Origin of the sequence: Pseudomonas sp. zfem004 (assembly GCF_032621715.1) — a bacterium.
In the GTDB taxonomy this organism is placed as follows: domain Bacteria; phylum Pseudomonadota; class Gammaproteobacteria; order Pseudomonadales; family Pseudomonadaceae; genus Aquipseudomonas; species Aquipseudomonas sichuanensis.
Genome location: NZ_JAVYJF010000027.1, coordinates 1 through 56007, shown reverse-complemented (window position 1 = coordinate 56007; position 56007 = coordinate 1). Strand labels below are relative to the sequence as shown.

General features: G+C 64.3%; 52 protein-coding genes and 7 tRNA genes (1 of these 59 only partly in view). 48 read left to right on the top strand and 11 right to left on the bottom strand.

The window, feature by feature from the left end; genetic code table 11:
* Positions 1–708, top strand: partial view of an ABC transporter ATP-binding protein gene (locus tag RTH46_RS23035; protein ID WP_153787922.1) — the 3' portion only. 225 nt of this gene lie to the left of the window's left edge; 708 of the gene's 933 nt are visible here — the last part of the coding sequence; its start codon lies beyond the left edge, outside the window; it ends in the stop codon at positions 706–708.
* On the top strand, positions 705–1484 hold the full coding sequence (locus RTH46_RS23030) for an ABC transporter permease (RefSeq protein ID WP_110995696.1): 780 nt from the start codon (positions 705–707) through the stop codon (positions 1482–1484). Before RTH46_RS23035 ends, RTH46_RS23030 begins: the two co-directional genes overlap by 4 nt.
* On the opposite strand, the gene RTH46_RS23025 is transcribed toward RTH46_RS23030, so the two are convergent.
* Positions 1368–1994 carry a DUF2062 domain-containing protein gene (locus RTH46_RS23025; RefSeq protein ID WP_153787921.1) on the bottom strand — a complete coding sequence of 209 codons (627 nt, stop codon included), beginning with the start codon at positions 1992–1994 and terminating at the stop codon, positions 1368–1370. The two genes, RTH46_RS23030 and RTH46_RS23025, sit on opposite strands and share 117 nt — an antisense overlap.
* Positions 1995–2138: 144 nt before the next feature.
* On the opposite strand from RTH46_RS23025, the gene RTH46_RS23020 reads away from it, so the two are divergent.
* The 8 genes from RTH46_RS23020 to murB all read left to right on the top strand — a co-directional run bounded on the left by RTH46_RS23020 (position 2139) and on the right by murB (position 9064).
* Positions 2139–4358, top strand: a complete 2220-nt coding sequence (locus RTH46_RS23020) for a DNA internalization-related competence protein ComEC/Rec2 (RefSeq protein WP_316906715.1) — start codon at positions 2139–2141, stop codon at positions 4356–4358.
* 168 nt (positions 4359–4526) lie between these two features.
* Positions 4527–5162 (top strand): MotA/TolQ/ExbB proton channel family protein, encoded by a 636-nt coding sequence (locus RTH46_RS23015; RefSeq protein ID WP_138221286.1) that lies wholly within the window; start codon positions 4527–4529, stop codon positions 5160–5162.
* Entirely contained in the window at positions 5159–5593 is a 435-nt protein-coding gene (locus RTH46_RS23010) for an ExbD/TolR family protein (RefSeq protein WP_153787919.1), read from the top strand. The genes RTH46_RS23015 and RTH46_RS23010 overlap by 4 nt, the downstream gene beginning before the upstream one ends.
* Positions 5593–6597: a tetraacyldisaccharide 4'-kinase gene (gene lpxK, locus RTH46_RS23005; protein ID WP_316906714.1), complete on the top strand. Its 1005-nt coding sequence runs from the start codon at positions 5593–5595 to the stop codon at positions 6595–6597. Before RTH46_RS23010 ends, lpxK begins: the two co-directional genes overlap by 1 nt.
* 40 nt (positions 6598–6637) lie before the next feature.
* Positions 6638–6823 (top strand): Trm112 family protein, encoded by a 186-nt coding sequence (locus RTH46_RS23000; RefSeq protein ID WP_011532874.1) that lies wholly within the window; start codon positions 6638–6640, stop codon positions 6821–6823.
* Entirely contained in the window at positions 6820–7584 is a 765-nt protein-coding gene (gene kdsB, locus RTH46_RS22995; protein WP_316906713.1) for a 3-deoxy-manno-octulosonate cytidylyltransferase, read from the top strand. Before RTH46_RS23000 ends, kdsB begins: the two co-directional genes overlap by 4 nt.
* Positions 7584–8048 (top strand): low molecular weight protein-tyrosine-phosphatase, encoded by a 465-nt coding sequence (locus tag RTH46_RS22990; protein WP_316906712.1) that lies wholly within the window; start codon positions 7584–7586, stop codon positions 8046–8048. Before kdsB ends, RTH46_RS22990 begins: the two co-directional genes overlap by 1 nt.
* Entirely contained in the window at positions 8045–9064 is a 1020-nt protein-coding gene (gene murB, locus RTH46_RS22985) for a UDP-N-acetylmuramate dehydrogenase (RefSeq protein ID WP_316906711.1), read from the top strand. The genes RTH46_RS22990 and murB overlap by 4 nt, the downstream gene beginning before the upstream one ends.
* A 161-nt stretch (positions 9065–9225) precedes the next feature.
* On the opposite strand, the gene rne is transcribed toward murB, so the two are convergent.
* Positions 9226–12489 (bottom strand): ribonuclease E, encoded by a 3264-nt coding sequence (gene rne / locus RTH46_RS22980; RefSeq protein WP_316906710.1) that lies wholly within the window; start codon positions 12487–12489, stop codon positions 9226–9228.
* A gap of 808 nt (positions 12490–13297) precedes the next feature.
* Here rne and rluC point away from each other — a divergent pair.
* From rluC to sppA, 3 genes are read left to right on the top strand one after another with little or no spacing between them, the layout of a single operon-like run.
* Positions 13298–14254: a 23S rRNA pseudouridine(955/2504/2580) synthase RluC gene (rluC, locus tag RTH46_RS22975; protein WP_125463224.1), complete on the top strand. Its 957-nt coding sequence runs from the start codon at positions 13298–13300 to the stop codon at positions 14252–14254.
* Between the two features lie 3 nt (positions 14255–14257).
* Complete coding sequence (locus RTH46_RS22970; protein ID WP_316906709.1) at positions 14258–14938, top strand: HAD family hydrolase; 681 nt, start codon at positions 14258–14260, stop codon at positions 14936–14938.
* A 2-nt stretch (positions 14939–14940) separates the two neighbouring features.
* Positions 14941–15924, top strand: coding sequence for a signal peptide peptidase SppA (gene sppA / locus RTH46_RS22965; protein WP_316906708.1), 984 nt, complete (start codon positions 14941–14943; stop codon positions 15922–15924).
* Between the two features lie 85 nt (positions 15925–16009).
* On the opposite strand, the gene RTH46_RS22960 is transcribed toward sppA, so the two are convergent.
* Positions 16010–16588, bottom strand: coding sequence for a nucleoside triphosphate pyrophosphatase (locus RTH46_RS22960; protein WP_316906707.1), 579 nt, complete (start codon positions 16586–16588; stop codon positions 16010–16012).
* Between the two features lie 95 nt (positions 16589–16683).
* On the opposite strand from RTH46_RS22960, the gene RTH46_RS22955 reads away from it, so the two are divergent.
* The 12 genes from RTH46_RS22955 to RTH46_RS22900 all read left to right on the top strand — a co-directional run bounded on the left by RTH46_RS22955 (position 16684) and on the right by RTH46_RS22900 (position 26584).
* Positions 16684–17211, top strand: a complete 528-nt coding sequence (locus tag RTH46_RS22955; protein WP_153787910.1) for a YceD family protein — start codon at positions 16684–16686, stop codon at positions 17209–17211.
* Positions 17212–17224: 13 nt separating this feature from the next.
* Entirely contained in the window at positions 17225–17407 is a 183-nt protein-coding gene (rpmF, locus tag RTH46_RS22950) for a 50S ribosomal protein L32 (protein ID WP_008096416.1), read from the top strand.
* Between the two features lie 3 nt (positions 17408–17410).
* Positions 17411–18421, top strand: a complete 1011-nt coding sequence (plsX, locus tag RTH46_RS22945; RefSeq protein ID WP_125463228.1) for a phosphate acyltransferase PlsX — start codon at positions 17411–17413, stop codon at positions 18419–18421.
* A 186-nt stretch (positions 18422–18607) separates the two neighbouring features.
* The gene (fabD, locus tag RTH46_RS22940; RefSeq protein WP_316906706.1) at positions 18608–19546 is read left to right on the top strand and encodes an ACP S-malonyltransferase; all 939 of its coding nucleotides are present in this window, start codon (positions 18608–18610) and stop codon (positions 19544–19546) included.
* A gap of 16 nt (positions 19547–19562) precedes the next feature.
* The gene (gene fabG / locus RTH46_RS22935; RefSeq protein WP_153787908.1) at positions 19563–20303 is read left to right on the top strand and encodes a 3-oxoacyl-ACP reductase FabG; all 741 of its coding nucleotides are present in this window, start codon (positions 19563–19565) and stop codon (positions 20301–20303) included.
* A 204-nt stretch (positions 20304–20507) separates the two neighbouring features.
* Positions 20508–20744, top strand: coding sequence for an acyl carrier protein (acpP, locus tag RTH46_RS22930; protein ID WP_153787907.1), 237 nt, complete (start codon positions 20508–20510; stop codon positions 20742–20744).
* 174 nt (positions 20745–20918) lie between these two features.
* Entirely contained in the window at positions 20919–22163 is a 1245-nt protein-coding gene (gene fabF / locus RTH46_RS22925; RefSeq protein WP_110995679.1) for a beta-ketoacyl-ACP synthase II, read from the top strand.
* Complete coding sequence (pabC, locus tag RTH46_RS22920; RefSeq protein ID WP_279846129.1) at positions 22163–22978, top strand: aminodeoxychorismate lyase; 816 nt, start codon at positions 22163–22165, stop codon at positions 22976–22978. The genes fabF and pabC overlap by 1 nt, the downstream gene beginning before the upstream one ends.
* A gap of 3 nt (positions 22979–22981) precedes the next feature.
* Entirely contained in the window at positions 22982–24151 is a 1170-nt protein-coding gene (gene mltG, locus RTH46_RS22915) for an endolytic transglycosylase MltG (protein WP_316906705.1), read from the top strand.
* Positions 24152–24160: 9 nt separating this feature from the next.
* The gene (gene tmk / locus RTH46_RS22910; RefSeq protein WP_153787904.1) at positions 24161–24793 is read left to right on the top strand and encodes a dTMP kinase; all 633 of its coding nucleotides are present in this window, start codon (positions 24161–24163) and stop codon (positions 24791–24793) included.
* The gene (locus RTH46_RS22905; protein WP_316906704.1) at positions 24786–25772 is read left to right on the top strand and encodes a DNA polymerase III subunit delta'; all 987 of its coding nucleotides are present in this window, start codon (positions 24786–24788) and stop codon (positions 25770–25772) included. The genes tmk and RTH46_RS22905 overlap by 8 nt, the downstream gene beginning before the upstream one ends.
* A gap of 29 nt (positions 25773–25801) precedes the next feature.
* On the top strand, positions 25802–26584 hold the full coding sequence (locus tag RTH46_RS22900) for a TatD family hydrolase (RefSeq protein WP_153787902.1): 783 nt from the start codon (positions 25802–25804) through the stop codon (positions 26582–26584).
* Between the two features lie 238 nt (positions 26585–26822).
* Here RTH46_RS22900 and RTH46_RS22895 read toward each other — a convergent pair whose 3' ends face one another.
* Positions 26823–27956, bottom strand: coding sequence for an aminotransferase class V-fold PLP-dependent enzyme (locus RTH46_RS22895; RefSeq protein WP_316906703.1), 1134 nt, complete (start codon positions 27954–27956; stop codon positions 26823–26825).
* A gap of 73 nt (positions 27957–28029) precedes the next feature.
* Between RTH46_RS22895 and RTH46_RS22890 the strand changes: the two genes are divergently transcribed.
* The 5 genes from RTH46_RS22890 (at position 28030) to RTH46_RS22870 (ending at position 31528) form a co-directional block, all read left to right on the top strand.
* Positions 28030–28665, top strand: a complete 636-nt coding sequence (locus tag RTH46_RS22890) for a TetR/AcrR family transcriptional regulator (RefSeq protein WP_110995672.1) — start codon at positions 28030–28032, stop codon at positions 28663–28665.
* A gap of 129 nt (positions 28666–28794) precedes the next feature.
* On the top strand, positions 28795–29763 hold the full coding sequence (locus tag RTH46_RS22885; RefSeq protein ID WP_153787900.1) for a GTP 3',8-cyclase MoaA: 969 nt from the start codon (positions 28795–28797) through the stop codon (positions 29761–29763).
* A 66-nt stretch (positions 29764–29829) separates the two neighbouring features.
* Positions 29830–30435, top strand: coding sequence for a DUF4823 domain-containing protein (locus tag RTH46_RS22880; RefSeq protein WP_153787899.1), 606 nt, complete (start codon positions 29830–29832; stop codon positions 30433–30435).
* An 11-nt stretch (positions 30436–30446) separates the two neighbouring features.
* Positions 30447–31007, top strand: a complete 561-nt coding sequence (locus tag RTH46_RS22875) for a DUF1285 domain-containing protein (protein ID WP_316906702.1) — start codon at positions 30447–30449, stop codon at positions 31005–31007.
* Positions 31008–31105: 98 nt separating this feature from the next.
* A complete protein-coding gene (locus RTH46_RS22870) occupies positions 31106–31528 on the top strand; it encodes a cupin domain-containing protein (RefSeq protein WP_153787897.1) in 423 nt (140 codons plus the stop codon).
* A 22-nt stretch (positions 31529–31550) separates the two neighbouring features.
* Here the strand turns inward: RTH46_RS22870 and RTH46_RS22865 are convergent, their stop codons facing one another.
* The 3 genes from RTH46_RS22865 to RTH46_RS22855 form a co-directional block, all read right to left on the bottom strand.
* The gene (locus RTH46_RS22865; protein ID WP_316906701.1) at positions 31551–32807 is read right to left on the bottom strand and encodes a nucleoside deaminase; all 1257 of its coding nucleotides are present in this window, start codon (positions 32805–32807) and stop codon (positions 31551–31553) included.
* Positions 32808–33073: 266 nt separating this feature from the next.
* Positions 33074–33149 (bottom strand) — tRNA-Asn (locus tag RTH46_RS22860).
* 61 nt (positions 33150–33210) lie between these two features.
* Positions 33211–34407: an amino acid aminotransferase gene (locus tag RTH46_RS22855; RefSeq protein WP_279846135.1), complete on the bottom strand. Its 1197-nt coding sequence runs from the start codon at positions 34405–34407 to the stop codon at positions 33211–33213.
* Between the two features lie 290 nt (positions 34408–34697).
* On the opposite strand from RTH46_RS22855, the gene uvrB reads away from it, so the two are divergent.
* The gene (uvrB, locus tag RTH46_RS22850; RefSeq protein WP_279846136.1) at positions 34698–36713 is read left to right on the top strand and encodes an excinuclease ABC subunit UvrB; all 2016 of its coding nucleotides are present in this window, start codon (positions 34698–34700) and stop codon (positions 36711–36713) included.
* 70 nt (positions 36714–36783) lie between these two features.
* On the opposite strand, the gene RTH46_RS22845 is transcribed toward uvrB, so the two are convergent.
* Together RTH46_RS22845 and RTH46_RS22840 are read right to left on the bottom strand one after the other, a co-directional pair.
* Positions 36784–38274, bottom strand: a complete 1491-nt coding sequence (locus tag RTH46_RS22845) for an MDR family MFS transporter (protein WP_178125898.1) — start codon at positions 38272–38274, stop codon at positions 36784–36786.
* Between the two features lie 49 nt (positions 38275–38323).
* Positions 38324–39379, bottom strand: coding sequence for an HlyD family secretion protein (locus RTH46_RS22840; RefSeq protein ID WP_371923765.1), 1056 nt, complete (start codon positions 39377–39379; stop codon positions 38324–38326).
* A gap of 143 nt (positions 39380–39522) precedes the next feature.
* Between RTH46_RS22840 and gltX the strand changes: the two genes are divergently transcribed.
* The 12 genes from gltX to RTH46_RS22780 all read left to right on the top strand — a co-directional run bounded on the left by gltX (position 39523) and on the right by RTH46_RS22780 (position 45801).
* Positions 39523–41004: a glutamate--tRNA ligase gene (gene gltX, locus RTH46_RS22835; protein ID WP_279846138.1), complete on the top strand. Its 1482-nt coding sequence runs from the start codon at positions 39523–39525 to the stop codon at positions 41002–41004.
* A gap of 279 nt (positions 41005–41283) precedes the next feature.
* Positions 41284–41359, top strand: a tRNA-Ala gene (locus RTH46_RS22830).
* Positions 41360–41430: 71 nt separating this feature from the next.
* Positions 41431–41506 (top strand) — tRNA-Glu (locus RTH46_RS22825).
* Between the two features lie 53 nt (positions 41507–41559).
* Positions 41560–41635 (top strand) — tRNA-Ala (locus RTH46_RS22820).
* A gap of 42 nt (positions 41636–41677) precedes the next feature.
* Positions 41678–41753 (top strand) — tRNA-Glu (locus RTH46_RS22815).
* A 65-nt stretch (positions 41754–41818) separates the two neighbouring features.
* Positions 41819–41894: transfer RNA gene (locus tag RTH46_RS22810), tRNA-Ala, on the top strand.
* Between the two features lie 41 nt (positions 41895–41935).
* Positions 41936–42011: transfer RNA gene (locus RTH46_RS22805), tRNA-Glu, on the top strand.
* 170 nt (positions 42012–42181) lie between these two features.
* Entirely contained in the window at positions 42182–42721 is a 540-nt protein-coding gene (locus RTH46_RS22800; RefSeq protein WP_316906700.1) for a TetR/AcrR family transcriptional regulator, read from the top strand.
* A gap of 25 nt (positions 42722–42746) precedes the next feature.
* A complete protein-coding gene (locus tag RTH46_RS22795) occupies positions 42747–43580 on the top strand; it encodes an alpha/beta fold hydrolase (protein WP_316906699.1) in 834 nt (277 codons plus the stop codon).
* Positions 43581–43624: 44 nt separating this feature from the next.
* Complete coding sequence (locus RTH46_RS22790; protein WP_125463250.1) at positions 43625–44059, top strand: acyl-CoA thioesterase; 435 nt, start codon at positions 43625–43627, stop codon at positions 44057–44059.
* Between the two features lie 52 nt (positions 44060–44111).
* Entirely contained in the window at positions 44112–45083 is a 972-nt protein-coding gene (locus tag RTH46_RS22785; RefSeq protein ID WP_316906698.1) for a tRNA dihydrouridine synthase, read from the top strand.
* 274 nt (positions 45084–45357) lie between these two features.
* Positions 45358–45801, top strand: coding sequence for an Hsp20 family protein (locus RTH46_RS22780; protein ID WP_110996452.1), 444 nt, complete (start codon positions 45358–45360; stop codon positions 45799–45801).
* A 175-nt stretch (positions 45802–45976) separates the two neighbouring features.
* On the opposite strand, the gene RTH46_RS22775 is transcribed toward RTH46_RS22780, so the two are convergent.
* Positions 45977–49273 carry a PAS domain S-box protein gene (locus RTH46_RS22775; RefSeq protein ID WP_153789262.1) on the bottom strand — a complete coding sequence of 1099 codons (3297 nt, stop codon included), beginning with the start codon at positions 49271–49273 and terminating at the stop codon, positions 45977–45979.
* Between the two features lie 62 nt (positions 49274–49335).
* On the bottom strand, positions 49336–50214 hold the full coding sequence (locus RTH46_RS22770; protein WP_153789263.1) for a LysR family transcriptional regulator: 879 nt from the start codon (positions 50212–50214) through the stop codon (positions 49336–49338).
* A gap of 130 nt (positions 50215–50344) precedes the next feature.
* On the opposite strand from RTH46_RS22770, the gene leuC reads away from it, so the two are divergent.
* The 5 genes from leuC to asd all read left to right on the top strand — a co-directional run bounded on the left by leuC (position 50345) and on the right by asd (position 55627).
* Positions 50345–51778 carry a 3-isopropylmalate dehydratase large subunit gene (gene leuC, locus RTH46_RS22765; protein WP_316906697.1) on the top strand — a complete coding sequence of 478 codons (1434 nt, stop codon included), beginning with the start codon at positions 50345–50347 and terminating at the stop codon, positions 51776–51778.
* Complete coding sequence (gene leuD / locus RTH46_RS22760; RefSeq protein WP_316906696.1) at positions 51775–52419, top strand: 3-isopropylmalate dehydratase small subunit; 645 nt, start codon at positions 51775–51777, stop codon at positions 52417–52419. Before leuC ends, leuD begins: the two co-directional genes overlap by 4 nt.
* Positions 52420–52550: 131 nt before the next feature.
* Positions 52551–53315, top strand: a complete 765-nt coding sequence (locus RTH46_RS22755; RefSeq protein WP_316906695.1) for a class I SAM-dependent methyltransferase — start codon at positions 52551–52553, stop codon at positions 53313–53315.
* A gap of 53 nt (positions 53316–53368) precedes the next feature.
* Positions 53369–54451, top strand: a complete 1083-nt coding sequence (gene leuB, locus RTH46_RS22750) for a 3-isopropylmalate dehydrogenase (protein WP_153789266.1) — start codon at positions 53369–53371, stop codon at positions 54449–54451.
* A gap of 63 nt (positions 54452–54514) precedes the next feature.
* On the top strand, positions 54515–55627 hold the full coding sequence (gene asd / locus RTH46_RS22745) for an aspartate-semialdehyde dehydrogenase (RefSeq protein ID WP_110996459.1): 1113 nt from the start codon (positions 54515–54517) through the stop codon (positions 55625–55627).
* The last annotated feature ends 380 nt before the right edge of the window (positions 55628–56007 follow it).

Sequence of the window (56007 nt, the reverse complement as noted above, 5' to 3'; positions counted from 1 at the left end):
CTCAAGCGCTGCCTGGGCGTGGTGCCCCAGGAGTTCAACTTCAACCAGTTCGAGAAGACCTTCGACATTGTCGTCACCCAAGCCGGCTACTACGGCATCCCGCCGAAGCTGGCCAAGGAACGTGCCGAGCAGTACCTGACCCAGCTGGGGCTGTGGGACAAGCGTGACGTACAGTCGCGCTCGCTGTCCGGGGGCATGAAGCGCCGCCTGATGATCGCCCGGGCGCTGATCCACGAACCGCGCCTGCTGATCCTCGACGAGCCGACCGCGGGGGTGGACATCGAGCTGCGCCGTTCGATGTGGAGCTTCCTCACCGAGCTCAACCAGAAGGGCATCACCATCATCCTCACCACCCACTACCTCGAAGAGGCCGAGCAGCTGTGCCGCAACATCGGCATCATCGATCACGGCACCATCGTCGAGAACACCAGCATGCGCCAGCTGCTGGGCAAGCTGCATGTCGAGACCTTCGTGCTCGACCTCAAGCACGACCTGCCCGCTGCGCCTGAGCTGCTGGGCTACCCGTGCCGGCTGATCACCCCGCACACCCTGGAAGTGCAGGTGGAGAAGGAGATCGGCATCACCGCGCTGTTCGGCCAGCTGGCGCTGAAGAACATCGAGGTGCAGAGCCTGCGCAACAAGACCAACCGACTCGAGGAGCTGTTCGTGTCCCTGGTGGAAAAAAACCTGTCGAAGGTGGCCGTATGAGTGTGGAGCTGCGCACCAACTGGGTGGCCCTGAACACCATCGTCTACCGCGAAGTGCGGCGCTTCTTGCGTATCTGGCCGCAGACCTTGCTGCCGCCGGCTATCACCATGGTTCTGTACTTCGTGATATTCGGCAACCTGATCGGCCGGCAGATCGGCGACATGGGTGGCTTCACCTACATGGAGTACATCGTGCCGGGGCTGATCATGATGTCGGTGATCACCAACTCATACGGCAACGTGGTGTCGAGCTTCTTCGGCAGCAAGTTCCAGCGCTCCATCGAAGAGCTGATGGTGTCGCCGGTGTCGCCGCACATCATCCTCGTCGGCTATGTGCTGGGCGGCGTGCTGCGTGGTTTGGCGGTGGGGGTGATCGTTACCATCCTGTCGCTGTTCTTCACCCACCTGCAGGTGCATCACCTGGGCGTGACCGTCGCGGTGGTGCTGCTGACCGCGACCATTTTCTCGCTGCTGGGCTTCGTCAACGCGGTGTTCGCGCGCAACTTCGACGATATCTCGATCATCCCGACCTTCGTGTTGACGCCGCTGACCTACCTGGGCGGGGTGTTCTACTCGATCACCCTGCTGCCGCCTTTCTGGCAGACCGTGTCGTTGGCCAACCCGGTGCTGCACATGGTCAACTCGTTCCGCTACGGCATCCTAGGGGTGTCGGACATCAGCATTGGCACCGCGATCACGTTCATGCTGGTGGCCACCGCGTTGCTCTACCTGCTGTGCATCCGCCTGCTGGTCAGCGGCCGCGGCATGCGGGCGTAGGCAGCGACACTGGCGCCGGCGCCACTGCCGGCCCACCCACCAGCGCCAGTAGAACTGGGTGGTGAAGTAGGCAAGTACGCCGAGCACCACCCCGCACACCACCGAGCCCAGCAGGAAGGGTTGCCAGATCGTCGCCAGCTGGTCGGTGACCCAGTCGACGGTGATTTCCTCGGGCAGCGTGCGCGGCGGTACCTGCATCAGCCAGGCGCCGGTCATGTAGGTGACGAAGAACACCGGCGGCATGGTCAGCGGGTTGGTCAGCCACACCAGGCTCACCGCGATGGGCAGGTTGCCGCGTACCGGGATCGCCAGGGCGGCGGCCAGCAGCATCTGCATGGGGATGGGGATCAATGCCGCGAACAGCCCGACACCCATGGCCCGTGCCACCGAGTGGCGGTTGAGGTGCCAGAGGTTGGGGTCGTGGAGCAGCTTGCCGAAAAAGCGTAACGACTTGTGTTCCCGGATGCTGGTCGGGTCCGGCATGTAGCGTTTGAACAGACGGCGCGGCATGTGGGCTCCCGGCGGGGTTGAAGGGCGTCAGTATGCCTTGATTGAACCGCAGCCTCGTTCAGAGTTTGTGACAATTGTTTAGCAGAATTTCCCTATTGATCGGCTAAGCCTCAGGGGCGTTTTTCGCTTCTGGAGCTCTATCTCATGCGCACAGGGATGCTTGCGCTCGCGCTCGGGCTGTTGAGCCTGCGCTTTCTGCCTGCTCTGCCATCGGTCGGGTGGTTGCTTGCACTGTCATTGCTGGGGCTGGCCTGCCTGCGTACGCGGGGCTGGCCGCTTGGCTGTTACTTGTTGGGGCTTTGCTGGGCGTGCTGGTCGGCGCAACAGGCACTGGATGATCGGCTGGCCGTGGCACTGGACGGGCGCACCTTGTGGCTGGAGGGGCGGGTGGTCGGCCTGCCGGCGCGCACCGAGCACGGTGTGCGCTTCGAGCTGGAGCAGGCCAGTTCGCGTCGCGCCGAGTTGCCGCGGCGCTTGCAACTGAGCTGGTTCGACGGCCCCGCGTTGCGCGCCGGGGAGCGCTGGCGGCTGGCGGTCAACGTGCGCCGCCCCCATGGGTTGCTCAACCCCCATGGCCCGGACCGCGAGGCAACCTTGCTGGCACGGCGGATCGGCGCCACCGGCACGGTCAAGGCCGGTGAGCGGCTGGGCGCTCCCGCCCACGACTGGCGCGACGGCATTCGCCAACGCTTGCTGGCGGTCGATGCCCATGGGCGCGAGGCGGCCCTGGCGGCGCTGGTGCTGGGCGATGGCGCGGGGCTGACGCGCCAGGACTGGCAGACCCTGCAAGCTACCGGCACGGTCCATCTGCTGGTGATTTCCGGGCAGCATATAGGGCTGCTGGCCGGGTTGGTCTATGGCGCGGTGGCCGGGCTGGCCCGTCTGGGCGTTTGGCCGCGACGCCTGCCTTGGTTGCCCTGGGCTTGCGGCCTGGCCATGGGGGCGGCGCTGCTGTACGGCTGGCTGGCGGGTTTCGGCGTGCCGGTACAGCGTGCCTGCCTGATGCTGGCGGTGGTCCTGCTGTGGCGCCTGCGTTTTCGCCAGCTGGGCTTGGGGCTGCCCTTGTTGCTGGCGCTGCTGGGGGTGTTGCTGGTCGAGCCGCTGGCCAGCCTGTTGCCGGGCTTCTGGCTGTCGTTCGCCGCCGTGGCGGTGCTGGCGCTGTGTTTTGCCGCCCGGCTGGGCGCCTGGCGGCCTTGGCAGGCCTGGACGCGGGCGCAATGGGTGATCGCCGTGGGCCTGCTGCCGGTGCTGCTGGCGCTGGGCCTGCCGATCAGCCTTACGGCGCCGCTGGCCAACCTGCTGGCGGTGCCGTGGCTGAGCCTGGCGGTGCTGCCCTTGGCCTTGCTCGGTACCGCGCTGTTGCCGCTGCCCTGGTTGGGGGAGGGGCTGCTGTGGCTGGCGGGCATTGCGCTGCACGCCCTGTTTGCCTGGCTTGCCCAGGTGGCTGCGCTGGTGCCGGCGTGGATTGCCGAGCCACTGCCGCTGTGGGCCGGGCTGCTGGTGGGGCTTGGCGCGTTGCTGGTGCTGTTGCCTCGGGGCGTACCTTTGCGTGCGCCGGGTGCGGTCCTGTTGCTGGCTCTGTGGGCGCCACGTGAGCAGGTGCCGCATGGCCAGGTTGAAGTCTGGCAGCTGGACGTTGGCCAAGGGCTGGCGGTGTTGCTGCGCACTCGCCAACACAGTTTGCTGTATGACGCCGGCCCTGCGATGGGGGAGAGCGACCTGGGCGAAAGCGTGGTGCTGCCGACCTTGCGCAGGCTCGGGGTGCGGCAGTTGGACCTGATGCTGATCAGCCATGCCCATGCCGACCATGCCGGGGGCGCCGCGGCCGTTCATCGCGGGCTGCCGGTGAAGCGGGTGCTGGCCGGCGAAGCGATGGCGTTGGCGCCAGGCTTGCACGGCCAGCCCTGCAAGCGTGGCGAGCGCTGGCAATGGGATGGTGTCGATTTCGAGCTCTGGCAGTGGCCGGCTGGGCCCAACAGCAACGAGCGTTCCTGTGTGCTGCGGGTCGAGGCCAATGGCGAGCGGTTGCTGCTGGCAGGCGACATGGAGGCCGGCGCCGAGCGGGCCTGGCTGGCCGCGACGGACGATCCGCGCATCGACTGGCTGCAGGCGCCGCACCATGGCAGCCGCACCTCGTCCAGCGAGGCGCTCATCAGGGCCATGGCCCCGCGCGGGGTGTTGATATCGCGCGGGCGGCACAATGGGTTCGGGCATCCGCATCCGCAGGTGATCGAGCGTTATCGGCGGCACCAAATGAGGGTGCATGACACGGCGCTGGAGGGGGCGTTGAGGTTGCGCCTTGGGAGCCAGGGTGAGGTGGTGGGGGAGCGTGCAGGGCGCAGGTTCTGGCGGCAGGGCGAATGACGCCATCGCGGGGCAAGTCGCATCGGCGCACCGCCGCTCCCACGGTGGACGCGCAGAAAGCGTGGGAGCGGGCTTGCCCCGCGATGGCTGATTTGCCTGACCTCCGGCAGATGAGCCCCTCGCGTGCCTATGGTAGAGTGGCGGCCTTTTTCCGAGGGGATGCTTACTGTGTGGGAATTGGTCAAGTCCGGTGGCTGGATGATGCTGCCGATCATCCTGAGTTCCATCGTTGCCATGGCAATCGTCGTCGAGCGCCTGTGGACCCTGCGCGCCAGCCGTGTCACCCCGCCGCACCTGCTGGGCCAGGTGTGGATGTGGATCAAGGACAAGCAACTCACCAGTGACAAGCTCAAGGCCCTGCGCGCCGATTCGCCGCTGGGCGAGATCCTCGCCGCGGGCCTGGCCAATTCGCGCCATGGCCGCGAGATCATGAAAGAGTGCATCGAGGAAGCCGCCTCGCGGGTCATCCACGAGCTGGAGCGCTACATCAGCACTCTCGGCACCATCGCCGCCATGGCCCCGCTGCTCGGCCTGCTGGGCACGGTGCTGGGCATGATCGACATCTTCAGCGCCTTCATGGGCTCGCAGATGACCGCCAACGCCGCGGTACTCGCCGGTGGTATTTCCAAGGCGCTGGTGACCACCGCCGCCGGCCTGATGGTCGGTATCCCGGCGGTGTTCTTCCACCGTTTCCTGCTGCGCCGCATCGATGAGCTGGTGGTGGGCATGGAGCAGGAAGCGATCAAGCTGGTGGAAGTGCTGCAGGGCGACCGTGAAGTGGAAGTGGCCGGAGGCAAGGCGTGAAGTTCCGGCGCAACCGTCAGCGCGAGAACGTCGATATCAACCTGGCGTCGTTGATCGACGTGGTGTTCGTGCTGCTGCTGTTCTTCGTGGTCACCACCACCTTCACCCGCGAGACGCAACTGCGCGTCGAACTGCCCGAGGCCGCCAGTGCCGAGCAGGCGCCGGCCGACCAAGGCAAGCTGGTGGAAATCACCATCAGCGCCGAGGGTGTGTATTCGGTGAACAACCACCTGCTGCCCAAGAGCGACCTGGACACCCTGACCGAGGCGATCGAGAAGGAATCCGGCGGTGACATCACCCTGCCGCTGGCGATCAGCGCCGACGGCAAGACCCCGCACCAGGCTGTGATCACCGCAATGGATGCGGCCGGCAAGCTCGGCTTCAGCAAGTTGCGCATGACCACCGTCGAGGCTGCGCAGGGTAAGCCCTGATGGCCTTCGCCGACCGTCTGCTCGCCGCCTGGTACAACGGCCATCCGGCCCTGGCCCTGCTAAGTCCGCTGGAGGTGCTGTACCGCCGGGTGGTGATGCGCAAACGCGCGCGCTTCCTCAGTGGCGAGAGCGCCAGCTACCGGGCTCCGGTGCCCGTGATAGTGGTGGGCAACATCACCGTTGGCGGCACCGGCAAGACGCCGATGATCCTCTGGCTGATCGAGCACTGCCGCCAGCGTGGGCTCAAGGTCGGCGTGGTCAGCCGTGGTTATGGCGCCAAGCCGCCTGAGTACCCTTGGCGCGTCGCCGCCGACCAGGGCGCCGAACAGGCCGGCGACGAGCCGTTGCTGATTGTCCAGCGTACCGGCGTGCCGCTGATGATCGACCCCGACCGATCCCGCGCCGTGCAGGCGCTGCTGGCCAGCGATGCGCCCGACCTGATCCTCTGCGATGACGGCATGCAGCACTATCGCCTGGCCCGTGACCTGGAGCTGGTGCTGATCGACGCCGTCCGTGGCCTGGGCAACCGCCGCTGCCTGCCCGCCGGGCCGCTGCGCGAGCCGGCCGAGCGCCTGCACGAGGCCGACGCAGTGCTGTTCAATGGCGCCGCGGCCGACCCTGACCAAGGCTTCGGGTTCTGCCTGCAGCCCACCGCGCTGATCAACCTGCGCAGCGGCGAGCGCCGCGGCCTTGACCTGTTTCCTGCGGGCCAGGCGCTGCATGCCGTGGCCGGCATCGGCAACCCGCAACGTTTCTTCAATACCCTGCAGGGGCTAAACTGGCAGCCGCTGCCGCACCCGTTCGCCGACCATGCGCCGTACAGCCGTGAGCTGCTGTCGTTCAGCCCGCCGCTGCCGCTGGTGATGACCGAGAAGGATGCGGTGAAGTGCCGGTCCTTTGCCGCCGACGACTGGTGGTACCTGGCAGTCGATGCGCAGCCTTCGGCGGCCTTCGCCGCCTGGTTCGACGCACAGCTCGACCGCCTGCTGCCCGGCCACCCCTGAGCCTTTTTCATTTTCCGGCCATTGGCCTCAAGGAAACCCCATGGACACCAAACTGCTCGATATCCTGGCCTGCCCGATCACCAAGGGCCCGCTCAAGCTCAGCGCCGACAAGACCGAGCTGATCAGCAAGGGCGCCGGCCTGGCCTACCCGATCCGCGACGGCATCCCGGTGATGCTGGAAAGCGAAGCGCGCACCCTGACCGATGAAGAGCGCCTGGACAAATGAGCCTGGACTTCACCGTGGTGATCCCCGCCCGGTTGCGCTCCACGCGCCTGCCGGGCAAGCCGCTGCTGGCGATCGCCGGCAAGCCGATGGTCCAGCATGTGTGGGAGCAGGCGCGCAAGAGCGGCGCCAAGCGTGTGGTCATCGCCACCGACGATGCCAGTATCGTCGAGGCCTGCCAGGCGTTCGGCGCCGAGGTGCTGCTGACCCGCGCCGACCACGAGTCGGGCACCGATCGCCTGGCCGAAGTTGCCGCCCAGCTTGGGCTGGCGGCCGATGCCATCGTGGTCAACGTGCAAGGTGACGAGCCGCTGATCCCGCCGGTGATCATCGACCAGGTGGCGGCCAACCTTGCCGCGCACCCCGAGGCCGGCATCGCGACACTGGCCGAGCCGATCCACGAGCCGGAAACCGTGTTCAACCCCAATGCGGTCAAGGTCACCAGCGACAAGCACGGCCTGGCGCTGACCTTCAGCCGTGCGCCCTTGCCCTGGGCCCGCGATGCCTTTGCCAAGGCGCGTGACGTGCTGCCCGAGGCTGTGCCGTACCGTCGCCATATCGGCATGTATGCCTACCGTGTGGGCTTCCTGCAGGACTTCGTCGGCTGGGGCCCGTGCTGGCTCGAGCAGACCGAGGCGTTGGAGCAGCTGCGTGCACTGTGGCATGGCGTGCGTATCCACGTCGCCGATGCCATCGAGGCCCCGGCGGTGGGCGTCGACACCCCTGAAGACCTGGAGCGCGTGCGGCGCTTGCTGGAGGCCTGATGCGCGTCTTGTTCGTCTGCCTCGGCAATATCTGCCGTTCGCCCACTGCCGAAGGCGTGTTGCGCCACCAGCTGGAGGCCGCCGGCCTGGCTGACCAGGTGCAGGTGGCGTCTGCCGGCACCGGTGACTGGCATGTGGGCAAGGCCCCCGACAGCCGTACCTGCAAGGCCGCGCTGGCGCGTGGCTACGACCTGTCGCGCCAGCGCGCGCAGCAGGTCAAGGCGGCGCATTTCGGTGAGTACGACCTGATCCTGGCCATGGACAACAGCAACCTGGCCAACCTCAAGGCGCTGCGCCCGCACAACGCCAAGGGCGAGCTGGACCTGTTCCTGCGCCGCTACGGCGCGGCGCTTGATGAAGTGCCCGACCCCTATTACGGCGGTACCGAAGGTTTCGAGCAGGTCCTGGACCTGATCGAGGCGGCCTGCCGCGAGCTGGTGGTGGAAATCAAGGGGCGGTTATGACGGTGGCGTGGCAGCAACAGGTATCGCTCAAGCCCTACAACACCTTCGGCATCGATGTGCGTGCGCGTTATTTCACCCAGGCCCATGACGATGACGAAGCCCGTCAGGCCCTGGCCGAGGCCGCCGCGCGGCAGGTGCCGGTGCTGGTGATCGGCGGTGGCAGCAACCTGCTGCTGACCCGCGACATCGACGCCCTGGTACTGCACATGGCCAGCCGTGGCCGGCGCCTGCTCAGCGATGACGGCGAGCGGGTGGTGGTGGAGGCCGAGGCCGGTGAGCCCTGGCATCCCTTCGTGCAGTGGACCCTGGCGCAAGGCCTGAGCGGGCTGGAGAACCTCAGCCTGATCCCTGGCACCGTAGGGGCCGCGCCGATGCAGAACGTCGGCGCCTATGGGGTCGAGATCAAGGACGTTTTCGTCGGCCTGACCGCACTCGACCGAGAGACCGGCGAGCTGCGCGATTTCTCTCTGCAGGAGTGTGCGTTCGGCTACCGTGACAGCCTGTTCAAGCGCAACCCCGGGCGGTGGTTGATCCTGCGCGTGCGTTTTGCCCTTGACCGGACGTTGCGGGCTCACTTGGATTACGGCCCGGTGCGTCAGCGTTTGACCGAGCAGGGCGTCGGGCAGCCGACTGCGCAGGCCATCAGTGATGCGATCTGCAGCATTCGCCAGGAGAAACTGCCGGACCCGGCCGAGCTGGGCAATGCCGGGAGCTTCTTCAAGAACCCTGTGGTGTCGGCAGCGCTGGCCGAGCAGATTCGCAGTGCTTACCCGACCGTGGTGGCTTATCCGCAGGCCGATGGCCGGGTGAAGCTGGCGGCGGGTTGGTTGATCGAGCAGGCCGGGTGGAAGGGCCATCGTGATGGCGATGCTGGTGTGCATCGCTTGCAGTCGTTGGTGCTGGTGAACTATGGCCAGGCGAGCGGGGCGCAGTTGCATGCGCTGGCGCAGAAGATCCAGGCGGATATCCTCGAGCGGTTCGGGGTGGCGCTGGAGATGGAACCTAACCTGTACTGACGCAATCGCGGGGCAAGCCCGCTCCCACGCAAACACCAGCAGAAATGGCGTGGGAGCGGGCTTGCCCCGCGATCACCGGCGAAGCCGGTGCCAAATTTTCCCGGCAATGAAAAAGCCCCGCCAGTTCGCACTGGCGGGGCTTTTTCATTCAGCGACCGGAATCAACCGTGATGAGGCTTGTGCTCGTCTTCGGTGGTTTCCAGGGCTGGGGCGGCCTGGGCGGCAGCCAGGGCAGCAGCGGCTGCTTCGGCTTCACGCTTGCGGCGGCGCACTTCACGCGGGTCGTTCGGCGCGCGGCCGTTCGGCAGCATGACAGGGGCCGGCTCGACCGGGGCTTCGACTTCGGCAGGTGCCTGCTCGGCAACCACTGGAGCCGGTTCGGCAACTGGCGCTTCGACCACTTCAGCTTGTGCTTCAACAACCGGGGCTTCGACGGCCGGAGTCGCTTCGAAGGCAGCAGGAGCCTGAACTTCAGCCACTTCGGCGACCTGCGCTGGTGCGATCTCGGCGGCTTCCACTGCTGGAGCCTCGACGACCGGTTCAGCTTCGATCACGACAGCCACCTGCTCGGCAACCGCTTCTTCGATCACTGGCTGTGGTGCCACTTCAACAGCGGGCTCGAAGCTCGGCTCGGCGGCAACGACGGGCTCGCTGACCGGCTGCTCGACCACTGGCGCGATGGCGATGGCTTCGACTTGCTCGGCAACCTGGGCCACTTCGCTGCTTTCAACCTGGGCTTCGGCGACAACGGCGCTGGCGCGTTCGGCCTGCTGGTTGGCCTGGGCTTCGGCGTCGGCGCTGATGTTGCTGGTGGCGACGGCGGCGGTGACCGCGATGCCGGCGGCCAGTTCGGCGCCCAGGGCGGTGGCCTGGTGCTGTTGTGGCTGCTGTTCTTCGCCGGCTTCGTCGTCGCCGCCTTCGATCAGCTCGCCATCGGCGTTGCGCTGACGTTCACGACGGTTGCTGCGACGACGCTGGCCACGGGAACGGCGGCGCGGACGCTCGCCATCGGTGCCTTCCTGCTCGTCCTGCAGCAGCTCTTCGTTCGGCAGTTGCTCCTCGTTGAGCTCGGCAGCCTGTTCAGCAACCTGCTCGTCAGGGCGCGGCTGGCGCTCTTCACGCGGTGGGCGTGGTTGGCGCTCTTCGCGAGGTGCACGCTCTTCGCGTGGGGCACGTTCTTCACGCGGTGCACGCTCTTCGCGTGGTGCGCGTTCTTCACGTGGAGCACGCTCTTCACGCGGTGCGCGTTCTTCACGTGGAGCACGCTCTTCACGCGGTGCGCGTTCTTCGCGTGGAGCACGCTCTTCACGGGCTACGCGTTCTTCACGCGGTGCACGTTCTTCGCGAGGCTGGCGCTCTTCACGGGCGGCCGGTGCGGCGTCCAGTGGCTCGCGCAGTTCGCGTACGCGTTCTTCACGGTTGCCACGGCGGTCTTCGCGCGGCTGGCGTGGTGCGCGTTCTTCACGCGGCGCACGCTCTTCACGTGGGGCGCGCTCCTCGCGAGGGGCACGCTCTTCGCGTGGCTGGCGCTCTTCGCGCGGGGCACGCTCGGCGCGCTCTTCACGCGGCTTGCGCTCTTCGTCGCGACGGCCATTGCGGTTGCGGCTCTGCTGGCGACCGTTGCGGCGCTCCTCGTTGCGCGGGGTGCGCTCGGTGGCAGGCTTCTCGGTGGTGGCAACCGGGGCGGCGACAGGCTCTTCCTTGCCGGCGAACAGGCTGACCAGCGACTTCACCAGGCCTTTGAACAGGCTTGGCTCTGGCGCGCTAGGGGCAGCAGCGGCTGGTGCTGCGGCAGGCTGCGCTTCTTCCGTGCTTGGCACGGGAGCGTTGGCGCGGGCTGGAGCGGTCTTGACCGCGGCTTCCTGGCGAACCAGGGTGCGGGTGGCGGTCGGCTGCGGCGCTTCTTCGGTTTCGGAAGCTGCGATCTCGTAGCTGGACTGGTTGTTCAGCACTTCCGGGTTGTCGTCGCGCAGGCGCTGGACTTCGAAGTGCGGCGTTTCCAGGTGATCGTTCGGCAGGATGATGATGCGCGCGCGAGTGCGCAGTTCGATCTTGGTGATCGAGTTGCGTTTCTCGTTGAGCAGGAAGGCGGCGACCGGGATCGGTACCTGGGCACGTACCTCGGCGGTACGGTCTTTCAGGGCTTCTTCTTCGATCAGGCGCAGGATGGCCAGCGACAGCGACTCGACGTCACGGATGATGCCGGTGCCGGAGCAGCGTGGGCAGACGATGCCGCTGCTCTCACCCAGCGATGGGCGCAGGCGCTGACGGGACATTTCCAGCAGGCCGAAACGCGAGATACGGCCAACCTGCACACGGGCGCGGTCGGCTTCCAGGCATTCACGCACGCGCTCTTCGACGGCGCGCTGGTTCTTGGCCGGGGTCATGTCGATGAAGTCGATGACGATCAGGCCGCCGATGTCACGCAGGCGCAGCTGGCGGGCGATTTCTTCGGCCGCTTCCAGGTTGGTCTGCAGGGCGGTTTCTTCGATGTCGCTGCCTTTGGTGGCGCGCGCCGAGTTGATGTCGATGGACACCAGGGCCTCGGTCGGGTCGATGACGATCGAGCCGCCGGACGGCAGGTCGACAACGCGCTGGAAGGCGGTTTCGATCTGGCTTTCGATCTGGAAGCGGTTGAACAGCGGGACGCTGTCTTCGTACAGCTTGACCTTGCTGGCGTACTGCGGCATCACCTGGCGGATGAAGGTCAGGGCTTCTTCCTGGGCATCGATGCTGTCGATCAGCACTTCGCCGATGTCCTGGCGCAGGTAGTCGCGGATCGCGCGGATGATGACGTTGCTTTCCTGGTAGATCAGGAACGGCGCGGAGCGGTCCAGCGAGGCTTCCTTGATGGCGGTCCACAGCTGCAGCAGGTAGTCGAGGTCCCACTGCATTTCTTCGCTGCTGCGGCCAAGGCCGGCGGTGCGCACGATCAGGCCCATGTCGCCTGGAACGGTCAGGCCGTTGAGGGCTTCACGCAGTTCGTTGCGCTCTTCGCCTTCGATGCGGCGGGAGATGCCGCCGGCGCGTGGGTTGTTGGGCATCAGCACCAGGTAGCGGCCAGCCAGGCTGATGAAGGTGGTCAGGGCGGCGCCTTTGTTGCCGCGCTCTTCCTTCTCGACCTGGACGATGACTTCCTGGCCTTCGCTCAGTACTTCCTTGATGTTGACCCGGCCTTCGGGGGTCTTCTTGAAGTATTCGCGGGAGATTTCCTTGAGTGGCAGGAAGCCGTGACGTTCGGAGCCGAAGTCTACGAAGGCGGCTTCGAGGCTTGGCTCGATACGGGTGATCTTGCCTTTGTAGATGTTGGCCTTTTTCTGCTCGCGCGCGCCGGACTCGATGTCCAGGTCGTAGAGGCGTTGGCCGTCTACCAGGGCTACACGCAACTCTTCGGGTTGAGTTGCGTTAATCAGCATTCTTTTCATGTTGTACCGTCGGTTTCCGGGCTGCCGGAAACGGCGTTCGGCACACACGACGTATCGGGGTCGGTGCCAAGGTGCGCAAAGGGTGGCGGGCCACCCCCGTGTCGAGCAACGTTCGGCACCAGCCGGTTGCCCAGCCTGCCGTTGTCGCGACGACGCGTCCTGTTCGCTGTGGTGTCAACGAGCCCCTTGGGTGTTCGAATCGACGTTCATCGATAGCCGAATCAACCAGACAGGCCTCGTGCACTCATGACAGGAGGAGGAATCAACCGTCAGCCGTGGACGCCGCTAGAGCGTCTGTTCAGGACCTTATCCGCTCATCGCCCGTTCAGTGGGGCGGTGGCCGGACGCGGTGCTACACGGTCCGAGGGCTGTGCATCTCCACCCTGCACGTATCCCTGATAATTCGGGTGCTGCCGCGCGCTGAATCCGCAACGGGTTGCATTTTTCGCCAGCGCGGGTACCGCGCTGGCGCCATTCATGTCCAAGGCAGGTATTTCCGAAGCATTCGCCGGGCGTTGCGTGGAAGCGACTGGCGGGCAGAGGTGCGGCGAAAAAGGTTCGGTAAGCAGGTGGAACACCGCGCTTGTCGTTTTTCTTCGGTCTTCTCTACACAGCGCTGGTGGCGATTCCAGGCATTTGTTTAAACTGGCGAAAACCCCGTAGGACGGCCTCGCGTCCTGGAGAATTGCGAAGGTCAGGAACCGGCGTAGAGCCTGGTATCACTGGCCTGCCGCTTTTGGCGGCGTTCGCGACTATAGCAGTTATGATTAAGTGCTTCAATTCCATAAAAAATTGTTATGATCCCGCCATGACGACCAATACCCCTCCGACTTCCGGCGTACAGCTGATCGAAGTCGCGCCGGAGCTTGCCGGCCAACGCATCGACAATTTCCTCATCACGGCCCTCAAGGGCGTGCCCAAGACCTTGGTCTACCGCATCCTGCGCAAGGGTGAGGTGCGGGTCAACAAAGGGCGGATCAAGCCGGAATACAAGCTGCAGGCTGGCGATATCGTCCGCGTGCCGCCTGTGCGCCTGCCTGAGCGCGACGAGCCGGCGCCTGTGGCCCAAGGGCTGCTGCAGCGCCTGGAAGCCGCCATCGTCTACGAAGACAAGGCGCTGATCGTGATGAACAAGCCATCCGGCATTGCCGTGCATGGCGGCAGTGGTTTGAGTTTCGGGGTGATCGAGGCGCTGCGCCAGTTGCGCCCTGACGCCAAGGAGCTGGAGCTGGTGCATCGCCTGGATCGCGATACTTCCGGTCTGCTGATGATCGCCAAGAAGCGCAGCATGCTGCGCCACCTGCATGCCGCCCTGCGCGGCGATGGCGTGGACAAGCGCTACATGGCGCTGGTGCGCGGCCATTGGCCGACCGCCAAGAAGCAGGTCAGCGCGCCGTTGCTCAAGAGCAATCTGCGCTCGGGCGAGCGCATGGTCGAGGTGAATGACGAAGGCAAGGAGGCGTTGACCATGTTCCGTGTGCTGCGCCGTTTCGGCGAATTCGCCACCATCGTCGAGGCTCGGCCGATTACCGGTCGCACCCACCAGATTCGCGTGCACACCCTGCATGCCGGGCACATGATCGCCGGGGACAGCAAGTACGGCGATGAAGATTTCAGTCGCGAGATTCGTGAGCTGGGCGGCAAGCGCCTGTTCCTGCATGCCTATCAACTCACGGTGCCGCTGCCTGACGGTGGTGAGCTCAAACTCGAGGCGCCGGTGGACGAAGTGTGGGCCAAGACCGTGGAGCGCCTGAGCGCGACCTGACCTATGACCAAGCGTTATGAGCTGCTGATCTTCGACTGGGACGGCACCTTGGCCGACTCCATCGGGCGCATCGTCGAGGCCATGAATGTGGCGGCCGGGCGCGCCGGTGAAGCGCCCAGCAGTGATGAGGCCATCAAGGGCATCATCGGCCTGGCGTTGGACGAGGCGATCGCCACGCTGTATCCGCACCTGGATATCGTGCAGGTACAAGCTTTTCGTCAGCATTACGCCGATGTCTACATGGCGCTGGATCAGCAGCCTTCGCCGCTGTTCGAGGGGGTGGTCGAATCCCTCGAGGCATTCCGTGCCGAGGGCTATCGCCTGGCGGTGGCCACCGGCAAGGCGCGTCGCGGCCTGGATCGGGTGCTCAAGGCCAACGGCTGGGAGAGCTACTTCGATATCACTCGCGGCGCCGACGAGACCCGTGGCAAGCCGCACCCGTTGATGCTCGAAGAGATCCTCGCCCATTGTCAGGTCGAGCCCGGGCGGGCGCTGATGGTCGGCGATTCGGCATTCGACCTGCAGATGGCCAGCAATGCGGGCATGCACTCGGTGGCGGTCGGCTATGGCGCGATGCCGCTGCAGGCCCTGGCCGAGTTCGGGCCGCAAGTGTGCATCGAGCATTTCTCTCAATTGCGCGAATGGCTGGCCAGTGGCGCGCAACTCAATTTCCAGGGTAGGTGAGCATGACTGACGAGTGGAAGGCCCCCGAGTCCGAAGACAACGAAGAACGCAAGAGCTGGAAGCTGCTGGAGAAGACGCTGCTGGCGGGCGTCCAGGAGCAGCGTCGGGCGCGGCGTTGGGGCATCTTTTTCAAGTTGCTGACCTTCGTCTACCTGTTCGGCATGTTGGTCCTGTTCACGCCGCTGCTGGATGTGGACAAGGCCGCGTCACGTGGTGCCAGCCATACGGCGCTGGTCGAGGTGCGCGGGATGATCGCCGATCAGGAGCCGGCCAGCGCCGACAATATCGTCAAGAGCCTGCGTGAAGCATTCAAGGACTCGAAAACCAAGGGTGTGGTGCTGCGTATCAACAGTCCGGGCGGCAGCCCGGTGCAGTCGGGCTACATCTATGACGAAATTCGCCGCCTGCGCGCCGAATACCCGGCCATCAAGCTGTATGCGGTGATTACCGATCTGGGTGCCTCCGGCGCTTATTACATCGCCAGTGCCGCTGATGAAATCTATGCCGACAAGGCCAGCCTCGTTGGCTCCATTGGCGTGACGGCCGCCGGTTATGGCTTCGTCGGCACCATGGACAAGCTGGGCGTTGAGCGTCGCACCTATACCGCGGGTGAGCATAAAGCCTTCCTTGATCCGTTCTCGCCGCAGAAGCCGGAAGAGACCGCGTTCTGGCAGGGGGTGCTGGATACCACGCACCGCCAGTTCATCGCCATGGTCAAGCAGGGGCGGGGCGAGCGCCTGAAGGACAAGGATCATCCTGAGTTGTTCAGTGGTTTGATCTGGTCTGGCGAGCAGGCCAAGGAGCTGGGCCTGGTGGATGGCTTGGGCAGTGCCAGCTATGTGGCTCGCGAAATCATTGGCGAGCAGGAGTTGGTGGATTTCACAGTGCAAGAGTCGCCGTTCGATCGTTTCTCCAAGCGTATCGGTGCCAGTGTGGCCGAGCGGTTGGCCCTGTACATGGGCTTCCAGGGGCCTTCGTTGCGTTGAGCTGAAATCGGCGTGACATTCATCGCGGGGCAAGCCCGCTCCCACGGATTATCTTGTGGGGGCGGGCTTGCCCCGCGATGCGTTCTCAAGGCACCTGCACGCCTTCCTTGTGCAGCATATCCACCAAACGAATCAGCGGCAGCCCGATCAGGCTCGTGGCGTCGCAGCCGTGGGTGCTCTGGAACAGGCTCACCCCCAACCCCTCCGCTTTGAAGCTGCCCGCGCAATCCAGTGGCTGCTCGGCCTGCACGTAACGCTCCACGCGCTCCCGATCCAGCTCGCGCATGGTCACCGTGAACGGCACGCAATCGACCTGGCACTGGCCGGTGGCGCTGTTGAGCAGTGCCAGGCCGGTGAGGAAGGTGACCTGCTTGCCGCTCGCTTCGAGCAGTTGCTCGCAGGCCCGTTCGAAGGTGTGAGGTTTGCCGAGAATCTGCTCGCCGAGCACCGCCACCTGGTCGGAGCCGATGATCAGGTGGCCTGGGTGGCGGCCCCTGAGCGCTTCGGCTTTTTGTCGGGCCAGGCGGCGAACCAGTTCGACGGCAGGCTCATCGGTCAGCCGCTGCTCGTCTAGATCGGGGCTTGCCCAGCTGAAGGGCAGGCGCAGGCGGGAGAGCAGTTCGCGCCGGTAGGGGGAGCTGGAAGCCAGTAACAGAGGAAGCATGATAGACTCCTGGTCAATTGCCCCGAATTCTAACATGCGAGATGTGCCGAATTTCCTTTGACAGGGAGGGGGTGCATCCCTAGAATGCTGCGCCTATGTTGAATGACCCGATTCCACCTCACGTTGACCCGCGCAAATTAGCCGATCGAGGCGTAACCCTGAGTGGTTCGCTGCAACTCGCTGATTTGGAAAGACTCTGCGACCCGCTTTCCGACACTGTCGGTATGGTGCAGGCGAAGTTCGATTTTGAACGAGACGAACAGAAAGTTGTGGTTATCCACAGCGAGCTGGATGTCGAAGTCAAAATGGTTTGCCAGCGTTGTCTTGAGCTGGTCACCCTTCCAATCCACAGCGAATCTACTTACGCCGTGGTGAAGGAGGGTGCGAATACCCAGTCGTTGCCGAAAGGCTATGACGTGCTGGAACTGGGCGAAGATCCTTTGGATCTGCAGGCCTTGATCGAGGAAGAGCTGCTGCTTGCCCTGCCGATCGTGCCTGCTCATCATCCGGAAGAATGCCAGCAGCCGGCGGGCGCAGATGAGCCCGAACCGAGCAAGGACGAGGTAACGCGGTCCAACCCGTTCAGTGTATTGGCGCAGTTAAAGCGTGACCCAAACGTTTAGGAGTTAATCAATTATGGCTGTTCAGCAGAACAAAAAATCCCGCTCTGCCCGTGACATGCGCCGTTCGCACGACGCCCTGTCGGAAAACGCCCTGTCGGTAGAGAAGAGCACCGGTGAAGTACACCTGCGTCACCACGTTTCGCCAGAAGGCGTATACCGTGGTCGCAAAGTGATCGACAAGGGCGCTGACGAGTAATCCTTGTCCGCTCAGATCATCGCGATCGACGCAATGGGCGGGGACTTCGGTCCCCGCAGCATTGTCCAGGCTAGCCTAGCCTGCCTTTCGGCTACTCCCTCGCTGCACCTGACCCTCGTCGGTCAACCCTCCCTTCTTGAAGAGCTTGTCAGCGGCCAATCGGCTGCGGATCGCGCGCGCCTGCAGATTGTTGCGGCCAGTGAAGTGGTGGGCATGGACGAGCGGCCGTCGCAGGCGTTGCGCGGCAAGCCCGACTCGTCGATGCGCATCGCCCTCGAACTGGTGCGGGACGGCAAGGCCCAGGCCTGCGTCAGTGCCGGCAATACCGGCGCGCTAATGGCGTTGTCGCGTTTCGTGCTCAAGACCTTGCCCGGTATCGATCGCCCGGCGATGGTGGCGGCGATCCCGACCCAGGCGGGCTACTGTCAGTTGCTCGACCTGGGTGCCAATGTCGACTGCAGTGCCGAAAACCTCTACCAATTTGCGGTGATGGGCTCGGTGGCTGCCCAGGCGCTTGGGGTTCATCGCCCGCGGGTGGCGCTGCTCAATATCGGCACCGAAGACATCAAGGGCAACCAGCAGGTCAAGCTGGCCGCCAGCTTGTTGCAGAACGCACGTGGCCTGAACTACATCGGCTTTGTCGAGGGTGACGGCCTGTACCGCGGCGAGGCGGACGTGGTGGTGTGCGACGGTTTTGTCGGCAACATCCTGCTCAAGTCCAGCGAAGGCCTGGCGACCATGATCGCTGCGCGCATCGAGGCGTTGTTCCGTGGTGGCGTGCTGGCGCGGGCTGCCGGGGCCATGGCCATGCCATTGCTCAAGCGCCTGCAGGCCGACCTGGCGCCGGCGCGGCACAATGGCGCAAGCTTCCTCGGGCTCCAGGGTATCGTCATCAAGAGCCATGGTTCGGCGGGTGTGCAGGGTTTCCAGAGCGCCATCCAGCGTGCGCTGATCGAGATCCAGGAAAACCTGCCGCAGCGCCTGCACGGGCGCCTCGAAGACCTGTTGCCCTGAGTGCGCGGGGGTGAGCTTGCCTCGCAATGAGGACGTGACTGGAAAAACAAAGACTTTGGGCATATCGCCCATGAAGTGCTTAAATGTGACCGCTTGGTCCGCTGCTCCATCCAAGCTTTCAGATTTCGCGCTCGGCCTGTGGCCCGGCGCACCCTATCCGACGACAAGATCATAAGGGCTTGTTCAATGTCTGCATCCCTCGCATTCGTCTTTCCCGGTCAAGGTTCCCAATCGCTGGGCATGCTCGCCGAGCTCGGCGCTGAAAAGCCGGTAATCGTCGAAACCTTCAAGGAAGCTTCCGAGGCTCTGGGCTACGACCTGTGGAAGCTGGTCCAGGAAGGTCCGGAAGAACAACTCAACCAAACCGACAAGACTCAGCCGGCCATCCTGACCGCCTCCATCGCCCTGTGGCGTCTGTGGCTGGAAGAGGGCGGCGCGCAGCCGGCCTTCGTTTCGGGTCACAGCCTGGGTGAGTACAGCGCCCTGGTCGCTGCCGGCAGCCTGTCGCTCAAGGACGCCGTTCGCCTGGTCGAGCGCCGTGGCCAGCTGATGCAGGAAGCCGTGCCGGCCGGTCATGGCGCCATGGCTGCCATCCTGGGCCTGGACGATGCTGTCGTGGTCGATCTCTGCGCCAAGGCCGCTGAAGATGAAGTGGTCAGTGCGGTGAACTTCAACTCGCCGGGCCAGGTGGTGATTGCCGGTAACAAGGCTGCGGTCGATCGCGCCATGGCGCTGTGCAAAGAGGCCGGCGCCAAGCGTGCCCTGCCGCTGGCGGTCAGCGTGCCGTCGCACTGTGCGCTGATGAAGCCCGCTGCCGAGCGCTTCGCCGAGTTCGTCAACGCCATCGACTGGAAGGCCCCGCAGATTCCGGTTGTGCAGAACGTCACCGCCGCCATCGCCGCCGACCTCGATGCACTCAAGCAGGACCTGCTGGCACAGCTGTACCAGCCTGTGCGCTGGGTCGAATGCGTGCAGGCCCTGGCCGAGCGCGGCGCCGTGAACCTGGTCGAGTGCGGCCCGGGCAAGGTGCTGGCTGGTCTGAACAAGCGTTGCGCCGACGGTGTGACCACCTACAACCTCAATACCCCTGACGCCGTCGCCGCCACCCGTGCGGCGCTGGCCTGAATCTGGAGACGCTTGCATGAGCCTGCAAGGTAAAGTTGCACTGGTTACCGGCGCCAGCCGTGGCATTGGCCAGGCCATCGCCCTTGAGCTTGGCCGCCAGGGCGCCATCGTCATCGGCACCGCCACTTCGGCCTCCGGTGCCGAGCGCATCGCCGCCACCCTCAAGGAGCACGGTGTTGCCGGTACCGGCATGGAACTGAACGTGACCAACGCAGAGTCCGTGAATGCGGTGCTGAACGCCATCGGCGAGCAGTTCGGCGCCCCGGCGATCCTGGTCAACAACGCTGGCATCACCCGCGACAACCTCATGCTGCGCATGAAGGACGACGAGTGGTTCGACGTGATCGACACCAATCTCAACAGCCTCTACCGTCTGTCCAAGGGCGTACTGCGCGGCATGACCAAGGCCCGTTGGGGTCGTATCATCAGCATCGGCTCGGTCGTCGGTGCCATGGGTAACGCAGGGCAGGCCAACTATGCGGCCGCCAAGGCCGGCCTGGAAGGCTTCAGCCGCGCACTGGCCCGTGAAGTGGGTTCGCGTGGCATCACCGTCAACTCGGTCACCCCGGGCTTCATCGACACCGACATGACCCGTGAGCTGCCGGAAGCACAGCGCGAAGCCCTGCAGAAAGAAATTCCGCTGGGCCGCCTGGGGCAGGCCGACGAAATCGCGAAGGTGGTTTCGTTCCTGGCCTCCGACGGCGCGGCCTATGTCACTGGCGCCACCGTGCCGGTGAACGGCGGGATGTACATGTAAAAACTGCAACGCGATGTGACGGATTGCTTCAAAAAAGAGTCATACTCCGAGCTTAAAATCCGTTATAAAGCTGCAACCAGATTCCGGGCAGAGGGTTGGGTGACTTAGCTGAAGGCGTGTTCCGCTTGAAAAGCAGGCGTCTTTCTATAAACTTGGTCACCGGCCAGCTGCCTGACATATGTCCATTAGGAGTGAAAACTAGGTATGAGCACCATCGAAGAACGCGTCAAGAAAATCGTCGCCGAGCAACTGGGCGTCAAGGAAGATGAAGTCAAAAACGAATCTTCCTTCGTTGAAGACCTGGGTGCCGACTCGCTTGACACCGTTGAGCTGGTGATGGCTCTGGAAGAGGAATTCGAGACCGAAATCCCTGACGAAGAAGCCGAGAAGATCACTACCGTTCAAGCTGCCATCGACTACGTCAACGCCCACCAGGGTTAAGACGTTCTAGTCGACGCTTCTTGTCGGGGAAAACCGCACTGCCTTCGCTGGCGTGCGGTTTTTTCTTTGCAAGGCGCCAGTGTCGAGCCGCGAGCTTTCAGAGCTTGTTGCCATTTCATTCCATTGCCTTGAATGCAATGGCAAGAAACTCTGTTATTTGAAAAGGAGAGTACTGTGTCGCGTAGACGCGTCGTGGTCACCGGTATGGGTATGCTGTCGCCACTGGGTACCGATGTACCGAGCACCTGGCAGGGCATTCTGGCTGGCCGCAGTGGCATTGGTCCGATCGAACACACGGATCTGTCTGCCTACTCCACCCGTTTTGGCGGCTCGGTGAAGGGCTTCGAGGTCGAGCAGTACCTGTCGGCCAAGGAAGCTCGCAAACTCGACCTGTTCATTCAATACGGCCTGGCAGCCGGTTTCCAGGCGGTGCGCAATGCCGGCCTGGAGGTCACCGATGCCAACCGTGAGCGCATTGGCGTGGCCATGGGCTCGGGGATCGGCGGCCTGACCAACATCGAAGAAACCAGCCGAACCCTGCACGAGCAGGGCCCGCGCCGCATTTCGCCGTTCTTCGTGCCGGGCTCGATCATCAACATGATCTCGGGCTTCCTGTCGATCCACCTGGGCCTGCAGGGGCCGAACTACGCGATCGCCACCGCCTGCACCACGGGCACCCATTGCATCGGCATGGCCGCGCGCAATATCGCCTACGGTGAAGCGGACGTGATGATTGCCGGCGGTGCCGAAATGGCCGCCTGTGGCCTGGGCATGGGTGGCTTCGGGGCCTCGCGCGCGCTATCGACCCGCAACGATGAACCGACCCGCGCCAGCCGTCCCTGGGACAAGGGCCGTGATGGTTTCGTGCTGTCCGACGGTGCCGGTGCCCTGGTGCTCGAAGAGCTGGAGCACGCCAAGGCGCGTGGTGCAACCATCTATGCCGAGCTGGTCGGCTTTGGCATGAGCGGCGACGCCTACCACATGACCTCGCCACCCGACTCGGGTGAAGGTGCTGCGCGCTGCATGGCCAACGCCTTGCGCGATGCGGGCATCGAGCCGCAAGCGGTCAGCTACATCAATGCCCACGGCACGTCGACCCCTGCTGGCGATATCGCCGAGGTGGCGGCGATCAAGCGTGTGTTCGGCGAGCATGCCTACAAGCTAGCCGTCAGCTCGACCAAGTCGATGACCGGCCACCTGCTGGGTGCCGCTGGTGCGGTGGAGGCGATCTTCAGCGTGCTGGCAATCAACAGCCAGATGGCGCCGCCGACCATCAACCTGGACGAGCCGGACGAAGGTTGTGACCTGGACTTCGTGCCACACCAGGCGCGCAGCATGCCGATCGACGTGGTGCTGTCCAACTCGTTCGGCTTCGGCGGGACCAACGGTTCGCTGGTGTTCCGCCGGTTCGCCGACTGATGCACTGCTGGATCGATGGCCAGGAAGCGACTGCGGTCAATCTGCACAATCGCGGCCTGGCCTACGGTGATGGTCTGTTCGAGACCATTGCCGTGCATGGCGGCAAGCCCAGCCTGCTGAACCGGCATCTCGAGCGCCTGGCACTGGGGTGCCGGCGCCTGGCGATCGACGTTGACCTGATGCTGCTTCGCAACGAACTGTTGCAATTCGCTCAGTTGCTGGGGGAGGGCGTCGCCAAGCTGATCCTCACCCGTGGCGACAGCCAGCGCGGTTATGCCCCGGCGCCCGGTGCCCAGGCGCGGCGCATTCTTCAGGGCAGCCCCTTGCCCGTCTATCCCGCACAACACGCCGAACAGGGTGTGCGCCTGTTTCCCTGCCAGACACGGCTGGCGGAACAACCGCTGCTGGCCGGACTCAAACACCTCAACCGCCTGGAGCAGGTGCTGGCCCGTGCCGAATGGCAGGACAGTGCCTATGCCGAAGGCTTGATGCGCGACAGCCAAGGGCGAGTGATCGAAGGGGTGTACAGCAACCTGTTCCTGGTGCGTGGCAAGGTGCTGCTGACCGCCGACCTGAGCCGTTGTGGCGTGGCTGGCGTGATGCGTGGCGCATTGCTCGAACAGGCGCCGTTGTCGGGGCTTGCAGTCGAGGTGCGCGACCTGACGCTGGAAGACCTGCAGCAGGCCGACGAGGTGTTTGTCTGCAACAGTGTCTACGGGATCTGGCCCGTGCGTGAATTCGCTGCACTGAACTGGCCGGCAGGCCCGCTCACCCGTAAACTGCAGGCCGTTGCCCGTACGTTACTGGATACCTGATTCGTGAGACGCAAATTCCTGCTGCTGCTGGAAATGGGTTTGATCCTCGCCGGCCTGGCATTGGGCTGGGCTGCCTGGAAGATCAACTCGGTCCTGGAGCAGCCCCTGCAAGTGGCACAGGAGCGCCTGCTCGATGTGCCTGGCGGCACCACGCCCAATCGCATGTTCTACCGCATGGAAGGCGAGGGGCTGCTCGACGATGCGCTCTGGCTGCGCCTTTACTGGCGCTTCAACATGGCCGGCACCCCGCTGCATACCGGCGAATACCGCCTGACCCCCGGCATGACCGTGGGGCAGTTGTTCGATGCCTGGCAGCGCGGCGACGTGGTGCAGTACAACCTCACCCTGGTCGAGGGCTGGACCTTCCGCCAGGTGCGTGCCGCAGTGGCCAGGCACGAAAAGATCAAGCACACCCTCGATGACCTGAGCGACGCGCAGGTCATGGACAAGCTCGGTCACACCGGCGTCTTCCCCGAGGGCCGTTTCTTCCCGGATACCTACCGCTTCGTGCGCGGCATGACCGACGTCGAACTGTTGCAGCAGGCCTACATGCGCCTGGACGAAGTGCTGGCCAAGGAGTGGGCTGAGCGCACTACCGACCTGCCGTATCGCGACCCCTACCAGGCGCTGATCATGGCCTCGCTGGTGGAGAAGGAAACCGGGATCCCGCAGGAGCGTAACCAGATCGCCGGCGTGTTCGTGCGCCGGCTGCGCCTGGGGATGATGCTGCAGACCGACCCGACCGTGATCTACGGCATGGGCGAGCGCTACAACGGCAAGATCACCCGGGCCGACCTGCGTGAGCCGACGCCCTACAACACCTACACCATCAGCGGCCTGCCGCCGACGCCGATCGCCATGGTCGGCCGCGAGGCGATCCATGCCGCGCTCAACCCCAGCGATGGCAGCAGCCTGTATTTCGTCGCCCGTGGCGATGGCAGCCATGTGTTTTCCGATGACCTGGACGACCACAACAGCGCTGTGCGTGAGTTCCAGCTCAAGCGGCGGGCAGACTATCGCTCAAGCCCCGCACCTGCGGCGCAGCCGGGGGCAGGCGAGCAGTCGGCGCCCGACCAGGAGGCCCCTGCCGAGGCAGCCCCGGCCGAAAGCGACGCTGGCGCGCCTACCGATGAATCCGTGCCGGCCGAGGCGCCGTCACCTGAAAAACAGTAAGGAACACCCGTGAGCGGTTTGTTTATCACCCTGGAAGGCCCCGAAGGCGCGGGCAAGAGCACCAACCGCGACTACCTGGCGGCGCGCCTGCGTGAGCAGGGTGTCGATGTGGTGATGACCCGCGAACCCGGTGGCACGCCACTGGCCGAGCGCATCCGCGAGCTGCTGCTGGCACCCAGCGACGAGCCCATGGCGGCCGATACCGAGTTGCTGCTGATGTTCGCTGCCCGAGCCCAGCACCTGGCAGAAGTGATCCGCCCGGCCCTGGCACGAGGCGCCGTGGTGCTCTGCGATCGCTTCACCGACGCTACCTACGCCTATCAGGGCGGCGGCCGTGGCTTGTCGGTGGAGCGTATCGCCATCCTCGAATCCTTCGTCCAGGGCGAGCTGCGCCCGGACCTGACCCTGGTCTTCGACCTGCCAGTCGAAGTCGGCCTGGCCCGTGCTGCTGCCCGTGGCCGGCTGGATCGCTTCGAGCAGGAGGGCCAGGCCTTCTTCGAGGCGGTGCGCCAGGCCTACCTGCAGCGCGCCGCCCAGCAGCCGCAGCGCTACAGCCTGCTGGATGCCGCTCAGCCGCTGGAGGCGGTGCAGCGTGCGATCGATGCGCTGCTGCCGGGCCTTCTGGAGCGTTGCCGTGGCTGAGGCCTACCCCTGGCAGCAGGCGCTCTGGCAGCAACTGGCCGGGCGCAGTCAGCATGCCCACGCCTACCTGCTGCATGGGCCCCAGGGTATCGGCAAGCGTGCCCTGGCCGAGCGTCTGATGGCACGGCTGTTGTGCCAGACGCCCCAGGGGCTGGATGCCTGCGGGCAGTGCAAGGCGTGCCTGCTGCTCAAGGCCGGCAGCCATCCGGACAACTTCGTGCTGGAGCCAGAAGAAGCCGACAAGCCGATCAAGGTCGACCAGGTTCGCGACCTGGTGTCGTTCATCGTGCAGACGGCCCAGCAGGGCGGGCGCAAGGTTGTGCTGATCGAGCCGGTGGAGGCGATGAACATCAACGCGTCCAATGCCCTGCTCAAGAGCCTTGAGGAGCCTTCCGGCGATACCGTGCTGCTGTTGGTCAGCCACCAGCCCAGCCGCTTGCTGCCCACCATCAAGAGCCGTTGCCAGCAGGTCACCTGCCCGCAGCCGAGCCTGGCCCAGAGCCGTGCCTGGCTGGCCGATGCCCTTGCCGACAGCGCCGAGGACGAGCGTGAGGAGCTGCTGACACTGGCCGCCGGCTCGCCGTTGATGGCTGTCAACCTGCAGGCGAAGGGCGTGCGCGAGCAGCGCGCGCTGGTCACCGAGGGTGTGAAGAAGCTGCTCAAGCAGCAGCAGTCGCCCAGCCAGCTGGCCGAAGCCTGGAACAACGTGCCGTTGCTGTTGTTGTTCGACTGGTTCTGCGACTGGTCGCACCTGATCCTGCGCTATCAGCTGACCCAGGACGAGGATGGGCTAGGCTTGGCCGACATGCGCAAGGTGCTGCAGTACCTGGCGCAGAAGAGCCGCCAGGCCAAGGTGCTGGAGGTCCAGGCGTGGATCCTCGAGCAGCGTCAGAAAGTGCTGGGCAAGGCCAACCTCAACCGTGTGCTGCTGCTCGAAGCCTTGCTCGCCCATTGGGTGCAGCTGCCGGGCATGCGCTGATCCTACCGTTCATTCATGTGTGTGCTCCCATGCTCGTAGATTCCCATTGCCACCTCGACCGTCTTGACCTCAGCGCCCATCAGGGTTCCCTCGATGCCGCCCTGCAGGCCGCGCGTGAGCGCGGTGTCGGGCATTTCCTGTGCATCGGCGTCAGCGCCGAGAACGCCGGCGCGGTCAAGGCGCTCAGCGAGCAGTACGCCGACGTCGATTGTTCGGTGGGGGTGCATCCGCTGGATCTGGCGCCGGGTGAAACCCCGGCCCTGGAGTGGCTGCTGCGCGAACTGGCCCACCCGCATGTGGTGGCCATCGGCGAGACCGGCCTGGATTATCACTACGAGCCCGAAGCCGCCGAGCTGCAGCAGGCCTCCTTCCGTCTGCACCTGGAGGCTTCGCGGCAGACTGGCAAGCCGGTGATCGTGCATACCCGTGCGGCCCGCGAGGACACCCTGGCCCTGCTGCGCGAAGCCAGCCTGCCCCAGGCCGGGGTGCTGCACTGTTTCACCGAAGATTGGCCGATGGCCAAGGCCGCGCTGGACCTGGGTTATTACATCTCGTTGTCCGGCATCGTGACTTTCCGCAACGCCGATGCCCTGCGCGAGGTCGCCCGGCAGGTGCCGGTCGATCGCCTGCTGGTGGAGACCGATTCGCCGTACCTGGCGCCGATCCCGCACCGCGGCAAGCCGAACCTGCCGCAGTACGTGCGGGAAGTGGCCGAATATGTCGCCTCGCTGCGCGGGGCCAGCTATGAGCAGTTGGCCGAGCAGACCACCGCCAACTTCAAGCGCTTGTTCCCGCTGGCTCGGGTGGCCTGATCCGCAGTTCGCCGCTGGCGCCCGGGCAAAAAAAACCCGGGTTCTGGGGGGGGAATCCGGGTTAAGACCATTAGGAGTAAAACAAAGGTACGCGGTCCCTGGGCACCTTTATCGGCGCGCCACTTGGGGGGGATGCGCCGCGCCAACACTTCAAGTATTGGCCAGGATTGGCGCCCTGCCAGCGCTCGCTGATCGTTTTTTAAACAGATTTGGAATACGTCGACGGTCGCTTGGGCGATCAGTGCATGGCGATGTGCCTGACCAGCCGCAGCGCTTCGTCGATCAGGCGCTCATCGGTATAGAAGTGTGGGGAAAAACGCACGCCAGGCCCGCGCAGCGCGCAGATCACCTGCTGGGTGCTCAGCGCTCGATAAATGTCGGCATTGGCGCGGCCAGCCACAGTGAAATTGACGATGCCTGCGCGGCGTCCAGGTTCTGCCGGGCTGTGCAGTTGCACACCCGGGATCGCCGCCAGCCCTTGGTGCAGTTGCTCGACGCGATGGCCGAGTTGCTCTGCAATCACTTGCATGCCGAGCTCTTCCAGCAACGACAAGCTGGCCTCCAGTGCACAGGTGCCGAGCATGTTCGGGCTGCCCGGCTCGAAGCGTCGGGCGCTGCGTGCCGGTTGCCAGGTGCGGCGCTCGAAATCGCCCAGTTGTTCGAGCATATGCCAGCCGTAGGCGTGCAGTTTCAACTGCCGGCGCAGGGCGCTGCGGCAGTAGAACACCCCCAGGCCCTCGGGGCCGAGCATCCACTTGTGGCCGTCGGCCATGGCGAAATCGCACTGGTAGTGCTGCACGTCGAAGGGCAGGGCGCCAATCTGCTGGATGGCATCGACGCAGAACAACACGCCCCGTTCGCGACAGCCCTGGCCCAGGCGGGCCAGGTCCAGGCGCAGGCCGCTGGCGAACTGCACGGCACTGACCGCCAGCAGCCGGGCGCGCGGGCCGCAGGCCTGGAGCAGTGCGGCCTCTGGGTCATCCCCGGCCAGGTTGGTCTCGATCACAGCGACGCCTTGATCCGCCAGTGCCTGCCAGACCACGCGGTTGGAGGGGAATTCTTCGTCGCTGATGATCACCTGGTCGCCAGCTTGCCAGTCGAGGCCGAACGCCACCAATGACAGGGCTTGCGAGGTGTTGCCGACCAAGGCGATGTCGCCTGTGCTCGGTGCGTTGAGCAGGCGCGCCAGGCGTTCGCGCAGGCGCCGTTCGGTGGCCAGCCAGGCCGGGTAGTCGCTGGCGCCGCGCTGCAGGTTGTCACGGGCGAAGCGCGCCACGGCCTCAGTGGCCCGGCGCGGCCACGGAGCGATGGCCGCGTGGTTCAGGTAACACAGGCCCGGAGCCTGCTCGAACTCATCAAGAAACACAGACATGCTTGGAAGATCCGTGCAATTTACCGCCAGTTAGGCATAATAATCCGCTTCGATTGTCATCCTAGTCCTACCTATGCACAAAGAACCTCGTAAGGTCCGTGAATTTCGCCGCCGCGAGCAGGAAATCCTCGATACGGCGCTCAAGCTGTTTCTCGAACAGGGTGAAGACAGTGTCACCGTCGAGATGATCGCCGACGCCGTGGGCATCGGCAAAGGCACGATCTACAAGCACTTCAAGTCCAAGGCGGAGATCTACCTGCGCCTGATGCTCGACTATGAGCGTGACCTGAACGAGCTGCTGCATTCCGCTGACGTCGACCGTGACAAAGAGGCGCTGTCGCGCGCCTACTTCGAGTTCCGCATGCGCGACCCGCAGCGCTACCGGTTGTTCGATCGCCTGGAAGAGAAGGTGGTCAAGGGCAACCAGGTGCCGGAAATGGTCGAGCAGTTGCACAGCATCCGTGCCTCCAACTTCGACCGCCTGACGCAGCTGATCAAGGGCCGCATCAGCGAAGGCAAACTCGAGGACGTGCCGCCGTACTTCCACTATTGCGCGGCGTGGGCGCTGGTCCACGGTGCGGTGGCGCTGTACCACTCGCCGTTCTGGAGCAACGTGCTGGAAGATCAGGAAGGCTTCTTCCAGTTCCTCATGGACATCGGCGTGCGCATGGGCAACAAGCGCAAGCGCGACCCAGAAACCGCGAACTGAAGCGGCCCGAGCGGTGCTTGCCGGCCTTTGGTGAGCATCGCGCGATTCTGCCTTCGACAGGAAGACTTGCAAAAACCTGATTTATGAGTCAGGTTTCGCCGGTCCGTTTCTTCCATGCCGGAGTCACCCATGATCGTCGATCGTCAAGGCAGGCGCTTTCGCAACCTGCGCGTCAGCCTGACTGCAGCTTGCAACTACGCCTGCACCTACTGCGTGCCCGATGGCAAGCGCCTGGTGGCGGCGCAGGACGAGTTGGGGGCCGAGGCGCTGGGGCGCGGCGTGGCCTATCTGGTCGAGGCCGCGGGTGTCGAGCGCTTGCGCATCACGGGCGGCGAGCCGCTGGTCAGCCCGCGGCTCGAGGGCTTCCTGACGGCGGTGGCCGGGCTCGGGCTGGAAGACATCAGCCTCACCACCAATGGCCAACTGCTTGCCCGCAAACTGCCACTGCTGCGTGCTGCCGGCATCCGCAGGCTCAATGTTTCCCTCGATACCTTGGACCCTCTGGCCTTCCGCCGCATCGCCCGTGGCGGCGATCTGGCCAGTGTGCTCGACGGCATGGCCCAGGCCAGCGCTGCCGGCATGGCGATCAAGGTCAACATGGTGCCCATGCGTGGGCAAAACCTCGATCAGGTATTGCCGCTGCTCGACTACTGCCTGCAGCAGGGCTACGAGCTGCGCTTCATCGAGCTGATGCGCATGGGCCACCTGGCCCGTGACCGCAATGCCTTCCTGCAGCAGTTCGTGGGGCTTGAGCAACTGCTCGAGCTGATCGGCGAAGCCCATGAGTTCGAGCAGGCGCAGCGCCCGGTGGATGCAACCGCGCTGCGTTACCGCATACCCGGCAAAGGACACTTCGGGGTGATCGCCAACGAGAGCGTACCGTTCTGTCGCGCCTGCTCGCGGCTGCGCTTGTCGTCCACCGGCTGGTTGCATGGATGCTTGTCCTCAAGCAACCGTCACTTTGTCGGCGACCTGCTGGACAAGCCGCGTCACCAGGCCCTGCCAGCGTTGCAGCGCTTGCTGGTGAAGGCACTGGCGGACAAGCAGGACCAGGCGTTCTCCGGCGATGTGATGGTGATGAAGGTGATCGGCGGCTGACTCTGGCGCAAAAGCTGCATCTGGCGGCTATTCGCCGGTTTTTCGTCACCGGCCTCTGGAGGAAAGATGCGTAGCCTGGTCTTGCTGCTGGCGCTGATGGCGTTGGGCGGTTGCATGAAAGTCAGCGACATGGGGGAAGAGGTCCGTGATCAGATGAGCGATGTGGGCCTGCTGGATCACAGCAACACCACCCGTACCCTGTCCATCCGCCTGCAACCCGATTCGTTCATCTTCATTGGCCAGGGTGCGTTCATGCCGCCGGGCAAGGGGCCACAGCCGCGCCAGAACGCCGTGGCCGAGGAAGCGTTCAAGAGTTTCATCGAATATTTCCCGCTGGTGCGCCGTGCCCAGGGCCCGCTCGGCCTGGAAGACGCAATCGCCGAAGCCCGTTCGGTCGGCGCCGATTACGTACTGTACACCCGCTTCGCCCGCACCGATGACCGTATCGGCAATGGCGATGAATGGTATGACGAACAGGCCATCGACCGCCTGGGCTGGGACACTGGCGTGGTGCAGATGATGTTGATCGAGACCAGCACCCGCTACCTGATCGATACCGCGCGCATCAAGAGCCGTGGCGGTTTGTTGACGTTCCACGACAATTCGCCGCAGGATTTGCTTGCCGCGCCCATGCGCGAGTACGCTCGTAGCCTCCTGGGCATGAGCAAGTAAGCGAGCGTGATATGACCGACTCCGGCAAGGCCAACGATCTCCTGGCGCAGATCCCCGCACACAAGGGGCTGCCGCCGGTGCATCTGTGGAACCCGGATTTTTGCGGCGACATCGACATGCGCATCGCCCGTGACGGCACCTGGTACTACCTGGGCACGCCGATCGGGCGCAAACCGATGGTCCGGCTGTTTTCCACCATCATTCGCCGCGATGGCGACGACTACTTCCTGGTCACGCCGGTGGAAAAAGTCGGTATTCGCGTTGACGACGCGCCCTTTGTTGCGGTGCTGCTGGATGTGCAGGGGAGTGGAGAGCAGCAGGTGCTGCGCTTCACCAGCAACGTCGACGACCAGGTCGAAGCCGGGCCGGCCAACCCGCTGCGGGTGGTGATCGATCCGATTACCCAGGAGCCTGCGCCCTATGTGCTCATGCGTGGCAACCTCGAGGCGCTGATTCACCGCAACGTGTTCTACCAGTTGGTGGAGCTGGCGGTGCCACAGACCATCGAGGGTGAGCAGTGGCTCGGGGTTTGGAGCCATGGCCAGTTCTACCCGATCGGGCGCGACGCCTGAGCGAAAATCGGCCTCCCGCTTTTTCCGCGGATTGGCCGTTTCTCCTGTAGCGGGCGGGGCATAACCTGAGGGCCACAGCTAATCAGGAGATTCCGTTCATGAGCATTACCCGTCTTTCCCTCAGCGTGTTTGTCGCCCTCGGCTTGTTGGGCGCCAACGTGCCTGCCTGGGCCCATGGTGACGCGCAGCATCCCGACCAGGTGAAGATTCTTCAGGAGCAATTGCCCACTAATGCCCCGGGCAAGAAAGCGGTGATGCTCACCGTCAGCTATGCGCCGGGCCAGGCATCGCCCGCCCATCAGCACCCAGGCGCGGTCATGGCTTATGTATTGGAAGGCGCGGTCGTCTCGAAGCTCAACGACGAGCCGCAGAAAACCTACAAGGCCGGCGAGTTCTGGTACGAAGCGCCCGGCACCGTGCACAGTGTATCGAGCAACGCCAGCAAGACCGCGCCGGCCAAGCTGCTGGTGTGGAGCCTGGTGGACGAGGGGCGGCCAGTGACCGAACCCCTGTCCCAATGAGTCGCCCGGCAGGGCGTCGTGGCTACAGCTCGCGCTGCACGGCGCTGATCAGGGCCGTGTCCAGCACTTGGCAGGGTGCCACCTGGACGCTCTGGGTATAGAAGGGCGGCAGGTTCTGCGCCAGTTGCGCCACGGCCTGGGCGCTGACGCCGGCAGGCAGTAGCACATACTGCAAGTTGGAGGGGAATGACTGCGGTACCGGCCCTTCCATGGTTGAGCCGTAGGCGCCAAAGGTCATCACCGCCTGGCTGGTCGCCGGGTCAGGGATATACAGGAACACGAAGGTGCCGTATTTGGGGTGCGTGAGGCATTGCTTGGCCTGGGCGCGTACAGCAGGGTCGTTGTCGTTCATCAGTTTCCAGCGCAGTTCGGCATAGCCACGCGTGGTCTCCATGAACGCGGTGCGGATTGGCGACTGCTTCTCCACGCCCCCCAGGCAAGCCAACAGGTTGCCGAACGGGTCGAGCAAGGCCACGGCGTTCACGGTGTCGGCCTGCCGGGCGGTTTCGATCAGTGGGCGGGCCAGTTCCTGCCCGGGCATGCGCGGGTTGGCGCTGCTGACCCTGAGGCTCCAGGGACTCAGAGCGGCCAGGGCCTGGCGGACTTTGCTGTCGGCGGGCAGCGAGCTCGGGTTGCGCAACTGGTCAGGTGGCAGGCCACTGTTGTTGCTGGCGTCACGCACATTGGACACGCTGGCGTCGAAGATCGAACCGGTGAGGCTGAAGGCTGCGGCATCGATACCGCAGCCGGCATAGACCGGCCCGCTGCCTGCGCCCTGATAGGGGCGGTTGATCGGCGCGGCAACCGCATAGTAGCCCCAACTGGCCTGCGCCTTCTGGCGTACGGCAGGTGGCAGGCTGGGGAAATCGAACTGGCTGTTGAAGTTGATCCCCGCATAAGTGTCGATGGCGCTGACCGCCACGTTGAAGCCGGCAGTCAGCAGCGAGCCGGCGCACATGGCGCAGGGGTCGAGGGTGGTCACCACGGTCAGCTTTTCCGGCGCTGGCAGGCCCAGGCGTTCGCGGTTGGCGAAGTACCAGTCCACCAGCTGTCGTTCGCCGTGGGCGGTCGGGTCGTGGGGCAGGAACGGCGGTTGTGCGGCACTGCCGGGGTAGGGCATCAGCACATTGTTGTGCAGGGCGGCGAGCACGTTGCCGGTGGCGTTGTCGATGATGCAGCCACCAACTGCGAAGGTGCCTTGTTGGCTGGCCAGAATGGCCTGGTTGGCAACGAGTTCCACCGCTTGCTGGGCATTTTGGGCGGTCTGCTTGGTGTCCATATTGACTCCCTGTCGTTGAGGCGCCGGATGCGCATGCAGACGATAGTTCAGGGCAATTGGAAAACAAGGGGCGTGGGCAAAAGAACCTGCAGTGCCTGCCTGGTTGGCGAGGCAGTGCAGGCGTTGCCACAGGCAAGCTGAATTGGGCCGGCCATCAGGAGCGTTCACACGATTGCAGGCAGCTACACGCCAAAACGAAAAAACCCGCCAGGAGGCGGGTTCTTCGGGTGTTCAAAGACTGTGGAGACAATCTTTGCAACGCTGTTTGGCTCCGCGACCTGGACTCGAACCAGGGACCCAATGATTAACAGTCATTTGCTCTACCGACTGAGCTATCGCGGAATTTCGGCGTATCTTACCGGTTGCCAGGGGGAAGTCAAGCTTCCCCTTGGCAATCAAGGAGTTACAGTACTTCTACGATGGCCTTGGTGACCACGTGGATGTTGCTCTGGTTCAGGGCTGCAACAGCGATGCGGCCGGTGTCCAGGGCATAGATGCCGAACTCGTTCTTCAGGCGTGCCACTTGCTCCACGGTCAGGCCGGAGTAGGAGAACATGCCGGCCTGGCGACCAACGAAGCTGAAGTCGCGCTTGGCACCGTACTCGGCCAGCAACTCGACCATCTGCTTGCGCATGCCATGGATGCGGGTGCGCATCTCGGCCAGTTCCGCTTCCCACATCTGGCACAGCTCAGGGCTGTTCAGCACGGTGGCGACGATGGTCGCACCATGGGTAGGCGGGTTGGAGTAGGTGGTGCGGATCACGCGCTTGACCTGCGACAGCACGCGGGTGCTCTCGTCTTTCGAAGCGGTGACGATCGACAGCGCGCCGACGCGCTCGCCGTACAGCGAGAACGACTTGGAGAACGAGCTGGAGACGAAGAACTCCAGGCCCGACTCGGCGAACAGGCGCACGGCGAAGGCGTCTTCGGCGATGCCGTCACCAAAGCCCTGGTAGGCCATGTCGAGGAACGGCACGTGGCCCTTGGCCTTGACCACTTCCAGCACGTTCTTCCAGTCGTCCAGCGACAGGTCGACGCCGGTCGGGTTGTGGCAGCAGGCGTGCAGCACGATGATCGAGCCCGACGGCAGGCTGTTCAGGTCTTCGAGCATGCCGGCGCGGTTGACGTCGTTGCTGGCGGCATCGTAGTAACGGTAGTTCTGAACCGGGAAGCCTGCGGTTTCGAACAGTGCGCGGTGGTTTTCCCAGCTCGGGTCGCTGATGGCGACCACGGCGCCCGGCGCCAGGCGCTTGAGGAAGTCGGCACCGATCTTCAGCGCGCCGGTACCGCCAACGGCCTGCACGGTCACTACACGGCCGGCGGCCAGCAGCGGCGATTGGGCGCCAAAAATCAGCTTCTGCACGGCCTGGTCGTACTGGGCGATGCCGTCGATCGGCAGGTAGCCACGGGACGCGTGCTGGGCGGCACGGGTGGTTTCGGCTTCGATCACTGCGCGCAGCAGCGGAATGCGGCCTTCCTCATTGCAGTAGACGCCTACGCCCAGGTTGACCTTGTCGGTACGTGGGTCGGCGTTGAATGCTTCGTTGAGGCCCAGGATAGGGTCGCGGGGTGCCAGCTCGACAGCGGAAAACAGGCTCATTGTTACCTTGGCTCGGATAGGAGAGTGATAGGGGTTGCCACGCTCCAGCCGAATGCACTGAAGCGGTGCACAAACGGGGAGTCAGTATAGTGATACCGACCGGTCACTGCGACAGTCTGGCGCAGCTTTTGCGGGTGTTTGCGCAAATATTTTTCGACCATTGGTCGAATTGCCCGGTCCATTGCCAGGAGTGCTGCTTGGCCGGGCTTGAAAGCCGCGCCCGGCGCGCGCATTTTGCGTATAGACTACTGGCTAAATTTACAGTTGCCGCGACATTCACGAGGTCCGTCATGTCCGAGTTCCAGCTCGTCACCCGATTTCAGCCGGCCGGCGACCAGCCCGAGGCCATCCGCCAGATGGTCGAGGGCATCGAGGCCGGCCTTTCGCACCAGACGCTGCTGGGTGTGACCGGCTCGGGCAAGACCTTCAGCATCGCCAACGTCATCCAGCAGGTGCAGCGCCCGACCCTGGTGCTGGCGCCCAACAAGACCCTGGCGGCGCAGCTTTACGGCGAGTTCAAGGCGTTCTTCCCGAACAACGCGGTCGAGTACTTCGTCTCCTACTACGACTACTACCAGCCCGAAGCCTACGTGCCGTCGTCGGACACCTTCATCGAGAAGGACGCCTCGATCAACGACCATATCGAGCAGATGCGCCTGTCGGCGACCAAGGCGTTGCTGGAGCGGCGCGACGCGATCATCGTCACCACCGTGTCGTGCATCTATGGCCTGGGCAGCCCCGAGGCGTACCTGAAGATGGTCCTGCACGTCGACCGTGGCGACCAGCTCGACCAGCGGGCGTTGCTGCGCCGCCTGACCGAATTGCAGTACACCCGCAACGAGATGGACTTCGCCCGCGCCACCTTCCGTGTGCGCGGCGATGTGATCGACGTGTTCCCGGCCGAATCGGACCTGGAGGCCATCCGCATCGAACTGTTCGATGACGAGGTCGAGAACATCGCCGCCTTCGACCCGCTGACCGGCGAGGTGATCCGCAAGCTGCCGCGTTTCACCTTCTACCCCAAGTCGCACTACGTCACGCCGCGCGAAACGCTGCTCGAAGCGGTGGAGGGCATCAAGGAAGAGCTCAAGGAGCGCCTGGAGTACCTGCACAAGCACAACAAGCTGGTCGAGGCCCAGCGCCTGGAGCAGCGCACCCGCTTCGACCTGGAGATGATCCTCGAACTGGGTTACTGCAACGGCATCGAAAACTACTCGCGCTACCTTTCCGGGCGCCCGGCCGGTGCGCCGCCACCCACGCTGTACGACTACCTGCCGGCGGATGCGCTGCTGGTGATCGACGAGTCCCACGTTTCCGTACCCCAGGTCGGCGCCATGTACAAAGGCGACCGCTCGCGCAAGGAAACGCTGGTGGAGTACGGCTTCCGCATGCCATCGGCACTGGACAACCGCCCCATGCGCTTCGACGAGTGGGAGGCGGTCAGCCCGCAGACCATCTTCGTTTCCGCAACGCCCGGCCCTTACGAAGCCGAGCATGCCGGGCGCGTGGTCGAGCAGGTGGTGCGCCCCACCGGGCTGGTCGACCCGCAGGTCGAGGTGCGCCCGGCGCTTACCCAGGTCGACGACCTGCTGTCGGAAATTGGCAAGCGCGTCGCCCTGGGCGAGCGGGTACTGGCCACCACCCTGACCAAGCGCATGGCCGAAGACCTCACCGACTACCTGGCCGATCACGATGTGCGGGTGCGCTACCTGCACTCGGACATCGACACCGTCGAGCGGGTGGAGATCATCCGCGACCTGCGCCTGGGCACCTTCGACGTATTGGTGGGCATCAACCTGCTGCGCGAAGGCCTGGACATGCCGGAAGTGTCGCTGGTGGCCATCCTCGATGCCGACAAGGAAGGCTTCCTGCGTTCCGAGCGCTCGCTGATCCAGACCATTGGCCGTGCGGCGCGCAACCTCAATGGCAAGGCGATCCTGTACGCCGACAACATCACCGGCTCCATGCAGCGCGCCATCGACGAGACCGAGCGGCGCCGGGCCAAGCAGGTGGCGTTCAACGAAGCCAACGGCATCGTGCCCAAGGGTGTGGTCAAGGACATCACCGACATCATGGAAGGTGCCACCGTGCCCGGTGCGCGCAGCAAGAAGCGTAAGGGCATGGCCAAGGCGGCGGAGGAAGCCGGGCGTTACGAAGTCGAGTTGCAGACCCCGGCCGAGATCACCAAGCGCATCAAGCAGCTGGAAGAGAAGATGTTCCAGTTCGCCCGCGACCTGGAGTTCGAGGCCGCCGCGCAGTTGCGCGACGAGATCGGCAAGCTGCGCGAGCGCCTGATCGCAAGTTGAAGGCCAAGCCCATCGCGGGGCAAGCCCGCTCCCACAACCGGCGTGGGAGCGGGCTTGCCCCGCGATGGGTTCAATGCGCTTCCCCTGCCTTCAACCCCTGTGGCAACTTGCGCGTCAACAACACCGCCAGCATGCTCACCGCCAAACCGATCCCGACGAAGTGGAAGGCATCGTTGTAGGCCATGATCATCGCCTGCTGGTGGGTGATCTCACTGAGCTTGCCCAGCGCTGCGGTGTCGTTGCCCAGTCGTTCGGTCAACTGCGCCAGGCGCTCTGCCACCTGTGGATTGTTCGGCACCACCGCCTCACGCAAATAGTCGAAATACACCTTCGCCCGCGCATCCAGTAGCGTTGCCAGCAAGGCGATGCCGATCGCCCCGCCGAGGTTGCGCAGGATATTGAACAGGCTCGACGCCGACCCCGCATCCTGGGGTTGGATGTAGGCGGTGGCGATCAGCGAGATGGTCACCATGATCATCGGCTGGCCAAGGGCGCGGATCACCTGGATCTGGTTGAACTGCGGCCCGGCGAAGTCCGGGTTGAGCACCCCCGAACTGAAACTGGCCACACCGAACAGGCAAAAGCCCAGGGCGCACAGCACCTTCGGCGAAATCACCTTCATCAGCAGCGGCACCAGTGGAATCAGGAACAGCTGCGGCACCCCCATCCACATGATCACCTCGCCGATCTGCAGGGCGTTGTAGCCCTGGATCTGTGCCAGATACAGCGGCAGCAGGTAGATCGAACCGTACAGCCCCACACCCATGCCCAGGCTGGCGATGCTGGATAACCCGAAGTTGCGGTTGCCGAGGATGCGCAGGTTGATCAGCGGGTGCGGGCGGGACAGCTGCAAGATCACGAACAGGATCAGGCTGACCAGGGCGACACTGCCCAGGCTGACGATCAGGCTGGATTCCAGCCAGTCCTTGCGATGGCCTTCTTCAAGGAACACCTGCAGGCAGCCCAGGCCGAGGCCGAGGCTTACGATGCCGGCGTAGTCGGTGCTTTTCAGCAGCTCCCAGTGGGCTTCTTTCTTTTCCAGTCCGTACATCAGCCCGGCAATCATCAGCAGCCCTGGCGGGATGTTGATGTAGAAGATGTATTCCCAACCCCAGTTCTCGGTCAGCCAGCCACCCAGGGTCGGGCCGATCGACGGGGCGAAAGTGGCGGTCATGGCGAACATGGCCATGCCCTTGGCGCGGTGGTGTTCCGGCAACTTGATCAGCGTCAGGGTGAACGCCAGCGGGATCAATGCTCCACCGGTGAAGCCCTGCAGGGCGCGGAACACGATCATGCTCTCAAGGTTCCAGGCCATCGAGCACAGCAGCGACGAGGCCAGGAAACCCAACGACACCCATACTGCAAGGCGCCGGGCCGACAGCAGCTGCACCAGCCAGGCGGTCAGCGGGATCATGATGATCTCGGCCACCAGGTAGGAGGTGGAAATCCACGAGCCTTCCTCGAGGGTGGCCGACAGCGCGCCCTGGATGTCCTTGAGCGAAGAGTTGGTGATCTGGATGTCCAGCACCGCCATGAAGGCGCCGAGCATCACGCTCATCACGGCGATCCAGTCACGCCGGGTGGGCTCTGCGCTGGGTCGCAGCAGTTGGTCACCGGCCATCGCGGCTGTCGTCCTGGCTGCGCAGGTCGACGGTGGCCGTCACCGACATACCCGGGCGGATGCGGCCATGCAGCGGGTTGTCGGCGGCGAAGGTCAGCTTGACCGGGATGCGCTGCACCACCTTGGTGAAGTTGCCGGTGGCGTTGTCCGGCGGCAGCAGGCTGAACTGTGCCCCGGACGCGGCGAACAGGCTGTCGACGCGGCCTTCGATCGGGGTGTCGGGGTAGCTGTCGAACAGCAGTTCGGCACGCTGGCCGGGGTGCATCTTGCCGATCTGGGTTTCCTTGAAGTTGGCCTGCACCCAGATGTCCTGGTCCGGAACGATCGACAGCAGGTAGGCGCCGGCCTGCACCACCTGGCCGTTGCGCGCGCTGCGCTGGCCGATGGTGCCGCTGATCGGCGCGTGGATCTCGCAGCGGGTCAGGTTGATCTCGGCCTGTGCCAGGTCGGCGCGGGCATTGGCAATCTGCGCATCGAGGCGCTTGAGCTCGGCGCTCAGGGCATCGACCTGCTGGCGCTGGCCCTTGAGGTCGGCCTGGGCCTTGTCCACCTGGGAACGGGCCACATGGCTCTCTGCCGAGAGGGTGGTGACGCGCTCTTCGGAAACGAAGCCGGGCTTGCGCAGGGCCTGGGCGCGGTTAAGGTCGAGCTGCGAACGGTCGAAGCTGGCCTGGTTGGCGGCCACCTGGGCCTGGCCGGCGGCAATCAGGCTGCCTTGCTGGGCGAGCCGGCTCTGCGCCTGCACCAGTTCCGCTTCGCGAGTGGCCAGCGTGGCTCGGGCGCGGGCCACGGCCAGTTCGAAGTCGGCGACTTCAAGGCGTACCAGCAGGTCGCCCTTGTTGACGTGCTGGTTGTCTTCCACCCTCACTTCATCGATGCGCGCGCCGAGCTGGCTGGATACGCGGGTGATCTCGCCCTGTACATAGGCGTTGTCGGTGCTCTCGAAGAAGCGCCCCTTGAAATACCAGTGGGCGAGGAAGGCGAGGGCGATCAGCGCGACCAGGGTGATGAAGATCAGCAGGCGACGTTTGAGTTGGGCGGGCATGAGGACTATGGTTCCAGAAGTGTAAGCAAATTTAACAACCGCAACCGCCACCGTCACAAGTGACGATAGCGCCATTGCTGGAGCCCAGTGCCCGCTCCCTGCTAACATCCCGCCTTTGTTTGAATCTTCGTTCGAGACTCTCCATGACCACCGTTCGCACGCGTATCGCGCCATCGCCCACTGGCGACCCCCATGTCGGCACTGCCTACATCGCCCTGTTCAACTACTGCTTTGCCAAGCAGCACGGCGGTGAGTTCATCCTGCGTATCGAAGACACCGACCAGCTGCGCTCCACCCGCGAGTCGGAACAGCAGATCTTCGACGCCCTGCGCTGGCTCGGCATCGAATGGAACGAAGGCCCGGACGTCGGCGGCCCGCACGGCCCGTACCGGCAGAGCGAGCGTGGCGAGATCTACGCCAAGTACGCCAAGGAGCTGGTCGATGCCGGCCACGCCTTCTACTGCTTCTGCACCGCCGAAGAGCTGGAGCAGATGCGTGCCGAGCAGATGGCCCGCGGCGAGACCCCGCGCTACGACGGCCGCGCCCTGCTGCTGAGCGATGAGGAAGTGCAGCGCCGCCTGGCGGCCGGCGAGCCGCACGTGATCCGCATGAAGGTGCCGAGCGAAGGCATCTGCGTGGTGCCGGACATGCTGCGTGGCGATGTCGAGATCCCGTGGGACCGCATGGACATGCAGGTGCTGATGAAGAACGACGGTCTGCCGACGTACTTCCTGGCCAACGTGGTCGACGATCACCTGATGGGCATCACCCATGTGCTGCGTGGTGAAGAGTGGCTGCCCTCGGCGCCCAAGCTGATCAAGCTGTACGAGTACTTCGGCTGGGAGCAGCCCAAGCTGTGCTACATGCCGCTGCTGCGCAACCCGGACAAGAGCAAGCTGTCCAAGCGCAAGAACCCGACCTCGGTCACCTTCTACGAGCGCATGGGCTTCATGCCCGAAGCGATGCTCAACTACCTGGGCCGCATGGGCTGGTCGATGCCGGACGAGCGTGAGAAGTTCTCGCTGGCGGAGATGGTCGAGCACTTCGACCTGTCGCGCATCTCGCTGGGCGGCCCGATCTTCGACATCGAGAAGCTGTCCTGGCTCAATGGTCAGTGGCTGCGTGAGCTGCCGGTGGAAGAGTTCGCCGCGCGCGTGCAGAAGTGGGCCTTCAACAGCGACTACATGATGAAGATTGCCCCGCACGTGCAGGGCCGGGTTGAAACCTTCAGCCAGGTTGCTCCGCTGGGTGGCTTCTTCTTCGAAGGCGCATTGAAGCTCGACGCCAAGCTGTTCGAGAGCAAGAAACTGTCGGCCGACCAGGTGCGCCAGGTGATGCAGCTGATCCTGTGGAAGCTGGAAAGCCTGCGCCAGTGGGAGAAAGAGCGCATCACCGGCTGCATCCAGGCGGTGGTCGAGTCGTTGGAGCTCAAGTTGCGCGATGCCATGCCACTGATGTTCGCCGCCATCACTGGCCAGGCCAGCTCGGTGTCGGTGCTCGACGCCATGGAAATCCTCGGCCCTGACCTGACCCGCTACCGTCTGCGCCAGGCCATCGACCTGCTGGGCGGCGTGTCGAAGAAGGAAAACAAGGAATGGGAGAAGCTGCTGGCGAATATCGCCTGATAGCGGCTTTTGCTTTTGTGGGAGCGGGCTTGCGCCGCGATTGCGATGTTGCATTCGCCATCACGATCGCGGGGCAAGCCCGCTCCCACGGGACTTTGTTTGCATCGAAGAGCAGGGCAGGGCGGTAAGTGATTGTTATCTGTGAAAAAATTTTTGAATAATTTCAAAAATTCGTTTGACAGCCCTGCAATCGGAACTTAATATGCGCCCCGTCCACAGCGATGAACGAAAACGAAACGCCAGGCACCCAGCCAGCGCTTCGGTTCAGAGCGACATTGTGGGGCTATAGCTCAGCTGGGAGAGCGCCTGCATGGCATGCAGGAGGTCAGCGGTTCGATCCCGCTTAGCTCCACCAAATTCCGCTTAACGGCAACGCCGGTAAGCAAGACCGGGTCCAGCAACCGGGTCTTGAAGGTAAGAAGGTTCGTCCCCTTCGTCTAGTGGCCTAGGACACCGCCCTTTCACGGCGGTAACAGGGGTTCGAGTCCCCTAGGGGACGCCAGTTTTGCACAAGCGATGTTTAAATATGTCGCTGGGCCGAGAGGCTAGAAATCCGGGGCTATAGCTCAGCTGGGAGAGCGCCTGCATGGCATGCAGGAGGTCAGCGGTTCGATCCCGCTTAGCTCCACCAATTTTGCCGCGGTTCGTGAAAACGGACCGGCACGAAGGTTACGTCCCCTTCGTCTAGTGGCCTAGGACACCGCCCTTTCACGGCGGTAACAGGGGTTCGAGTCCCCTAGGGGACGCCACTTTTGCCCGCGTTTTGCGGGAGTTGAAAGGCTCATCATTTTTGCGTGAGCCTTTTGTTTTACTCGGGGCTATAGCTCAGCTGGGAGAGCGCCTGCATGGCATGCAGGAGGTCAGCGGTTCGATCCCGCTTAGCTCCACCAATTCGCCGCGATTCGTGAAAACGGATCGGCACGAAGGTTACGTCCCCTTCGTCTAGTGGCCTAGGACACCGCCCTTTCACGGCGGTAACAGGGGTTCGAGTCCCCTAGGGGACGCCATTTTTTACCCGCGTTTTGCGGGACTTATAAGGCTCATTCGATTATTGAATGGGCCTTTTGTTTTTTCTGCTCCCTGAAAATTCGCTGTCGGTCGGTCGCTCGCCGCAGATTTTGCTTGCCTTGAAATATGATAAGCATAATATGTCTATCATAATATTTTGAGGTGAGCCATGAGCGACAAGAAGAGCAAGACACGCGAACGCATTCTTGAAGCGGCGCGTGGCGCGTTGATCCAGCACGGGCCGGCCGAACCCAGTGTGAGCCAGGTCATGGGCGCCGCCGGGCTGACCGTGGGTGGCTTCTACGCCCATTTCGACAGCAAGGATGAGCTCATGCTGGAGGCCTTCAGCCAGCTGCTGGCCGAGCGCCGGGCCCTGCTCGCCGGGGTCGACCCGAACCTGGACGGTGCTGGCCGTCGCGCGCTGGTTGCCGCTTTCTATCTTTCGCGCAAGCACCGTGACGCAGAAGTGGCGGCCTGCCCGCTGCCCAATGCACTCGGCGAAATGCAGCGCCTGCCAGAGGCTTTCCGTGAAGTGCTGGTCGAGCACATCGAGCTGATGACTGCGCAGATGGTCGACCGCCCCGAAGACATGGACAAGGCCCTGGCCGATTTCGCCCTGATGGTGGGTGGCCTGGCCGTGGCGCGAGCCCTGGGCACTGGCGAACTGTCCGATCGCATCCTGCGTGCCGCCAAATCGGCGGTGATCTGAGCACATTCATTCCTGGAGCATGGCGATGAGTACCCTGAGCTGGATTCGTGGCGTCAACGGCACCCTCGGCCACCTGGCCCCTGAACACGTCGCCGGCAAGATGCGCCGCGCCTTCATGAGCCCACGCACCCTGCCACCGAGGGAATGGGAACTGCCGCTACTGGCTCGCGCCGAACGCATCACCCTGCGCTTCGGGCTGTCGGCGCTGCGTTGGGGGCAAGGGCCGACTGTGTTGCTGATGCACGGTTGGGAAGGGCGGCCTACCCAGTTCGCCGCACTGATCGAAACCCTGGTCGCCGCCGGCCATACCGTGGTGTCGCTGGAAGGCCCGGGCCATGGGCGCTCGCCAGGGCATCAGGCCCATGTGGTGCTGTTCGCCCGCGCCTTGCTGGAGGCTGCGGCCGAGTTGCCGCCGCTGCGCGCGGTGATTGGTCATTCCATGGGGGGCGCCAGCGTGATGCTGGCCCTGCAGTGGGGGTTGCGTGCCGAAGCAGCCGTGAGTATTGCCGCGCCAGCCCAATTGCTGGGGGTGATGCGCGGCTTCGCCCGGAACCTGGGGTTGCCGGCGCGGGCCAGGGCGGCCTTCATTCGCCAGGTCGAGCGTGATATCGGCGTGCAGATTGCGCGTCTGGATGTCACCGCTTATCAACTGGACCTGCCGGGCCTGGTGGTGCATGCCAGTGATGATGTGCTGGTGCCAGCCGGTGAATCGCAGGTCATTCACAAGGCCTGGTTCGACAGCCGCCTGCTGTTGCTCGAAGAGGGTGGCCACGTGCGCGTGCTGGCCGACCCGCGGCTGGGCGAGGCGGTACTCGAACTGCTGGCGCGCACCAATGAGCGCGCCCGACAAAGCGCCTGAGCATCCGTTACACTCTGCCCGTTCACGAACAACCAGGAGCGGGCATGAGCTGGGATCTGGCGGCACCATTCACCATCGACCTTCGCGTCGGCAATGAGGACATCGACGGCCTCGGCCACGCCAACAATGCGGTCTACGTCACTTGGCTCGAGCGCTGCGCCTGGCGCCATTCCCAGCGCCTGGGGCTGGACCTGGCCGAGTACCGTCGCCTGGACCGGGCCATGGCCGTGGTGCGCCACGAGATCGACTACCTCGCTGCCGCCTACGAAGATGACGAGCTGCAACTGGCTACCTGGATCGTCGACTGGGACCAGCGCCTGCGCATGACCCGGCGTTTCCAGCTCAAGCGCCCGAGCGACGGCGTCACCCTGTTGCGCGCGCACACCACCTTCGCCTGCATCGAGCTGTCCACCGGCAAACCCAGGCGCATGCCGGCGGAGTTCCTCGACGGCTATGGCGCGGCGCTGATCGGCAACTGAAAAGCGGCGGATTTTTGCTAGACTGCCGCCTTTTGCGCCCCGAGACCCTCACATGCAAATTGCCCTGGCCCCGATGGAGGGGCTGGTCGACAACATCCTGCGCGACGTCCTGACCCGGGTGGGTGGCATCGATTGGTGCGTCACCGAGTTCATCCGCGTCTGCGACCGCCTGTTGCCGGAATCCTCGTTCGACAAGCTGGCCCCGGAACTGCGCCAAGGGGCGCGCACTGCGGCCGGCGTGCCGATGCGCGTGCAACTGCTCGGCTCGGACCCGGTGTGCCTGGCCGAGAACGCGGCGCTGGCCTGCGAGCTGGGGGCGCCGGTGATCGACCTGAACTTCGGTTGCCCGGCCAAGACCGTCAACAAGTCGCGTGGCGGGGCGGTGCTGCTCAAGGAGCCGGAGTTGCTGCATGCCATCGTGCGCGAGGTACGCCGCGCCGTGCCGGCGCATATTCCGGTGACCTCCAAGATGCGCCTGGGCTTCGACAGCCCGGATGGCGCGCTGGAGTGCGCCACGGCGTTGGCCGAAGGCGGCTCGGCGCACCTGGTGGTGCATGCGCGGACCAAGGTCGAGGGCTACAAGCCGCCGGCCCACTGGGAGTGGGTGGCGCGGGTGCAGGACGTGGTCAAGGTGCCGGTATTCGCCAATGGTGAGATCTGGACCGTTGACGACTGGCGACGCTGCCGTGAAGTGAGTGGCGCCGAGGACATCATGCTCGGTCGCGGCCTGGTGTCGCGCCCGGACCTGGCCCTGCAGATCGCCGCTGCACGCGATGGCCGTGATTACCAGCCGATGAGCTGGGACGAGCTGCTGCCGTTGCTGCGCGAGTTCTGGCGTCAGGCGCAGGCCAAGCTGTCGCCGCGGTATGCGCCGGGGCGCATGAAGCAGTGGCTGGCGATGCTGACCCGGGGCTATCCGGAGGCGGTGGCGTTGTTTGCCGAGTTGCGGCGTGAGGATGATTGCCAGCGGATCAGCGGGTTGTTGGGGTGTCAGGCGTCGTTTGCTGAAGCCTGCGTAGCCTGATCCGCCTTTATCGCGGGGCAAGTCGGAGCGCCGAACCGCCGCTCCCACGAGGGGTACTTTGGACTGCCCCCAAGAAGCCAACCCTTGAGGGCAGTCCACTTCGTGGGAGCGGCGGTTCGGCGCTCCGACTTGCCCCGCGATTGCGTTTGCACGCCAGCAAAAATTTTCAGCAGGGCCCTTGAAAGCGTTTTGCCCGGCCATATCTCTTTGAGTACGCGATGCCGAAGTCGGGTCGCGTAGTGACTTACTTGCTGAATCTCAGGAGTTTATGACCATGACTACCGCTTTCTCTCTCGCACCCCTTTTCCGCAACTCCGTCGGTTTCGACCGTTTCAACGACCTGTTCGAAGCTGCAGCACGCAACGAGGCCGGTAGCAGCTACCCGCCCTACAACGTGGAAAAGCATGGTGAAGACCACTATCGCATCGTGGTTGCCGCTGCCGGTTTCCAGGAACAGGACCTCGACCTGCAGGTCGAAAAAGGCGTCCTGACCGTATCTGGTGGCAAACGCGATAACGGCAACGAAGGCGTCACCTTCCTGCATCAGGGCATCGCCCAGCGCGCCTTCAAACTGTCGTTCCGCCTGGCCGACCACATCGAGGTCAAAGGCGCCGGCCTGGCCAACGGCCTGCTCAGCATCGAACTGCTGCGCGTGGTGCCGGAAGAGGCCAAGGCCAAGCGCATCCCGATCAATGGCGACAAGCCTGCGCTGAACTGAGTTCGCATGGGATGAACGAAAGGGCACCTTCGGGTGCCCTTTTTGTTTTGTGCAGGAGATGAATGCAATGTGAATGGCGTGGGAGCGGGCTTGCCCCGCGATGGCGATGTTGAGTCTCATGTCGCCATCGCGGGGCAAGCCCGCTCCCACGCACGTTATCGGTTGCCAGGCCCTTTCAATAATCCGCCGGCGCCTCCAGCAGCATCTGCCGGAACTCCGGCAGCGGCAGCGGTCGGCTGTGCAGGTAGCCCTGGTACAGGTGGCAGCCTAGCCGTTCCAGAAACTCCAGTTGCTCGGTCAACTCGACACCTTCGGCGATCACCGCCAGGCCCAGGCTGCGCGCCATGGCGACGATGGCGCGGACGATCTCGGCGTCATTCGGGTCGACCGGCGCGTCGCGCACGAAGGTCTGGTCGATCTTCAGTGCATCCACCGGCAGGCGCTTGAGGTAGGTGAGTGACGAGTAGCCCGTGCCAAAGTCGTCCATGGCGAAGCTGACGCCATAGCGTTTGAGCTCGCGCATCTTGCTGATGGTGTCTTCCAGGTTCTGGATGACGATGCCTTCGGTGATCTCCAGCTTGAGCATGTGCCGCGGCAGGCGGTAGTCGTCGAGGCTGCGCAGCACCCGTGCGACAAAGTCGTTCTGGCGGAACTGCCGGGGGCTGATGTTGACGCACAGGCTGAAGTCGTCGGCGTCGATCAGGCCGTCCTCGAGCATGCGCGCGCAGGCGTCGCAGGCTTCGTCGAGGATCCAACTGCCCACTTCCAGGATCAGCCCGCTTTCCTCGAGCACCTGGATGAACTGTGACGGCGGCTGTTGGCCCAGTTGCGGGTGGTGCCAGCGCAACAGCACTTCGGCGCCGACGATGTGATTGTCACGGGCATCGACCTGGGGCTGGAAATGCAGGGCCAGCTCGCCGCGGGCCAGCGCCAGGCGCAGGTCGTTCTCCATGCGCAGGCGCTCGCTGGCGGCCTTTTGCATGGTGGTGTGGAACAGCTGGGTGGTATTGCGCCCGGAATCCTTGGCCCGGTACAGGGCGATGTCGGCGCGCTTGAGCAGGTCGGCGGGGGTGGCGCCGTGGTCCGGGATCAGCGCCACGCCGATGCTGGGGGTCACCTGCAGGCGCTGGCCATCCAGCGACATGGGTTCGGCCAGTAGTTCGCGCAGGGTGTCGGCCAGCTCGCGGACCTTGCTTTCCACCAGTTCGCGGCTGCCTTCCAGGCCGCTGAGCAATACCACGAACTCATCGCCGCCCAGGCGTGCCACGGTGTCCTCGAGGCGCACGCTGGCTTCCAGGCGGGCCGTGATGATCTTCAGCACGGCGTCGCCCACCGGGTGGCCGAGCGAATCGTTGATGTGCTTGAAATGGTCGAGGTCGAGGAACAGCAAGGCGCCGCGCAGGTTGTGGCGCTTGAGCAGGGCAATCTGCTGGCTCAGGCGGTCCATCAGCAGAGCGCGGTTGGGCAGGTTGGTCAGCGGATCGTGGTAGGCCAGGTGGCGAATCTGCGCCTGGGCGTTCTTCAGCAGGCTGACATCCCGTGCAGTGAGCAACAGGCAGTCGACTTCGTTGAGGCTGATCGGCTCCACCGACACTTCCACGGTGAGAATGTCGCCGCGCTTGTTGCGCCCGAGCATCTCGCGGTGATGGACCCGGCCTCGTGCCTTGAGCTCGCCGAGCAGGGCGCTGCGTTGCTTGTCGTCGGCCCAGATGCCCAGTTCATAGACCGTGCGGCCGACCACCTCGCTGGCGTTGTAGCCGGTCAGCCGGCAGAACCCGTCGTTGACTTCCAGGTAGCGGCCGCTGCGTCGCTCGGTGATGGTGATGGCGTCGGGGCTGGAATGGAACGCCTTGGCGAATTTCTCCTCGCTGGCCTTGAGCGCCGCCTCGGCGCGTTGCTGTTGGGTGATGTCGCGCAGGGTAGTGACGCTGCAGGCCTGGCCGTCGACGCTGATCAGGCGGCTGGAGATGACGCAGGTCAAAGGCCCGCCGTTGCGGTGGTTGACCCCGATCGCCACATTGCTCAGGGCCTGGTCGCGGATCACCCGTTCGATGCGCTGGGCGCGCTCGGCCGACTCGGCCCACAGGCCCAACTGCCCCGCGGTACGGCCCAGCACCTGCTCGGCGCTCCAGCCGAAGGTCTGGCTGAAGGCCGGGTTAATCTCGATGAATTGGCCGGTGTCCTGGCGGGTCACGCAGATCGGGTCCGGGCTGACCTGGAACAGGCTGGCGAATTTTTCTTCCGAGGCCGTAAGGCGTTGTTCGCGCTCTACCTGGTCGGTGATGTCCAGCAGGGTGCCGGCCATGCGCAGCGGTTTGCCCTGCTCGTCACGGTACAGCCGCGCGCGGCTTTCGATAAAACGCGTGGCGCCGTTGTCCAGTTGTACCTGGTAGGTGATCTGGTAGTTGCCGGCCGGTCCCTCGCGCAGGCTGCGGTAAGCCTGGCGCATGGAGTTGCGCTCGTGTTCGGGCACCCCTTCGAAGAACGCATCGAAGGACTCGTGGAACGGCACCGGGTCGAGCCCGTGCAACTGGGCGGCGCGGGCCGAGCCATAGAGCATGCCGCTGGGAATGTGCCAGTCCCAGGTGCCCAACTGGGCCGAGTCCAGCGCCAGGTCAAGGCGTTCCTGGCTGTCCTTGAGCGCCTGCTCGGCGCGTTTGCGCTCGGTGGTGTCGACAAAGGTACTGATCAGGTAGGTGATGCCTTCCAGTTCGATGCCCTGGGTGCAGAGGATACCGTCATGGATCTTGCCGCTGGTGGCGCGGAACTGCACCTCCATGGTCAGCGGGCCACTGCCGGCGCGGGTGGCCTCCAGCACCAGGTGGCGCTGCTCAGGGTTGACCCACAGGCCCAGCTCGACACTGGTCTTGCCGACCACATGGGCGCCTGGCCAGCCGAACATATGTTCGAAGTGCTGGTTGACCTCGATGATCAGGCCGTCGTGGCGACGGGTGAGCAGGATGGCGTTGGGGCTGAGGTGGAAGAGGGTGGCGAAGCGCTTTTCCGAGTTGATCAGTGCGTTTTCCCGCTCGCGCTGGCGGGTGATTTCGCGGATCACCCCGATCATCTGGCGTCGGCCGTGGACGTCGTGGGTCAGGCTGCCGTTGATCTCCAGCCAGTGCACGCTGCCGTCCGGCCAGCGGATGCGGTGGCGCATGGCCTGCTCGATGGGTTCGCCATTGACCACGGCCTGGAACGCCTGGCGCGTGCGGGCACGGTCTTCATCGGGCAGCAGGTCGAGGTAGTCGACATCGTTGGGCAGTGGGCGCTGGGGGTCGAAACCGAACAGCGCCTGGGTGCCCCGCGACCAGCTGACCCGGCCGCTCTCGATATCCCATAGCCAGGCGCCCAGGTTCGCGCCGTTGAGTGCGGCCAGCAGTTGCGGGGCATTCTGCCAGGCCTGCTCCGATTCCTGGGGATCGACCGCAGGGATGCGCGGCAGGCGCGGAAAGCGGTTTGCTGATTTGGGCATCGGTACCAGACCTTTGGCGGATGTCGCGTCCTTGAGGAGTGTACTGCCGTACTGACGACCGGTCAGGCGGGCCCCGCGTGGCTGTCGAGCAGGGCCATGAAGGCCCTGGCCGCGTTCGATAGCGTGCGTTCTGTGTGCAAAATGTAGCCTAGCTGGCGCGACAGCTGTATGCCGGGCAGGGCGATGGACGCCACCTGCTCATCCAGCATAGTACGTGGCAGCACACTCCACGCCAGGCCGATGGAAACCATCATCTTGATGGTTTCCAGGTAGTTGGTGCTCATGGCGATGTTCGGCGTCAGGCCCTGGCTTTCGAACAGGCGCTGGACGATGTGGTGGGTGAAGGTGTTGCCGCCGGGAAAAACCGCCGGGTGCCGGGCCACGTCGGCCAGGCTGACCTGGCCGCTGCTGGCCAGCGGGTGTTCGGGCGCGGCGACGAAGTCCAGGGCGTCCTCCCACACTGGGGTTGCCCGGACCAGGTGATGCGGCTCGGGCGCCAGGGTGATCACGGCAATTTCGGCGCGGCCATGGAGGATTTCATCGTAGGCGGCTTCTGAATCCATGAACTGGATATCCAGCGCCACCGCCGGGTGCTGCCGGGTGAATGCCCGCAGCACCGGTGGCAAGCGGTGCAGGCCGATGTGGTGGCTGGTGGCCAGGGTCAGGCGACCGCTCACCTCCCCGGTCAGGTTGGTCAGCGCGCGGCGGGTATCATCGAGCACGTTGAGGATCTGATAGGCACGGGGCAGCAGGGCGCGGCCGGCTTCGGTCAGGCTCACTTCGCGCCCCAGCCGGTCGAACAGGCGTACGTCCAGTTGCTGCTCGAGCCCGGCGATGCGTTTGCTGATGGCCGGCTGGGTCAGGAACAGGCGCTCGCCCGCGCCAGAGAAGCTGCCGGTTTCGGCAATCGCGATAAAAGCGCTGAGGTTGGCCAGGTCCACGATTCAGATTCCCGATGGTTATGCAAAGCATGAAAATTATGAATTTGAGTTATTCAATCTATCGCCATAGCATCGTCCGTACAAGCCAAGGGGTCTTTGGCATAGAAAGACGCTGATGAGGAACAGTCTGATGGCTGGCAAAACGCTCTACGACAAACTCTGGGAAGCCCATGAGGTCAAGCGCCGCGATGACGGCTCATCCTTGATCTACATCGACCGCCACATCATCCACGAAGTGACGTCGCCCCAGGCCTTCGAAGGCCTGCGCCTGGCCAATCGCAAGCCGTGGCGCATCGATGCCAACATCGCCACGCCCGACCACAACGTGCCGACCACGCCAGAGCGCAAGGGCGGTATCGAGGCCATCGTCGACCAGGTGTCGCGCCTGCAGGTGCAGACCCTCGATGAGAACTGTGACGAATATGGCATCGTCGAATTCAAGATGAACGACGAACGCCAGGGCATCGTCCACGTCATCAGCCCCGAGCAGGGCGCGACCTTGCCGGGCATGACCGTGGTCTGCGGCGACTCGCACACCTCCACCCACGGCGCCTTTGGTGCCCTGGCCCACGGCATTGGTACCTCCGAGGTGGAGCATGTGCTCGCCACCCAGTGCCTGGTCGCCAAGAAAATGAAGAACATGCTGGTGCGCGTCGAGGGCCAATTGCCTGCCGGCGTGACCGCCAAGGACATCGTCCTGGCCGTGATCGGCAAGATCGGCACCGCTGGCGGCAACGGCCATGCCATGGAATTCGCCGGCAGCGCCATCCGCGAGCTGTCGATGGAAGGGCGCATGACCATCTGCAACATGTCCATCGAGGCTGGCGCCCGTGTGGGCCTGGTGGCCACCGATGCGACCACCGTCGCCTACGTCGAAGGCCGCCCGTACGCGCCGAAAGGCGAGCAATGGAAGCAAGCGGTCGAATCGTGGAAAGACCTGGTGTCGGATGACGACGCCGTGTTCGACACCGTGGTCGAGCTGGACGCCAGCCAGATCAAGCCGCAAGTCAGCTGGGGCACCTCGCCCGAGATGGTCCTGGCCGTCGATCAGCGTGTGCCGGACCCGGCCGCCGAGGCCGACCTGATCAAGCGTGGCTCGATCGAGCGTGCCTTGAAGTACATGGGCCTCAGTGCCAACCAGGCGATCACCGATATCCAGCTGGACCGTGTGTTCATCGGCTCGTGCACCAACTCGCGCATCGAAGACCTGCGCGCAGCGGCCGAAATCGCCAAGGGCCGCAAGGTCGCTTCCAGCGTCAAGCAGGCCATCGTCGTGCCGGGCTCGGGCCTGGTCAAGGCCCAGGCCGAGCGTGAGGGCCTGGACAAGATCTTCCTCGAAGCTGGCTTCGAATGGCGTGAGCCTGGCTGCTCGATGTGCCTGGCGATGAACCCGGACCGCCTGGAGAGCGGCGAGCACTGCGCGTCCACCTCCAACCGCAACTTCGAAGGCCGCCAGGGCGCCGGTGGGCGTACCCACCTGGTCAGCCCGGCCATGGCCGCCGCCGCCGCGGTGACCGGCCACTTCATCGATGTCCGCGAGTTGATCCAAGGGAGCGCAGCATGAAAGCCTTTACCCAGCACACTGGCCTCGTCGCGCCGTTGGATCATGCCAACGTCGACACCGACCAGATCATCCCCAAGCAGTTCTTGAAGTCGATCAAGCGCACCGGCTTCGGCCCCAACCTGTTCGATGAGTGGCGCTACCTGGACGTGGGCCAACCCTACCAGGACAACAGCAAGCGCCCGGTCAACGAAGAGTTCGTGCTCAACCACAAGCGCTACCAAGGTGCCAGCGTGCTGCTGGCGCGTGAGAACTTCGGTTGCGGCTCCAGCCGCGAGCACGCGCCATGGGCTTTGGACGAGTACGGTTTTCGCAGCGTGATCGCGCCGAGCTTTGCCGACATCTTCTTCAACAACAGCTTCAAGAACGGCCTGCTGCCGATCATTCTCGATGCCGCTGAAGTCGACGAGCTGTTCAAGCAGGTCGAGGCCAATCCGGGCTACCAGCTGACCATCGACCTCGATGCCCAGGCCGTGACCCGCCCGGATGGCAAGGTGCTGAAGTTCGAGATCGACGCGTTCCGCAAGCACTGCCTGCTCAACGGCCTCGACGACATCGGCCTGACCCTGCAGGACAGCGACGCGATCAAGGCATTCGAAGGCAAGCACCGCGCTAGCCAGCCTTGGCTGTTCCGCGATGCCTGAAGTTTGTAGTTAGCAGTACTGGCCTCTTCGCGGGGCAAGCCCGCTCCCACAGGGAGAGGTGATGCCCGTGGGAGCGGGCTTGCCCCGCGAAAAGGCCGGAACAAGCAACAAAAAGCCCAAAGGATTTCGATATGACCAGCACCGCCCACACCGATGTCGTCCAGCGCCAGTTCGGCGAACAGGCCAGCGCCTACCTCAGCAGCACCGTGCACGCCCAGGGCAGCGAATTCGCCCTGCTGCAGGCCGAGCTGGCAGGGCAGGGTGCGGCCCGCGTGCTGGACCTGGGCTGCGGTGCCGGTCATGTCAGTTTCCACGTTGCCCCGCTGGTCAGCGAAGTGGTCGCCTACGACCTGTCGCAATCCATGCTCGACGTGGTCGCCAGCGCCGCCGCCGAGCGCGGCCTGGCCAATATCACCACCGAGCGCGGCGCCGCCGAACGCCTGCCGTTCGCCGATGCCAGCTTCGACTACGTGTTCAGCCGTTATTCGGCGCACCACTGGAGCGACCTGGGCCTGGCCCTGCGCGAAGTGCGTCGGGTGCTGAAATCGGGCGGGGTGGCGGCCTTCATCGACGTCATGTCGCCTGGCAGCCCGCTGCTCGATACCTACCTGCAGACGGTCGAAGTGCTGCGCGACACCAGCCACGTACGCGACTATAGCGCCGCCGAATGGCAGCGTCAGGTCAGCGAGGCCGGCCTGCATGTGCGCAGTCACACCCGCCAGCGCCTGCGCCTGGAATGGAGCTCCTGGGTCGAGCGCATGCGCACCCCCGAGCCGTTGCGCGTGGCGATCCGCCAGTTGCAGCAAGCCATGGGCGAGGAAGTGCGGCAGTATTACCAGATTGAGGCCGATGGCTCGTTCAGCACCGATGTGCTGGTACTCTGGGCCGAACGCTGATTATTCACGACGGGGCCGAGGCGGCCGCGTCGCTTTGATGGATAGAGGAAAGCATGAGCAAGCAGATTCTGATTCTCCCAGGTGATGGCATCGGCCCGGAAATCATGGCCGAGGCGGTCAAGGTGCTGGAGCTGGCCAACGACAAGTTCCAGCTCGGCTTCAGCCTCGCCCACGACGTGATCGGCGGCGCCGCCATCGACAAGCACGGCGTGCCGCTGGCCGATGAGACCCTGGAGCGTGCACGTCAGGCCGACGCCGTGCTGCTGGGCGCCGTGGGTGGCCCGAAGTGGGACAAGATCGAGCGTGACATCCGCCCTGAGCGCGGCCTGCTGAAGATCCGTTCGCAACTGGGCCTGTTCGCCAACCTGCGCCCGGCCATCCTCTACCCGCAACTGGCCGATGCCTCGTCGCTCAAGCCGGAAATCGTCTCCGGCCTGGACATCCTCATCGTCCGCGAACTGACCGGCGGCATCTACTTCGGTGCCCCGCGCGGCCAGCGCGAGCTGGAAGGCGGCGAGCGCCAGGCCTACGACACCCTGCCGTACAGCGAAAGCGAAGTGCGCCGTATTGCCCGCGTCGGTTTCGACATGGCCCGCGTGCGTGGCAAGAAGCTGTGCTCGGTGGACAAGGCCAACGTCCTGGCTTCCAGCCAGCTGTGGCGTGAAGTGGTCGAGGACGTGGCCAAGGATTACCCGGACGTCGAACTGAGCCACATGTACGTCGACAACGCCGCCATGCAGCTGGTGCGCGCGCCCAAGCAGTTCGACGTGATGGTCACCGACAACATGTTCGGCGACATCCTGTCGGATGAGGCTTCCATGCTCACCGGTTCCATCGGCATGCTGCCTTCGGCATCGCTGGATGCCAACAACAAGGGCATGTACGAGCCGTGCCACGGTTCGGCGCCGGACATCGCCGGGCAGGGCATCGCCAACCCGCTGGCGACCATCCTCTCGGTGTCGATGATGCTGCGCTACAGCTTCAACCAGCAGGCGGCGGCCGAGGCCATCGAGCAGGCGGTCAGCCTGGTCCTGGACCAGGGCCTGCGCACCGGTGACATCTGGTCTGCCGGTTGCACCAAAGTCGGTACGCAGGAAATGGGCGACGCAGTAGTCGCAGCGCTGCGGAATCTGTAATCTCTCTGGCCCGCCACCAAAAACTCCCGGTGGCGGCCCACTTTTAGCAAAGGTGTAGTTGCGATGAAACGTGTAGGTCTGATCGGTTGGCGTGGAATGGTCGGTTCCGTGCTCATGCAGCGGATGCTCGAAGAGCAGGACTTCGACCTGATCGAGCCAGTGTTCTTCACCACCTCCAATGTGGGTGGCCAGGGTCCGAACGTGGGCAAGGAAACTGCCCCGCTCAAGGACGCCTACAACATTGAAGAGCTCAAGACCCTCGACGTCATCCTGACCTGCCAGGGCGGCGACTACACCAACGAAGTCTTCCCCAAGCTGCGCGAAGCGGGCTGGCAGGGTTACTGGATCGACGCCGCCTCGTCGCTGCGCATGCAGGACGACGCCGTGATCATCCTCGATCCGGTCAACCGCAAGGTCATCGACCAGCAGCTGGATGCCGGTACCAAGAACTACATCGGCGGCAACTGCACCGTCAGCCTGATGCTGATGGGCCTGGGCGGCCTGTTCGAAGCTGGCCTGGTCGAGTGGATGAGCGCCATGACCTACCAGGCGGCCTCGGGTGCCGGCGCGCAGAACATGCGCGAGCTGATCAAGCAGATGGGCGCCACCCACGCGGCGGTGGCCGATGACCTGGCCAATCCGGCCAGCGCCATCCTTGACATCGATCGCAAGGTTGCCGAGGCCATGCGTGGCGAAGGCTACCCGACCGAGAATTTCGGCGTGCCGCTGGCCGGCAGCCTGATCCCGTGGATCGACAAGGAACTGCCGAACGGCCAGAGCCGTGAAGAGTGGAAGGCCCAGGCCGAGACGAACAAGATCCTCGGGCGTTTCAAGAGCCCGATCCCGGTCGACGGTATCTGCGTGCGCATCGGTGCCATGCGTTGCCACAGCCAGGCGCTGACCATCAAGCTGAACAAGGATGTGCCGCTGGCCGATATCGAAGGGATGATCAGCCAGCACAACCCTTGGGTGAAGCTGGTGCCGAACCAGCGTGAGATCAGCATGCAGGAGCTGAGCCCTACCAAGGTGACTGGTACGTTGAACATTCCGGTTGGGCGGCTGCGTAAGCTGAACATGGGGTCGCAGTATCTGGGGGCGTTCACTGTGGGCGACCAGCTGCTGTGGGGCGCGGCAGAGCCGCTGCGTCGTATGCTGCGGATTTTGCTGGAGCGTTGATCGTTCTGGGGTGATTTGTGGTTTGAGAGAACCCGTGCCATGAGAGTGGTGCGGGTTTTTTTATGGGGGCAGGGTAAGTTGTTGGTTTGTTGGTTTGTTGGTTTGTTGGTTTGTTGGTTTGTTGGTTTGTTGGTTTGTTTTGAAAGTTGTATGCGCATTCATTTGTTATGTCGACGCGTAGTCACCTTTCCGCCCTTACGGCGGGTTACTTTTTTTCTTGGAAAAAAGTAACCAAAAACCGCTCGCTCCATTCATACGGCCCCTACGCTGCGCTTCGGGGTCCCTTCGCTTCGGCGTCTTCCGGGCCCGCGCGGCCTCCGACTTGCTGCGCAAGTCTACATCTCGCGCCTTCGGCTACGCCGAAGGGTGCTGCGCACCTG

Bases quoted from the DNA above. Each gene is read 5' to 3' on its own strand.
- fabG (WP_153787908.1), top strand. From the start codon at position 19,563: ATGAGCCTGCAAGGTAAAGTTGCACTGGTTACCGGCGCCAGCCGTGGC.
- uvrB (WP_279846136.1), top strand. From the start codon at position 34,698: ATGTCCGAGTTCCAGCTCGTCACCCGATTTCAGCCGGCCGGCGACCAG.
- RTH46_RS23000 (WP_011532874.1), top strand. From the start codon at position 6,638: ATGGACACCAAACTGCTCGATATCCTGGCCTGCCCGATCACCAAGGGC.
- RTH46_RS23030 (WP_110995696.1), top strand. From the start codon at position 705: ATGAGTGTGGAGCTGCGCACCAACTGGGTGGCCCTGAACACCATCGTC.
- leuD (WP_316906696.1), top strand. From the start codon at position 51,775: ATGAAAGCCTTTACCCAGCACACTGGCCTCGTCGCGCCGTTGGATCAT.
- RTH46_RS22875 (WP_316906702.1), top strand. From the start codon at position 30,447: ATGACCGACTCCGGCAAGGCCAACGATCTCCTGGCGCAGATCCCCGCA.
- RTH46_RS22840 (WP_371923765.1), bottom strand. From the start codon at position 39,379: ATGCCCGCCCAACTCAAACGTCGCCTGCTGATCTTCATCACCCTGGTC.
- RTH46_RS23020 (WP_316906715.1), top strand. From the start codon at position 2,139: ATGCGCACAGGGATGCTTGCGCTCGCGCTCGGGCTGTTGAGCCTGCGC.
- leuC (WP_316906697.1), top strand. From the start codon at position 50,345: ATGGCTGGCAAAACGCTCTACGACAAACTCTGGGAAGCCCATGAGGTC.
- rpmF (WP_008096416.1), top strand. From the start codon at position 17,225: ATGGCTGTTCAGCAGAACAAAAAATCCCGCTCTGCCCGTGACATGCGC.
- RTH46_RS23025 (WP_153787921.1), bottom strand. From the start codon at position 1,994: ATGCCGCGCCGTCTGTTCAAACGCTACATGCCGGACCCGACCAGCATC.
- rne (WP_316906710.1), bottom strand. From the start codon at position 12,489: ATGAAAAGAATGCTGATTAACGCAACTCAACCCGAAGAGTTGCGTGTA.
- RTH46_RS22865 (WP_316906701.1), bottom strand. From the start codon at position 32,807: ATGGACACCAAGCAGACCGCCCAAAATGCCCAGCAAGCGGTGGAACTC.
- RTH46_RS22990 (WP_316906712.1), top strand. From the start codon at position 7,584: ATGCGCGTCTTGTTCGTCTGCCTCGGCAATATCTGCCGTTCGCCCACT.
- lpxK (WP_316906714.1), top strand. From the start codon at position 5,593: ATGGCCTTCGCCGACCGTCTGCTCGCCGCCTGGTACAACGGCCATCCG.
- gltX (WP_279846138.1), top strand. From the start codon at position 39,523: ATGACCACCGTTCGCACGCGTATCGCGCCATCGCCCACTGGCGACCCC.
- RTH46_RS22870 (WP_153787897.1), top strand. From the start codon at position 31,106: ATGAGCATTACCCGTCTTTCCCTCAGCGTGTTTGTCGCCCTCGGCTTG.
- RTH46_RS22880 (WP_153787899.1), top strand. From the start codon at position 29,830: ATGCGTAGCCTGGTCTTGCTGCTGGCGCTGATGGCGTTGGGCGGTTGC.
- RTH46_RS22960 (WP_316906707.1), bottom strand. From the start codon at position 16,588: ATGCTTCCTCTGTTACTGGCTTCCAGCTCCCCCTACCGGCGCGAACTG.
- leuB (WP_153789266.1), top strand. From the start codon at position 53,369: ATGAGCAAGCAGATTCTGATTCTCCCAGGTGATGGCATCGGCCCGGAA.
- RTH46_RS22890 (WP_110995672.1), top strand. From the start codon at position 28,030: ATGCACAAAGAACCTCGTAAGGTCCGTGAATTTCGCCGCCGCGAGCAG.
- RTH46_RS22795 (WP_316906699.1), top strand. From the start codon at position 42,747: ATGAGTACCCTGAGCTGGATTCGTGGCGTCAACGGCACCCTCGGCCAC.
- RTH46_RS22955 (WP_153787910.1), top strand. From the start codon at position 16,684: ATGTTGAATGACCCGATTCCACCTCACGTTGACCCGCGCAAATTAGCC.
- murB (WP_316906711.1), top strand. From the start codon at position 8,045: ATGACGGTGGCGTGGCAGCAACAGGTATCGCTCAAGCCCTACAACACC.
- RTH46_RS22790 (WP_125463250.1), top strand. From the start codon at position 43,625: ATGAGCTGGGATCTGGCGGCACCATTCACCATCGACCTTCGCGTCGGC.
- sppA (WP_316906708.1), top strand. From the start codon at position 14,941: ATGACTGACGAGTGGAAGGCCCCCGAGTCCGAAGACAACGAAGAACGC.
- kdsB (WP_316906713.1), top strand. From the start codon at position 6,820: ATGAGCCTGGACTTCACCGTGGTGATCCCCGCCCGGTTGCGCTCCACG.
- RTH46_RS22775 (WP_153789262.1), bottom strand. From the start codon at position 49,273: ATGCCCAAATCAGCAAACCGCTTTCCGCGCCTGCCGCGCATCCCTGCG.
- asd (WP_110996459.1), top strand. From the start codon at position 54,515: ATGAAACGTGTAGGTCTGATCGGTTGGCGTGGAATGGTCGGTTCCGTG.
- pabC (WP_279846129.1), top strand. From the start codon at position 22,163: ATGCACTGCTGGATCGATGGCCAGGAAGCGACTGCGGTCAATCTGCAC.
- fabD (WP_316906706.1), top strand. From the start codon at position 18,608: ATGTCTGCATCCCTCGCATTCGTCTTTCCCGGTCAAGGTTCCCAATCG.
- RTH46_RS22755 (WP_316906695.1), top strand. From the start codon at position 52,551: ATGACCAGCACCGCCCACACCGATGTCGTCCAGCGCCAGTTCGGCGAA.
- RTH46_RS22900 (WP_153787902.1), top strand. From the start codon at position 25,802: ATGCTCGTAGATTCCCATTGCCACCTCGACCGTCTTGACCTCAGCGCC.
- RTH46_RS22885 (WP_153787900.1), top strand. From the start codon at position 28,795: ATGATCGTCGATCGTCAAGGCAGGCGCTTTCGCAACCTGCGCGTCAGC.
- RTH46_RS22970 (WP_316906709.1), top strand. From the start codon at position 14,258: ATGACCAAGCGTTATGAGCTGCTGATCTTCGACTGGGACGGCACCTTG.
- RTH46_RS22855 (WP_279846135.1), bottom strand. From the start codon at position 34,407: ATGAGCCTGTTTTCCGCTGTCGAGCTGGCACCCCGCGACCCTATCCTG.
- RTH46_RS22785 (WP_316906698.1), top strand. From the start codon at position 44,112: ATGCAAATTGCCCTGGCCCCGATGGAGGGGCTGGTCGACAACATCCTG.
- RTH46_RS22780 (WP_110996452.1), top strand. From the start codon at position 45,358: ATGACTACCGCTTTCTCTCTCGCACCCCTTTTCCGCAACTCCGTCGGT.
- RTH46_RS22895 (WP_316906703.1), bottom strand. From the start codon at position 27,956: ATGTCTGTGTTTCTTGATGAGTTCGAGCAGGCTCCGGGCCTGTGTTAC.
- RTH46_RS22800 (WP_316906700.1), top strand. From the start codon at position 42,182: ATGAGCGACAAGAAGAGCAAGACACGCGAACGCATTCTTGAAGCGGCG.
- acpP (WP_153787907.1), top strand. From the start codon at position 20,508: ATGAGCACCATCGAAGAACGCGTCAAGAAAATCGTCGCCGAGCAACTG.
- rluC (WP_125463224.1), top strand. From the start codon at position 13,298: ATGACGACCAATACCCCTCCGACTTCCGGCGTACAGCTGATCGAAGTC.